This window comes from Streptomyces sp. ISL-98 (assembly GCF_018614055.1).
GTDB classification, from domain to species: domain Bacteria; phylum Actinomycetota; class Actinomycetes; order Streptomycetales; family Streptomycetaceae; genus Streptomyces; species Streptomyces spiramyceticus.
In genome coordinates this window covers 1-40,882 of record NZ_JAGGPB010000022.1, presented here as the reverse complement: position 1 = coordinate 40,882, position 40,882 = coordinate 1, and the positions used below count along the sequence as shown (strand labels likewise).

General features: G+C 70.8%; 40 protein-coding genes and 1 pseudogene. 16 read left to right on the top strand and 25 right to left on the bottom strand.

What is annotated here, in order from left to right; translation table 11 throughout:
- On the bottom strand, nucleotides 1-463 hold a 463-nt coding region (locus J7I98_RS16395), incomplete at its 3' end, for an MFS transporter (RefSeq protein WP_214921446.1).
- A gap of 55 nt (nucleotides 464-518) precedes the next feature.
- Here J7I98_RS16395 and J7I98_RS16390 point away from each other — a divergent pair.
- Nucleotides 519-1,523: a helix-turn-helix transcriptional regulator gene (locus J7I98_RS16390; RefSeq protein WP_214921445.1), complete on the top strand. Its 1,005-nt coding sequence runs from the start codon at nucleotides 519-521 to the stop codon at nucleotides 1,521-1,523.
- Between the two features lie 13 nt (nucleotides 1,524-1,536).
- On the opposite strand, the gene J7I98_RS16385 is transcribed toward J7I98_RS16390, so the two are convergent.
- From J7I98_RS16385 to J7I98_RS16365, 5 genes are all read right to left on the bottom strand, one after another.
- Nucleotides 1,537-2,115: a hypothetical protein gene (locus J7I98_RS16385; RefSeq protein ID WP_214921444.1), complete on the bottom strand. Its 579-nt coding sequence runs from the start codon at nucleotides 2,113-2,115 to the stop codon at nucleotides 1,537-1,539.
- A 35-nt stretch (nucleotides 2,116-2,150) separates the two neighbouring features.
- Nucleotides 2,151-3,056 carry a zinc metalloprotease HtpX gene (htpX, locus tag J7I98_RS16380; protein WP_214921448.1) on the bottom strand — a complete coding sequence of 302 codons (906 nt, stop codon included), beginning with the start codon at nucleotides 3,054-3,056 and terminating at the stop codon, nucleotides 2,151-2,153.
- A 19-nt stretch (nucleotides 3,057-3,075) separates the two neighbouring features.
- On the bottom strand, nucleotides 3,076-3,354 hold the full coding sequence (locus J7I98_RS16375; protein WP_214921443.1) for a hypothetical protein: 279 nt from the start codon (nucleotides 3,352-3,354) through the stop codon (nucleotides 3,076-3,078).
- Entirely contained in the window at nucleotides 3,351-4,127 is a 777-nt protein-coding gene (locus J7I98_RS16370; RefSeq protein ID WP_214921442.1) for a PspA/IM30 family protein, read from the bottom strand. The genes J7I98_RS16375 and J7I98_RS16370 overlap by 4 nt, the downstream gene beginning before the upstream one ends.
- Nucleotides 4,128-4,218: 91 nt before the next feature.
- The gene (locus J7I98_RS16365) at nucleotides 4,219-5,100 is read right to left on the bottom strand and encodes a universal stress protein (protein WP_214921441.1); all 882 of its coding nucleotides are present in this window, start codon (nucleotides 5,098-5,100) and stop codon (nucleotides 4,219-4,221) included.
- Between the two features lie 137 nt (nucleotides 5,101-5,237).
- Here J7I98_RS16365 and J7I98_RS16360 point away from each other — a divergent pair, with 137 nt between their 5' ends.
- The gene (locus J7I98_RS16360; RefSeq protein WP_251020726.1) at nucleotides 5,238-5,921 is read left to right on the top strand and encodes a pyridoxamine 5'-phosphate oxidase family protein; all 684 of its coding nucleotides are present in this window, start codon (nucleotides 5,238-5,240) and stop codon (nucleotides 5,919-5,921) included.
- A 91-nt stretch (nucleotides 5,922-6,012) separates the two neighbouring features.
- Nucleotides 6,013-6,888 (top strand): universal stress protein, encoded by an 876-nt coding sequence (locus J7I98_RS16355; protein ID WP_214921439.1) that lies wholly within the window; start codon nucleotides 6,013-6,015, stop codon nucleotides 6,886-6,888.
- A 62-nt stretch (nucleotides 6,889-6,950) separates the two neighbouring features.
- Here the strand turns inward: J7I98_RS16355 and J7I98_RS16350 are convergent, their stop codons facing one another.
- Nucleotides 6,951-7,250, bottom strand: a complete 300-nt coding sequence (locus J7I98_RS16350; protein WP_214921438.1) for a DUF1876 domain-containing protein — start codon at nucleotides 7,248-7,250, stop codon at nucleotides 6,951-6,953.
- Between the two features lie 70 nt (nucleotides 7,251-7,320).
- Nucleotides 7,321-8,748 (bottom strand): NAD(P)/FAD-dependent oxidoreductase, encoded by a 1,428-nt coding sequence (locus J7I98_RS16345; RefSeq protein WP_214921437.1) that lies wholly within the window; start codon nucleotides 8,746-8,748, stop codon nucleotides 7,321-7,323.
- A gap of 115 nt (nucleotides 8,749-8,863) precedes the next feature.
- Between J7I98_RS16345 and trxA the strand changes: the two genes are divergently transcribed.
- Nucleotides 8,864-9,238 (top strand): thioredoxin, encoded by a 375-nt coding sequence (gene trxA, locus J7I98_RS16340; protein WP_214921436.1) that lies wholly within the window; start codon nucleotides 8,864-8,866, stop codon nucleotides 9,236-9,238.
- Nucleotides 9,239-9,331: 93 nt separating this feature from the next.
- Here trxA and J7I98_RS16335 read toward each other — a convergent pair whose 3' ends face one another.
- The 3 genes from J7I98_RS16335 to J7I98_RS16325 are packed head-to-tail and all read right to left on the bottom strand — an operon-like array spanning nucleotide 9,332 to nucleotide 13,175.
- The gene (locus J7I98_RS16335; protein ID WP_214921435.1) at nucleotides 9,332-10,768 is read right to left on the bottom strand and encodes a benzaldehyde dehydrogenase; all 1,437 of its coding nucleotides are present in this window, start codon (nucleotides 10,766-10,768) and stop codon (nucleotides 9,332-9,334) included.
- 12 nt (nucleotides 10,769-10,780) lie between these two features.
- On the bottom strand, nucleotides 10,781-11,983 hold the full coding sequence (locus J7I98_RS16330; RefSeq protein ID WP_214921434.1) for a 4-hydroxybenzoate 3-monooxygenase: 1,203 nt from the start codon (nucleotides 11,981-11,983) through the stop codon (nucleotides 10,781-10,783).
- A gap of 4 nt (nucleotides 11,984-11,987) precedes the next feature.
- The gene (locus tag J7I98_RS16325; RefSeq protein WP_214921433.1) at nucleotides 11,988-13,175 is read right to left on the bottom strand and encodes a thiolase family protein; all 1,188 of its coding nucleotides are present in this window, start codon (nucleotides 13,173-13,175) and stop codon (nucleotides 11,988-11,990) included.
- Between the two features lie 137 nt (nucleotides 13,176-13,312).
- Between J7I98_RS16325 and J7I98_RS16320 the strand changes: the two genes are divergently transcribed.
- Nucleotides 13,313-14,956: an IclR family transcriptional regulator C-terminal domain-containing protein gene (locus J7I98_RS16320; protein WP_214921432.1), complete on the top strand. Its 1,644-nt coding sequence runs from the start codon at nucleotides 13,313-13,315 to the stop codon at nucleotides 14,954-14,956.
- 188 nt (nucleotides 14,957-15,144) lie between these two features.
- Here the strand turns inward: J7I98_RS16320 and J7I98_RS16315 are convergent, their stop codons facing one another.
- Nucleotides 15,145-16,173 (bottom strand): LacI family DNA-binding transcriptional regulator, encoded by a 1,029-nt coding sequence (locus tag J7I98_RS16315; RefSeq protein ID WP_214921431.1) that lies wholly within the window; start codon nucleotides 16,171-16,173, stop codon nucleotides 15,145-15,147.
- A gap of 141 nt (nucleotides 16,174-16,314) precedes the next feature.
- Between J7I98_RS16315 and J7I98_RS16310 the strand changes: the two genes are divergently transcribed.
- Together J7I98_RS16310 and J7I98_RS16305 are read left to right on the top strand one after the other, a co-directional pair.
- The gene (locus J7I98_RS16310) at nucleotides 16,315-17,571 is read left to right on the top strand and encodes an MFS transporter (RefSeq protein WP_214921430.1); all 1,257 of its coding nucleotides are present in this window, start codon (nucleotides 16,315-16,317) and stop codon (nucleotides 17,569-17,571) included.
- Nucleotides 17,572-17,623: 52 nt separating this feature from the next.
- Nucleotides 17,624-18,331, top strand: a complete 708-nt coding sequence (locus J7I98_RS16305) for an alpha/beta fold hydrolase (RefSeq protein ID WP_214921429.1) — start codon at nucleotides 17,624-17,626, stop codon at nucleotides 18,329-18,331.
- Nucleotides 18,332-18,341: 10 nt separating this feature from the next.
- Here J7I98_RS16305 and J7I98_RS16300 read toward each other — a convergent pair whose 3' ends face one another.
- Nucleotides 18,342-19,187 (bottom strand): TIGR02452 family protein, encoded by an 846-nt coding sequence (locus J7I98_RS16300; protein WP_214921428.1) that lies wholly within the window; start codon nucleotides 19,185-19,187, stop codon nucleotides 18,342-18,344.
- Nucleotides 19,188-19,345: 158 nt separating this feature from the next.
- Here J7I98_RS16300 and egtA point away from each other — a divergent pair, with 158 nt between their 5' ends.
- From egtA to J7I98_RS16275, 5 genes are all read left to right on the top strand, one after another.
- Complete coding sequence (egtA, locus tag J7I98_RS16295) at nucleotides 19,346-20,623, top strand: ergothioneine biosynthesis glutamate--cysteine ligase EgtA (RefSeq protein ID WP_214921427.1); 1,278 nt, start codon at nucleotides 19,346-19,348, stop codon at nucleotides 20,621-20,623.
- Nucleotides 20,620-21,972, top strand: coding sequence for an ergothioneine biosynthesis protein EgtB (gene egtB, locus J7I98_RS16290; RefSeq protein ID WP_214921426.1), 1,353 nt, complete (start codon nucleotides 20,620-20,622; stop codon nucleotides 21,970-21,972). Before egtA ends, egtB begins: the two co-directional genes overlap by 4 nt.
- Nucleotides 21,972-22,727, top strand: coding sequence for an ergothioneine biosynthesis protein EgtC (gene egtC, locus J7I98_RS16285; RefSeq protein WP_214921425.1), 756 nt, complete (start codon nucleotides 21,972-21,974; stop codon nucleotides 22,725-22,727). The genes egtB and egtC overlap by 1 nt, the downstream gene beginning before the upstream one ends.
- The gene (gene egtD / locus J7I98_RS16280) at nucleotides 22,724-23,686 is read left to right on the top strand and encodes an L-histidine N(alpha)-methyltransferase (protein ID WP_214921424.1); all 963 of its coding nucleotides are present in this window, start codon (nucleotides 22,724-22,726) and stop codon (nucleotides 23,684-23,686) included. The genes egtC and egtD overlap by 4 nt, the downstream gene beginning before the upstream one ends.
- 131 nt (nucleotides 23,687-23,817) lie before the next feature.
- Entirely contained in the window at nucleotides 23,818-24,033 is a 216-nt protein-coding gene (locus J7I98_RS16275) for a dodecin (RefSeq protein WP_214921423.1), read from the top strand.
- Between the two features lie 24 nt (nucleotides 24,034-24,057).
- Here J7I98_RS16275 and J7I98_RS16270 read toward each other — a convergent pair whose 3' ends face one another.
- A complete protein-coding gene (locus J7I98_RS16270; protein ID WP_214921422.1) occupies nucleotides 24,058-24,543 on the bottom strand; it encodes an HAD family acid phosphatase in 486 nt (161 codons plus the stop codon).
- Nucleotides 24,544-24,682: 139 nt separating this feature from the next.
- On the opposite strand from J7I98_RS16270, the gene J7I98_RS16265 reads away from it, so the two are divergent.
- Together J7I98_RS16265 and uvrA are read left to right on the top strand one after the other, a co-directional pair.
- The gene (locus J7I98_RS16265; RefSeq protein ID WP_214921421.1) at nucleotides 24,683-25,702 is read left to right on the top strand and encodes an MsnO8 family LLM class oxidoreductase; all 1,020 of its coding nucleotides are present in this window, start codon (nucleotides 24,683-24,685) and stop codon (nucleotides 25,700-25,702) included.
- Nucleotides 25,703-25,758: 56 nt separating this feature from the next.
- Nucleotides 25,759-28,203: an excinuclease ABC subunit UvrA gene (uvrA, locus tag J7I98_RS16260; RefSeq protein ID WP_214921420.1), complete on the top strand. Its 2,445-nt coding sequence runs from the start codon at nucleotides 25,759-25,761 to the stop codon at nucleotides 28,201-28,203.
- On the opposite strand, the gene J7I98_RS16255 is transcribed toward uvrA, so the two are convergent.
- The 8 genes from J7I98_RS16255 to J7I98_RS16220 form a co-directional block, all read right to left on the bottom strand.
- Nucleotides 28,181-28,600, bottom strand: coding sequence for a hypothetical protein (locus J7I98_RS16255; RefSeq protein ID WP_251020725.1), 420 nt, complete (start codon nucleotides 28,598-28,600; stop codon nucleotides 28,181-28,183). The genes uvrA and J7I98_RS16255 overlap by 23 nt on opposite strands.
- Nucleotides 28,597-29,106, bottom strand: a complete 510-nt coding sequence (locus J7I98_RS16250) for a protease inhibitor I42 family protein (RefSeq protein WP_214921419.1) — start codon at nucleotides 29,104-29,106, stop codon at nucleotides 28,597-28,599. Before J7I98_RS16250 ends, J7I98_RS16255 begins: the two co-directional genes overlap by 4 nt.
- Nucleotides 29,103-29,576, bottom strand: coding sequence for a protease inhibitor I42 family protein (locus tag J7I98_RS16245; RefSeq protein ID WP_214921418.1), 474 nt, complete (start codon nucleotides 29,574-29,576; stop codon nucleotides 29,103-29,105). The genes J7I98_RS16250 and J7I98_RS16245 overlap by 4 nt, the downstream gene beginning before the upstream one ends.
- Nucleotides 29,577-29,587: 11 nt before the next feature.
- Nucleotides 29,588-31,192 carry a peptidoglycan-binding protein gene (locus J7I98_RS16240; RefSeq protein WP_214921417.1) on the bottom strand — a complete coding sequence of 535 codons (1,605 nt, stop codon included), beginning with the start codon at nucleotides 31,190-31,192 and terminating at the stop codon, nucleotides 29,588-29,590.
- Between the two features lie 62 nt (nucleotides 31,193-31,254).
- A complete protein-coding gene (locus J7I98_RS16235) occupies nucleotides 31,255-31,680 on the bottom strand; it encodes a WXG100 family type VII secretion target (protein ID WP_214921416.1) in 426 nt (141 codons plus the stop codon).
- A gap of 86 nt (nucleotides 31,681-31,766) precedes the next feature.
- Nucleotides 31,767-32,516, bottom strand: coding sequence for a succinate dehydrogenase/fumarate reductase iron-sulfur subunit (locus J7I98_RS16230; RefSeq protein ID WP_214921415.1), 750 nt, complete (start codon nucleotides 32,514-32,516; stop codon nucleotides 31,767-31,769).
- A complete protein-coding gene (locus J7I98_RS16225; RefSeq protein WP_214921414.1) occupies nucleotides 32,513-34,462 on the bottom strand; it encodes a fumarate reductase/succinate dehydrogenase flavoprotein subunit in 1,950 nt (649 codons plus the stop codon). Before J7I98_RS16225 ends, J7I98_RS16230 begins: the two co-directional genes overlap by 4 nt.
- 1 nt (nucleotide 34,463) lies before the next feature.
- A complete protein-coding gene (locus J7I98_RS16220) occupies nucleotides 34,464-35,168 on the bottom strand; it encodes a succinate dehydrogenase (RefSeq protein ID WP_214921413.1) in 705 nt (234 codons plus the stop codon).
- Between the two features lie 96 nt (nucleotides 35,169-35,264).
- On the opposite strand from J7I98_RS16220, the gene J7I98_RS16215 reads away from it, so the two are divergent.
- Nucleotides 35,265-36,188, top strand: coding sequence for a LysR family transcriptional regulator (locus tag J7I98_RS16215; protein ID WP_214921412.1), 924 nt, complete (start codon nucleotides 35,265-35,267; stop codon nucleotides 36,186-36,188).
- On the opposite strand, the gene J7I98_RS16210 is transcribed toward J7I98_RS16215, so the two are convergent.
- From J7I98_RS16210 to J7I98_RS16200, 3 genes are all read right to left on the bottom strand, one after another.
- Nucleotides 36,158-38,311, bottom strand: a complete 2,154-nt coding sequence (locus J7I98_RS16210; RefSeq protein WP_308377823.1) for an EAL domain-containing protein — start codon at nucleotides 38,309-38,311, stop codon at nucleotides 36,158-36,160. The two genes, J7I98_RS16215 and J7I98_RS16210, sit on opposite strands and share 31 nt — an antisense overlap.
- On the bottom strand, nucleotides 38,308-39,120 hold the full coding sequence (locus J7I98_RS16205; RefSeq protein ID WP_214921410.1) for an SAM-dependent methyltransferase: 813 nt from the start codon (nucleotides 39,118-39,120) through the stop codon (nucleotides 38,308-38,310). Before J7I98_RS16205 ends, J7I98_RS16210 begins: the two co-directional genes overlap by 4 nt.
- Before the next feature lie 236 nt (nucleotides 39,121-39,356).
- A complete protein-coding gene (locus J7I98_RS16200) occupies nucleotides 39,357-40,337 on the bottom strand; it encodes an SCO0930 family lipoprotein (protein ID WP_214921409.1) in 981 nt (326 codons plus the stop codon).
- Nucleotides 40,338-40,575: 238 nt separating this feature from the next.
- On the opposite strand from J7I98_RS16200, the pseudogene J7I98_RS16195 reads away from it, so the two are divergent.
- Nucleotides 40,576-40,882, top strand: a pseudogene (locus J7I98_RS16195) (hypothetical protein); the annotation flags it as partial.

Sequence of the window (40,882 nt, the reverse complement as noted above, 5' to 3'; positions counted from 1 at the left end):
GGACACCGGCCCTGCGGGCCTTGTACTCCACGAACTGTCCGAGCTGGGCGAAGGCCCAGGAATGCAACGCGACCCATTGGGGCTTTCTCAGTCGTACCCGCTGGAAGACGGTGGCGCAGCCGTTGAGCAGGACGACGGCGTACAACTGCCCCAGTGTGAGGGCGTCCAGCGCCCACGCGACCGGCACCGACGCGAACAGGGCGGCCCGCGCCAGATCCGCGGCGATCAGTACGCGGCGCAGGCGCATCCGGTCCACCCAGGCCCCTGCGGGCAGGCCGATGAGGAGGAAGGCGATGGTGCTCAGGGTGGCGAGGAGCCCGACCTGGCCGGGGCTCGCGTCCAGGGCGGAGACCGCGATCAGCGGTACGGCGACGTAACCGACGTTGGTGCCCAGCTGGCTGAGCGCGGTGGCTGTGAAGAGCGTACGGAAGTCGGGGATCCGCCAGGGGGTGTTGGTGGGCATGACCGGTACGCTGCCGGGCTCCCAGGTCCCGTACCAATGATTTAGCCTCTGGTAAATGGTGAACCAGGCGCAGGAGGGCCGGGCCGGAGGCGGCACGGTGGAGATCGAGTTCACGGCCGAGGACGTGGCCCGTACGCGCTTCGCCGTCTCCCCGCTGTGGGAGGTCGTGGCGAGCGTGCGCGTGCTCAAGGGCGCGGACGAGCAGGGCGTGCACCGGCGGTGGGCCGAGCAGGTGCGGCCGCTGCTCGCGGCGGCGAAGCTGGACCTCGCGCCGCTGTTCGGCCGGATCCCCGTGCCCACGGTCGGCATCCCCTCATTCCTCGTGCCGCCGCCCACCACGCCGCAGCCTTCGCTCGATGTGGAGCTGGCGACGCTGCGGTCCACGCCGTACGACCTGCTGCGTACGACGTCACCGGGGGCCCACGGGGCTGTTGCGGCGCTGCGCGAGGATCCGGAGCGGGGTCTCGGCCGACTGGCCGAGGTGATCGCCGCGTACTGGGAGGTGGCACTCGCGCCGTACTGGCCGCGCATCCTCACCCTGTTCGAGGGCGACATCCTGCACCGCGCCAAGCACTTCGCGGAAGGCGGCGCCCGGCGTCTCTTCGCCGACCTCGACCCGCAGTTGGCCTGGGACGCGGGCACCCTGCAGATGGCCCATCGCTGCACCCGAGGGGTGCGCCGGCTCGACGGCCGGGGGCTGCTGCTCGTCCCCTCCGCCTTCGTCTGGCCGCGGATCTTCTCCACCCTCGGCAGCGACGACTGGCAGCCCACGCTGCGCTACCCGCCGCGCGGCATCGGCACGCTGTGGGAGCAGCGCCCGCAACCGTGCTCCAACGCCCTGGCGGGTGTACTCGGCCGTACGCGCGCGCTGCTGCTCGCCGAACTGGCCGCCCCTGCCTCCACCACGGACCTGGCCCGCCGCATCGGCCTCACGCCGGGCGGTGTCTCCCAGCACCTGACGGCGCTGCGCGCGGCGGGTCTGGTGCGCGCGCACCGCACGGGGCGTGTGGTGCTCTACGCACGGACGAGTGCGGCCGAGGCGCTGGTGGCCGCCGGCTGACAGCCTCACCGCGTCACAGGCCCGGTGCACCCCACAGGGGGAACCAGCGGCTCAGGTCCTTCTCGATGCGCAAGTCGTCCTTGACGACGGCTCTGATCTGAAGCTCCAGTGAGTTGTCGCGCTTTTCACCGGGCAGCGGAGCGAACGGATAGAAGCTGCCGCGCTTGTAGAGGTAGACCAGAGCGAGCCTGCGCAGTTCGGCGTCCTGGAAGGTGACCAGCGAGCAGAGGAGCTGGGGGCCGAAGCCGCTGTCCTGAAGGGCGGTGTTCACGGCATGCAGGTCGTTGACGAGGGCGGGCAGTTCGGTGGGGTCGCGGCGGGAGAGCAGCCACGCATACCCGTAGGTGTCGCGGCTGAACTCCACGGGCACGCCGCCCCGTTCGGAGTCCGCGTCCAGAAGGGCTCGTACCTCCTGCTGGACTTGTGCGAACGCCCCGCCCTCAATGGCGGCGAAGCACACCGAGCCCAGGCCGGTCGGGGTGAAGCCGACCGCCGCCTGGAGGGTGATGCCCGCCGAGGGAAGGCCGAAGAGCTGGTCCAGGTCGGGCTTGACCGGCTTGCTCCGGCCGAACAGGGCGTCCAGGAGACCCACGGGACCTCAACTCCTCCTCATGATGATTCGCCGCCTCATGACGATTCGCCGCCCAGCCGCGCGGAGATCTCCCCGAGCGCTTCGAGGCGGCGCTCCAGCGTCGGGTGGGTGGAGAACAGGTTGGCCAGCGTCGTGCCGGGGCCGAGCGCAGGGGTGAAGAAGAACGCGTTGAACGCCTGGGCGGTACGCAGATCCCTGGTGGGGATACGGGCGATGTCGCCGCTGACTTTGGTCAGCGCAGACGCCAGAGCGGAGGGCTTGCCGGTGAGCATGGCCGCAGCGCGGTCGGCGGCCAGTTCGCGGTAGCGGGACAGCGCGCGGATGAGCAGGAAACTGATGGCGTACACGAGGGCCGAGACGCCCATGACGACAAGGAGCGTTACGGCGGTGTTCTGGTCGCGCTGGCGTCCGCCGAACAGCTGGGAGTAGAAGGCGAACCGGACGACGAGTCCGGCGATCACGCCCAGGAACGACGCGATGGTGATCACCGCGACGTCGCGGTGTGCCACATGCGAGAGCTCGTGGGCGAGGACGCCTTCGAGTTCCTCGGTCTCCAGCCGGCGCATCAGTCCGGTGGTCACGCAGACCACCGCGTGGTCGGCGTTCCGTCCGGTGGCGAACGCGTTGGGCAGATCCATGTCGGAGACCGCCACCCGGGGTTTCGGCATGTCCGCGGTGGCGCACAGGCGGTCGACGACCCCGTGCAGCCGGGGCTGTTGCTCAGCGGTGACGATGTGGCCGCGCATGGCGAACAGGGCGATCCGGTCGGAGAACCAGAACTGGGCGCCCAGCAGCACGACGGCGATGACGATCACCAGGGCGACGGACTTCAGCAGCACGATCAGCGCGGCGATGAACGCCACGTACAGCAGGCCCAGCAGGAACATCGTGACGACCATGCGGGCGGTCAGCTGCCGGTCGGGCTCGAAGCGACTGCGCAGCACCATCACCATCACCCCATTACCCCGGGATCAGGCCCTCGTCGGAGAGCATTTCGCGTACCTGCTGCAGGCTGGTGTGCTCGTCGGGCAGCACCAGCCTGGACGGTGTGATCACTTCTTCCGGCACGGGCGTGCCGAGGGTGCGCACCGCGTCCAGGAGGGCCGACAGGGCGGAGGCGAACGCCGCCTCGTTGCCCGCGTCGGCCGCCGACTGGAGGGCGGCGTCCAGCTCGTTGAGGCGGCCGAGGTGTTGTGGGGCGATCTCGTACTGGCCCTCGCCGAGAATCCGCATGATCATGGCGTTGCCTCCCGGCCCGTCGATCCCTTCGGCGACGGAGCGGCCTCCACCTCCGCCGGGGCGGAGGACGCAGGCAGCTCGGCCTTCATCCGGGCCAGCTGGGTCTCCACGTCCTGGCCGGTGGTGACTGCCTCCAGCTCGGCCTGGATGTCGTCACGTCCGGCCGGCAGGGTGGCATCCTCCAGTACGCCGGAGGCGATCAGCTCGTCCAGCGCACCGGCGCGGGCCTGCAGTTGCTCGGTCTTGTCCTGTGCGCGCTGCATGGCCAGACCGACGTCGCCCATCTCCTCGCCGATACCGGTGACGGCCTCGGTGATGCTGGTCTGGGCCTCGGCCGCGGTGTAGGTGGCCTTGATGGTCTCCTTGCGCGTACGGAACGCTTCGACCTTCGCCTCCAGGCGCTGCGCGGCGACGATCAGCTTGGCCTCCTGGTCCTGCAGGGCGGCGTGCTGACCCTGCAGGTCGGTGATCTGCGCGCCGGCGGCCGCACGGCGGGTGAGCGCCTCCCGGGCCAGGTCCTCACGCCCGGCGGCGAGCGCCTGCTGTGCCTGGCCGTCCAGTTTCTCCCTGGACAACTGCAGCTGCTTGACCTGCAGCTCCACGCGTTTGCAGCTGGTAGCCACGTCGGCCAGGCCACGCCGTACCCGCCGCAGCATCTCAAGCTGCTGCCCGTACGAGTAGTCCAGAACCTCGCGCGGATCCTCGGCCCTGTCCAGCGCCTTGTTGGCCTTGGTACGGAACAGAGCGGCCATGCGGCGGGCGATGCTGGTCATGGCGACCGCCTCCCTCTCGGCGTAATCCCATTGTCCTGTCACAGTCCTCACCGGGCAAAGCTCGGGCAGGTACGGGCGGTGGCCCGCGCGGTCACGACGACTGCGGTACGACGGCGACCGGGCAGTAGGCGTGGTGCAGCGCGGCGTGCGCCACCCGGCCCAGCTGGAGACCGAGGTGGCCGTGGCGGCGCCGGGCCGCCCCCACAATGATCATGTCCGCGGCGGCCGAGCGCTCCACCAGCACCTTGTGGGCCGGGCCCTCGACCGTGTCGCGGCGCACCACAACCTCCGGACGCTCACGTACGGCCTCACCGAGCGCCTCCTCGATCAGGCTCGCCGCCTGCTCCTCCAGGTAGTGCTCCGGGCCGCCGACGATCAGCGGATGGTCGACAGGCTCGTGTGCCGGACTGCGCCAGGCGCGTACGGCATCGAGGGTGCAGCCCCGGGCCTCCGCCTCGCGGAAGGCGAAACGGACCGCCGCAGACCCCTTCGGCGGCTCGGCGACACCGAGCAGAATCCGCTCGTGCGTACCCTCCAGGCCCGCCTTGTCGCCGCGCACCACGATGACCGGACAGTGGGCGCGGGCGGCCACGGCCAGGCCCACGGAACCCAGCAGGAGGTCCCGGATTCCGCCGCGGCCCCGTGACCCCGTGATCAGGGCCGAGGCATTGCGCCCCGCGTCCAGCAGTGCGGTCACGGCGTCCTCCGCCAGGACGTCGACCGAGACTGCCACGTCCGGGTTACGGCGGTGGGCGCGCTCGGCGGCGACTCCCACCACGGTGTCGGCGGGCGCATGCCTGGTGGGGCGGCCGAGGGTGTGTACGTCGAGTGACGTTCCCTCGTACCGCTCCCACCTGGAGGCGTTCACCAGGCGCAGCGGAAGCCCGTGACGTGCGGCCTCGCCGACGGCCCAGTCGACGGCCAAAAGGCTGGAATCCGACCCGTCCACGCCCACCACCAGGGGCAGCAACATCGTCCCCACCGCCTTCCGTCGGACCGCCGGGAGAAGCTCCTGTACCAACCGTCGCACCGGCGCGGCGCAAACGGACGGCCGTGCGACATCCCCTCGTGGCGCCCAGACTGACCATGGACGCAAAGGATGTGATCAGCATGTCGGACAACGAAGTGCGAGGCACGCACCGCCGGCCGCCCAGGGACGGGCGTGGCGACATCGGCAGGCGCGTGACGGCACGCCGTGAGCAGCTCGGGCTCTCCCGCGAGGAGGTCGCCCTGCGCGCCGGATCCGCGCCCGGCTACCTCCAGTACATCGAGGAGCAGCCCTCGGCGCCGGGCATCGGTTTCCTGCTGCGGCTCGCCGACGCGCTGGAGACGACCGTCGTCGAGCTGACGGGGGGCAATGTGGAGCTGCCCCCGGGCATGGGCCGTGCGGGCCACCGTCCGGTGATGCTGGAGCTGAGCCCCGACGAGTGCCGTGCCCTGATGTCGACGCACGGTGTGGGCAGGGTGGCCGTGACCACTGCGGACGGGCCTGCCATCGTGCCGGTCAATTACCAGGTGACGGACGGCGCCATCGCGTACCGGACCGCCGCCGACGCGGTTCCGGCCGCCGCTGCGGGCAGCGAGGTGGCGTTCGAGGTGGACCACATCGACGATGCGATGAGCCAGGGGTGGAGCGTGCTCGTCGTCGGGACCGCTCGTGTGGTCACGGATCCCTCGGTCGTACGACGGCTGGAGGCCGAGGCGCACACGTCGCCGTGGGCCGGGGGCGACCGCGGGCTGTGGCTGATCATCGAGCCCACTCGTATCAGCGGCCGCCGGATCAAGGTCGCTTAGTTCCGGCTGGTTCCGGTTAGTTTTCGTGAGTTTCGGTTAGCCGGGAAATGGGCGGAGTGACCGCACGGCCATCGAAGGAGGTCCGAAGTCCATGACTCGCCCACTGATCGCAGGCCTGGACGGCTCGGCCGAGAGCCTGGCCGCTGCCCGCTGGGCGGCCCGCGAGGCGCTGCTGCGTGGCAGCCGCCTCGATCTCGTCCACGCGGAGGAGTACCCGACCACCGCCACCGTCCCGATGGCCGGTCCGGATGTGCAACGACGGTGGGCGGACACACTCCTCCACGAGACCGCGGACGACCTGCGCAACCGCCATCCCGAACTGGAGATCACCACGCGCCGGGTCGAAGGCCGGCCGTTCGAGGTCCTCTCCGCCGAGGCGGCGGCGGCCGAGATGCTGGTGCTCGGCTCCCGTGGGCTGGGCAGCATCGTGGGGTTCCTCGTCGGTTCCGTCGGCATGGCCACGATCAGCGCCACCGAACAGCCCGTCGTACTCGTACGGGCCCCGAGCCTGCCGGACGAAGAGACTCCTGCCGGACTCCCGCACGGCGACGTCGTGGTCGGCGTCGACATCCACCAGTCCTGCGACAAGCTCCTCGGCTTCGCCTTCGACGAAGCCTCCAGGCGCGGCGCCACGCTGCGCGTCGTGCACGCCTGGAGCCTGCCTCCCACCTACAGCTACGCGTCCGCTCTCGAACCGGACATCCAGCTCGACGTCGGCCAACGCGTGACCCAGGCGCTCAGCAACCTGCTGCTCCCCTGGAGAGGGCGGTACCCGTCGGTGACGGTCGACGAGAAGAGCGTCGCCGGTCCGGCGGCGCAGCAGGTGCTGTACGCGGGCGACGGCGCGGGGCTGGTGGTGGTCGGGCGCCGCATCAGGCGTTCACCGCTGGGTGGGCACATCGGCCACATCACCCATGCGGTGATCCACCACGCGGCGTCGCCGGTCGCGGTCGTCGCCCACGACTGAAGCCTCTGCTCACTGAAGCCTCTGCTCTCCCTCCGCAGGGCTGCTGCTCCTCCGGAACCTCTCTACGACTCCACCACCGTCCAGCCGTATGCCGGGGCGGTACGGCCGTTCTCCGGTCCCGCTCCCACGGACTCGAGGTCGCGGTCCGCCGCCTTCATCAGCTGCCCGGCGATGTCCTTCATGGCGCGGCTCGCCGCGAGTTCGTCGCCGATCTCGGGAATGTCCACGTCCTGGGGGCTGCACCGGGCAACCCCCCGGCCGGTGAGCGTCGTTGCTCCGGTGTCCAGCACCGCCTCGGCCTTCGTCGTGCCTTCCTCCTCGGAGAGGTGCACGCGCACATTCCATTCGAGCGTCCTGTTCATGACACTCCTCCTCGCCCACGCAAGGTCGTCGTCCGCCGCAGGTGCGCGGTTCTTAGTTCAGGATCCCCCCTCAGCCGCGGTACGTCTCCAGCAGCCGCAGCCACACCTCGCTGATCGTCGGGTAGGCCGGGACCGCGTGCCACAGGCGGTCGACCGGGACCTCGCCCGCGACCGCCACCGTCGCCGAATGGAGGAGCTCGCCGACGCCGGGGCCCACGAAGGTGGCGCCGAGCAGGATCTCGCGGTCCAGGTCGACGATCATGCGGGCCCGGCCGCGGTAGCCGTCGGCGTACAGGCCCGAGCCCGCGACCGACGCCAGGTCGTAGTCGACCGCGCGCACCCGGTGCCCCGCCGCTTCGGCCTCCGCGAGGCTGAGCCCGACAGCGGCCGCCTCCGGGTCGGTGAAGACCACCTGGGGTACGGCGGCGTGGTCGGCGGTGGCGGAGTGGGCGCCCCAGCGGGCGGTGTCCAGAGGGTCACCGTGGGCCCTGGCGGCGATGGCGGCGCCGGCGATGCGTGCCTGGTACTTGCCCTCGTGCGTCATCAGGGCCCGGTGGTTGACGTCGCCCACGCCGTACAGCCAGTCGCTGCCCTCGACCCGGCAGGTTTCGTCGACCGTCAGCCACGAGCCCGGCTTCAGGCCGACCGTGTCGAGGCCGATGTCGTCGGTGCGCGGTGCTCGGCCGGTGGCGAAGAGGACCTCGTCGGCCTCGATCCGCTCACCGCCTTGGAGGACGACGGTGACCGGTCCGCTGCCGTCCGCGCGCTCGACGGAGGCCACGGAGGCGCCGGTACGTACGGTGGCGCCGGCGTCGGTCAGTGCCTCGGCGACCAGCTCACCCGCGAACGGCTCCATCCTCGGGAGCAGGCCCTTTCCGCGTACGAGCACGGTCACCCGGGAGCCGAACGCCTGCCAGGCCGTGGCCATCTCCACGCCGACCACTCCCCCGCCGACGATCACGAGCCGCCCCGGCACGTGCTTCGCGCTGGTCGCGTCGCGGCTGGTCCAGGGGTTGGCGCCGGCCAGTCCCGGCAGGTCGGGCACGACGGCCCGGCTGCCGGTGCATACGGCGACGGCGTGCCGGGCGGTGAGTGTGTGCCGTTCGCCGGCCGGGCCCTCGACGGTGATCCGCTTGGGGCCTTCGATGCGGCCCTGGCCTCGGTAGATGTCCACGCCGATCGACTTCAGCCAGTCCACCTGGCCGTCGTCCTTCCAGTTCGACACGTAGTAGTCGCGGTGGGCGAGCACCGCCGGCACGTCGAGGGGTCCTTGCACCGACCCGCTCAGTCCCGGGACGCGCCGCGCGTCGGCGCGCGCGATCACCGGGCGCAGCAGGGCCTTGCTGGGCATGCAGGCCCAGTACGAGCACTCGCCGCCGATCAGTTCGCTCTCCACAACTGCCGTGCTCAGTCCGGCGGCTCTGGCCCGGTCGGCCAGGTTTTCGCCGACGGGGCCGGCTCCCAGCACCACAACGTCGTACTCCGCTGTATCCGTCATACGGGCAGTCTGGTCGGGGGTGTGCGCGCCGGCCAGCCGGGCAGACGGAATACCGCGAGCCCGCACGTCGTTGTGCGGGACGGCTTCGCCCGTTATGCCAGGAAGAGGAGCAACCATGTCCACTGTCGAGCTCACCAAGGACAACTTCGATCAGGTCGTCAGCGACAACGACTTCATCCTGATCGATTTTTGGGCTTCCTGGTGCGGTCCGTGCCGACAGTTCGCCCCGGTTTTCGAGAGCGCGTCCGAACGCCACGAGGACCTGGTTTTCGCCAAGGTCGACACCGAGGCGCAGCAGGAACTGGCCGCGGCTTTTGAGATCCGCTCCATTCCGACGCTGATGATCGTGCGCGACAGGGTGGCGGTATTCGCCCAGCCCGGCGCGCTGCCGGAGGCGGCGCTGGAGGATGTGATCGGCCAGGCCCGCAAGCTCGACATGGACGAGGTCCGCAAGTCCGTCGAGGACGCGAACGCGAAGGAAGCGGGCTGAGGCGAGGGAACTCGAACGCCGGACGGGCTGAATTCAGCCCGTCCGGCTTTTGGCGAGCGCGCCGCGCCTAGGGGGAGACCGACCGGACACCCCCTAGAACGGGTGGTCCGCCGGTTCGCGGCGCACCGTCGTCCAGCGCAGTTCTGTGAACGCCTCCAGATTCGCCTCGCCGCCGAACCGCGCCCCGGTCCCCGACGCCGCGACCCCTCCGAACGGCGCCACCGCCTCGTCGTTCACCGTCTGGTCGTTGATGTGGGCGATGCCGGTGGGTATACGGTCCGCAAGCTCCAGGCCGAGGGCCGTGTCGCGGGTGACGATGCCGAGCGAGAGGCCGTACGGGCCCGCCGAAGCGAGGGCCGCCGCCTCGTCGAGGGTCGAGAAAGAACGTACCGGCGCGACCGGGCCGAACACCTCCTCGGCGTACGCGGGGGTTTCGTCGTCGACGCCCGCCAGAACAGTCGGCCGGTAGAAGAGGTCGCGGTGCGTGCCGCCCGCAACGAGCTTCGCACCGGCCGCAGTGCTGGCCTCGACCAGGCCGTGGATCTTGGCGAGTTGACCCCGGTCGATGATGGGACCGAGGTGCACCTGCTCGCGGTACGGGTCACCGACGGCCAGCGATTTGGCCTTGGCGGCGAGCCGTTCGACGTACTCCTCGTAGAGCGAGGTGTGGACGAGGTGGCGGCCCGTGGTCATGCATATCTGGCCCTGGTGGAAGAAGGAACCCCAGGACGCCTGGGCGACGGCGCCTTCGAGGTCGGCGTCCGCCAGCACGACGAGCGCGGAGTTCCCGCCCAACTCAAGGTGTACACGCTTGAGTTGGCGCCCGGCCGCCTCTCCGACCGCGCGCCCCGCCGCCGTGGACCCGGTGAAGGACACGACCGGGACACCGGGGTCGGCCACGAGCGCCTGCCCGGCATCGGCGCCGCCCGGCAGGACATGCAGCAGCCCCTCGGGCAGCCCCGCCTCGGCGAATACGGCGGCCAGTGCGAGGCCGCCGCAGACCGCGGTACGCGGATCGGGCTTCAGCAGAACGCTGTTGCCCAGTGCCAGGGCCGGCGCCACGGAGCGTATGGACAGAATCAGCGGGGCGTTGAACGGCGCGATGACGCCGACCACTCCGACCGGCACCCGGCGCGTGTACGACAGCCGGGGCGCCTCGCTCGGCAGCACCTGACCGGCCGGGCGGGAGGCGAGCGCGGCGGCCTCGTAGCACTCCTGGGCGGCCACATGCAGCTCGAAGTCGGCCTTGCCGGGGATGGACCCCGACTCCCGTACGAGCCATTCGCGCAGCTCATCGGCGTGCGCCGCGAAGAGGTCACCGGCGCGGCGCAGCACCGCGGCCCGCAGGAAGTGCGGTGTACTCGCCCATGCCGCCTGCGCGGCCCCGGCGGTCCGGGAGGCCGCCCCGACGTCGTCCGCGGTGGCGAGCGTGAGACGGCCCAGCGACTCGCCCGTTGCGGGCTCGACGACGTCCGACTCACCGCCCGAGAGCCGGACGGACTGCCAGGTCTTGGGGTCGAGCAGGGGCATGCGGATCTCCAGTCACTCGGTCGCTGGGCGCGTGGGCGCCCAGTCGAGGGGAAGTCCCGTGTAATTCGCGGCGAGTTCGGCGGCGGCGGGCCGGGAGGCCGCGAGACGGTGCAGCCGTGCGAGATGCACTCGACCGTCGAACGCATTCTCGTTTGGTTGACTGTGCAACATCGTAGTCATGTCGTACGAGAAACGGGTGGCTTGCCACACACGTTGCAGGCACAACTCCGAGTAGGCGTCGAGGAGTTCACTGGATCCGGTGCGTTTGTGGTGCTCGAAGGCGCGGGCCAGGACGCGTACGTCGGACACGGCCAGGTTGAGCCCCTTGGCGCCGGTCGGCGGCACGATGTGCGCGGCGTCGCCGGCCAGGAAGACCCGCCCGTACCGCATCGGCTCGGTGACGTAACTCCGCATCGGCGTAACGGACTTGGACGTGATCGGGCCACGCGCCAGGTTCCAGTCCCCGTCGACCGCGAAGCGCCGGTCGAGCTCGTCCCAGATCCGGTCGTCGGACCAGTCGGCGGGGTCGGTGCCGTTCGGGACCTGGAGGTAGAGGCGCGACACACTGGGCGAGCGCATGCTGTGCAGCGCGAAGCCGTCCTCGCCGCGTGCGTAGATCAACTCGTCGCAGGAGGGCGGTACATCGGCCAGGATGCCCAGCCAGGAGTACGGATAGGTCCGCTCGTACGTACGCCGCACACCGGCCGGGATCGTGTCGCGCGCGATGCCGTGGAAGCCGTCGCAACCGACGACGTAGTCGCACTCCAGGGTCTGCTCGCGGCCGCCGTGGGTGAAGCGGACGACCGGGTGGTCGGACTCCGGCTTCTCGACGGCCAGCGCCTCGGCCTCGAAGAACAGCGGTGGCCCTTCGGCGAGTTGGAGCGCGACGAGGTCCTTGACGACCTCGGTCTGTGCGTACACCATCACCGACCGGCCGCCGGTCAGGCCGGGGAAGTCGATGCGGTGGCGCTGCCGGTCGAAGCGCAGCTCGATGCCGCGGTGCACGAGCCCTTCGGCGTCCATGCGGGCGCCCGCACCGCAGTCGCGGAGTGCGTCGACGGTGCCCTGTTCGAGGATTCCGGCGCGCTGGCGCTGTTCGACGTATGCCCTGGTCCGGTTCTCCAGTACGACGCAGTCGATGCCGGCGGTGTGCAGCAGCCGGGCCAGGAGGAGCCCGGACGGGCCGGCTCCGATGATCCCTACGCTCGTGCGCACCCGCTCAGCGCTCCAGCACCAGGGCGAGGCCCTGGCCGACCCCGATGCACAGGGCGGCGAGCCCCGTGCCCGATCCCGCGGCGGCCAGCTGGTGGGCGACCGATCCGGCGAGGCGGGCACCGGAGGCGCCGAGCGGGTGGCCGATGGCGATGGCGCCGCCGCGCGGGTTGACCACGGCAGGGTCGAGATCCGGCCACTCGGCGAGGCAGCCGAGCGACTGGGCGGCAAAGGCCTCGTTGAGCTCGAACGTGGTGAGGTCGGCGAAGGTGCGGCCCGCCTTTACGAGCGCCCGCTGCACCGCCTCCACCGGACCGAGGCCGAAGAGCTGCGGCTCGATGCCGGTGACGGCGGAGGTGCGGATGCGGGCGAGCGGCTCGCGGCCGGTGGCGCGCAGGCCCTCTTCGTCGACGATCAGGAGGGCCGCCGCGCCGTCGTTGAGCGGCGAGGCGTTGCCCGCCGTGACGCTGCCGCCGTTCTTGCGGAAGGCGGGCTTCAGCTTGGCGAGGGCCTCCATGGTCGAGCCCTCGCGGATGCACTCGTCCCGTACGAGATCCACGCCGTCGTACGGCACGACCTCACCGTCGTAGAGCCCCTCGGCCCAGGCCGCGGCCGCCTTCCGGTGGCTGGCGAGCGCGAACGCGTCCTGCTGCTCGCGCGTGATGGCGTGCTTGTCGGCGATGAGCTCCGCGCCCTCGCCGAGCGAGACGGTCCACTCCTCGGGCATCCGCGGGTTGGTCATGCGCCATCCGAGCGTCGTCGAGTGGAGCTGCTGGTGTCCGGCGGGGAAGGCGCGCTCCGGCTTCTGGAGCACCCAGGGGGCGCGGGACATCGACTCGACGCCGCCGGCAATGGCGACCGATGCGTCGCCAAGGGCGACGGCGCGCGCCGCCTGGATGACGGCTTCCAGGCCGGAGCCGCAGAGGCGGTTGACGGTCACGCCCGGGACCGAGGCGGGGAGCCCGGCGAGCAGGACGGCCATCCTGGCCACGTCGCGGTTGTCCTCTCCCGCGCCATTGGCGTCGCCGAAGTAGACGTCGTCGATCCTGGCCGGGTCGAGGGCGGGGGTGCGGGCGACGAGCGACTTGACGACGTGCGCGGCGAGGTCGTCGGGGCGTACGGAGGAGAGGGCACCTCCGAACTTGCCGATCGGGGTACGGACGGCGTCGACGATGTAGACGTCGCGGATGCTCATCGGATCTCTCTCCCGCAGTGGTGGAGTGTTTCGCCTGTATTCACGTGTTCGCAGAATGAACTATCGTTCAGTCCTGACCTTCGTCCCGAGTCTCTGCGGACCGCCGTCCGCTGTCAACGGCCTGCCGGAAGGAACCAATGCCGAGCACCGTGCCGCCCGCCGAATCCGTGGGCCCGTTGGAGCGCGGGCTCACCGTGCTGCGCGCCCTGTCCGCGCCCGGCGCCGACGACCGGATGCGGCACAGTGATCTCGTACGGAGCACGGGCCTGGCGCGCTCCACGGTCGACCGCGTGGTGTCGACTCTGGACCGGCTCGGCCTCGCGCGCAGCGACGGCCGCGAGGTGACGCTCGCACCGCCCTTGATGGAGCTGCCCGGTGCCTATCTGGCGGCGTGCGGCATTCCGGCGGCGCTCGGGCCCGCGGCGGAACGGCTGGCGGACGAGTTCGACGAGTCGGTGTCGGTGGCGGTGCCGGACGACGGCGTGGCGGGAGTGCGGTTCGTACTCCAGACGACGCGGCAGCGCACCATGTCGCTCGCGTTCCGGATCGGTGATCTGCTGCCCGCCGAACGGTGCGCGCCCGGGGCCCTGTTCGCGGCGGAATGGGACGCGGAGAGCCGGCGGACGTGGCGCGAGCGGCAGGCCGCGGACCCGCTGGACGCCGGCTTCGCCACCGTGCCGCCCCTGGCCCGGCCGCAGGATCCGGATGCCTTCGAGCGGCGGATGGCGCGGGCGGGCGCGGAGGGCTGGGCGTGCGACGACCAGCTGATCGAGCCCGGGCTGGTCGCGGTCGCCGTACCTCTGCGCGACGGGGCGGGGCGGACAGTGTGCGCGGTGAGCGTCGTCAGCCACACCAGCAGGCACACCCTGGACTCGCTGCGCGCGACGGTGCTGCCCCGACTGCGGGCGGTGCGCGGCGAGTTGGAGGCGGCGCTGGCGGCGCCCCGTCCGGCGCCGTCGGGGATCACGCCCGTACGGGACACCTCGCTGGAAACGAAGCGCGAGCTCGGACCCGGCTTTCTCCAGTCCCTGGCGCGCGGCCTCGCCGTCCTCGGCGCGCTCGGCGCCGACCGGGGCGAGGGGATGGCTCTGACGGCGGTCGCCGACGCGACCGGGCTGGCCAGGGCAACGGCCCGGCGCTCGCTGATCACGCTGGAGCAGATGGGGTACGTCGCCACGGACGGACGCCGGTGGCGGCTGCTGCCCCGCGTCCTGGAACTCGGCTGCGCCCGCCTCTCGGAGCTGGGGCTCGCCGAGATCGCGCAGCCGCATCTGGTGTCGCTGGTACGGCGCGTGCACGAATCGGCGTCGCTGGCGGTGCTCGACGGCGCCGACATCCGCTACGTGGCGCGTGTCCCCACGGTGCGCATCATGAGCGTCAACATCACGGTGGGGACGCGGTTTCCGGCGTACGCGACGTCCATGGGCCGGGTCCTGCTGGCGGGCCTGGCGGCTGGCGAGCGGCCACTGCTGCCGGAGGTGCTTCCGGCGCTGACCCGTCGTACGGTGACTGCCCCTGGGGAGCTCGGCCGGATCATAAAGCGGGCGGCTGCGGACGACTTCGCCCTGGTCGACGAGGAGTTGGAGGAGGGCCTGCGCTCTCTGGCGGTGCCGGTGCGGGACGGGCGCGGGCGTGTGGTGGCCGCGCTGAACGTGGCGAGACACGCGGCGCACGGTACGCCGGAGGAGATGCGAGCGGGCCTGCTGCCGGCGCTGCGGGAGACGGCGGCGGCGATCGAAGCGGACCTGCGGGTGCTCGGCGGGGCGATCGGCGTCCGCTAGGGGGTGGGGGTGCGGTTGCCTGCGGCGCAGTTCCCCTACCCGCCCCGTTCAGCCCGTCCGGCGTTTGAGGACACTCCCCCAGACTTCGTCCGGGGGTCTGGGGAGGAGCCCAGTTCGGGAAGGGGCGGGGTGGGGAAAAGCGCCGCAGGCAACCCGCACCCGCCGAGCGCGCCGCACCCCACCCACCGTCAGCTCGACTCCCGCGGAACCGCCCGCGCCGCCATCAAGTCATGGCGTTCCACCGCACCCCCCGGATCCCGCACCACCCGGTCGACCAGCTCAGCCATCTCCCGCCCCGTCGGCATCTCCACATGCACGGTGCTCAGCCGCGGCCTCAGCAGCTTGCCGAGCAGCAGGTCGTCCGCGCCGACCACCGCGCACTCCCCCGGTACGTCGACGCCCGCGTCCTGGAGCGCCCGCATCAGCAGCTGGGCGTACTCGTCGTTGTACGCGTACACCGCATCGAGGCCGAGATCGCGCCAGCGTGCGGCGAGCCCCGCCGCGGACTCCTCGTCGTAGGCCATCGTCAGCGCCTCGACCCGCGCGCCTGCCCCCGCCCCCGCAACGGCCTTCCGCACGCCTGCCAACCGCGGCTTCGAGAAGAGCTCCAGCCCCGGCTCGGCGGGGACAACAACACCAATACCCCGCCGCCCCTGCTCCAACAGGTGCTCCGCAGCGGCCACGCCGATCGCCCTCTGGTCCATGACCAGCGAGTGCGCGCCCTCCACCCGCTGCGGACCGAGCGTTATGACCGCCTTCGCACCCGAGCGCTTCAGCACCTGCACACCGTGCGCGGTGAGCGCGATCTCGCCCAGCGACAGGACCGCCACCGGACGCAGTTCCGCCCACGCGCGGGCCGCCTCGTCCGCGCCGAGGCCGATGCTGCCGTACTGCACGACCGTGTAGTCGAGGGCCCGCAGCGCCCACTGGATCTCGTTGAGGAACTGGCCGTAGAGGGGACCCACCGGGATGTGCGCCGTGGGCAGCAGCACGATCCGCGTGTGCCCGGCCCGCAGACTGCGCGCGGCGGCGTGCGGCACGTAACCCAGCTCCTCGGCGGCCTCGCGCACCCGACGGCGGGTCGGTTCGCTGATCCTCACCGCCGAGGTGTTGTTGAGGACGTACGAGACGGTGGCGCGCGAGACGCCTGCAAGGCGTGCGACATCGGTGCTGGTCGGGACGGGGCCTTCGGCGGACTGCTTCGGTGTCTGGCTCATCGCGTTGGGCATCTTTTCAGATCGATAGGGAGCAGGGTCTGGCGGATGGCCGGAATTGAGTGCTACACAATGCTCACACACGCAGCTGACACGTGTAACCACCCCTTTCACCTCCCTCTTCCGACGCCCCTGGAGGGCACCGTGGCCTTTTCCTCCCCCGGCACCGGCACCGGCACCGGCACCACGAACGCCGGAACAACCACCCCGCCCCGGCCCACTCGCGGGCTGCTGCCGCTGCTGCTCATCGGCAACACCGCCATGTACACGCTCTACATCGGTGTCGGCGGCGTACTCCTGGCCCTCCAGGTCGAAGACGTCGACCCCGCGCACAAGGTCGCCAACCTCGGCATCGTGGCCGGTGTCGCCGCGATCTTCGCGACGGTCTTCAATCCGGTGGCCGGCGCGCTCTCCGACCGCTCGGGGCGGCGCAACCCCTGGATCCTCGGCGGCGGCCTGCTCGCAGTTCCCGCGATGTTTCTGCTCGGCAGCGTGCACACGGTCCTGATGATCACCATCGCCTGGTGTCTCGGCCAGGCCGTGATGAACGTCTACCAGGCCGCCATCACCTCGGTCGTCCCCGACCGCGTCCCGATGACCGCACGCGGCAAGGCATCGGCCGCCGTCGGCCTCGGGCTCCCCTTCGGCAGTACCGCCGGGGCGCTGCTCGGCGCCGCGTACTCGGACGACTACCGCACCGGTTACCTCATCTTCGGCGCACTCGTCGCGGCCTCGGCCGTGCTCTTCACCGGCTGCGCCCGTGAGCAGCGCATGCCGGTCCGCGAGTCCTTGCCCATGCGGGCCCAACTGGCCGCATTCGCCAGTGCGTTGAGATCCCACGACTTCCGCTGGGCCTTCATCGGCCGAGCGCTGCTGATCCTCGGCTACTTCGCCGTGAACGGCTTTCTCCTGTACATCATCAAGGACCACACCGTCCTGCCCGCCGGGCTGAAGCCCGAGGACGCGGTGGCGATCATGATGCCGGTCACCAGCGTGGCCATGATCGTATCGACCGTCCTCGGCGGTTACCTCTCGGACAGGTTCGACCGGCGCAAGCTGTTCGTCGGCGCGTCGGCCGCGCTGTCGGCCGTCGCCCTGGTCATCCCCGCCGTTTCGACGAGCTGGATCGCGATGCTCGCGTTCGCCGCCGTCAACGGCCTGGCCTTCGGCTGCTACATGGCCGTGGACACCGCGCTCGTGACGATGGTGCTGCCGAAGGCCGAGGACGCCGCTCGCGACATGGGCGTACTCAACATCGCCAACGCCGGGCCGCAGATCGTCGCACCGTTCATCGCCTCGGTGATCGTGAGCGTCGGCGGCTACACCGCTCTCTTCCTCGTCGCGGCGGCGCTCGCGGTACTGGGCGCGCTGGCCGTACGCCCGATCCGCTCAGTCCGCTGACCGCCCGTAGGACCCCGTCGCACCTCGTACCACCACGAAAGGCAGCATCACCGTGCAACTCCACACCCACACCTGGGGCGATGGCGATCGCATCGCGCTTCTGATCCACGGCATCATGGCGGACCACCGCACCTGGCGACGGGTCGGTCCCGCGCTCGCGGACAAGGGTTACAAGGTCATAGCCGTCGACCTGCGCGGCCACGGCGCCAGCGAGCGCGGCGAGTACAGCAGCGAGTACAGCCCGGAGGGTTTCGCCGACGACATCGTCGATACGCTCCCGGCCGGCGCCGAACTGGCCATCGGCCACTCCCTCGGCGGCCTCACCCTCTCCCTCGCCGTGGAACGGCTGCGCCCGCAGCGCGCGGTGTACTCCGACCCGGCGTGGCATCTCGCCGTCACGGACGAGGGCTTCGGCCCCGAGGTGTTCGCCCGGTTCAAGGCCGCGCCCAGGGAGCGGATCGCGGCGATGAACCCGCGCTGGGACGAGGAGGACATCGACATCGAGCTGGAGACGCTACGGGTCTGGGACGAGGCGTCGGCGCGCGGCCTGGCCGCCCTGTCCGGCGTCGATCTGCTGCCCGCCGAACCCGTGGTGCCTTCGCTGGTGCAGCTCGCCGATCCGAGCTTCCTGATCGACGCGGCGAGGGCCTCCGTGCTTGAGGAGCGTGGCTTCGAGGTCCGCACCGTCGCGGGCGCGGGCCACACGATCCACCGTGATGACTTCGACGCGTTCATGGCGTCGCTGGACGGCTGGATCTGAGCCGGCCTGATCAGTCGGACACGCCCTGAGGGAGCCGGTCGGCGAACGCCGTGCGGAATGCGCCGAGGACCGCCGCCTCGCGTGTCCGGTCAAGAATCGCGAAGACGACCTCGTCGAAGTGCCGCGCGAAACGGCCGTCGCCGGTGAGGTGTGTACGGAACGCCCCCGCCACCGCAGCGGGTTCGTTCATGAAGACGCCGCAGCCCCAGGCACCCAGCACCAGCCGCCGGTAGCCGCAGGCCGCGGCCGTCTCCAGGACCCTCTCGGCGCGACTCACGAGCGCGGCCGTGACGCGGTCCGCCTCCTCGGGGAGGCGGCTGCGGATCACTCCCGCGTTGGGCGCGGGCGAGGTCAGGAATCCGACGGCGTACGGCGTGTGGAGCAGCTCGCCGCGGTCGTCGCGGAAGACCGGGACGGCCGGTGAGTGGATGACCCGGTCGGTGTAGAACGGGCTGCGGTCCTCGCGGTGGTGAGCGTAAAATCCGGGGGCGCGCAGCAGGGTCGCGTACAGCGCGGAGCCGCGGCAGAGCGCCTCCTCCTGGGCCTGTGCACCGTTGAGGTAGCCGCCGCCGGGGTTGCGCGCGGAAGCGAAGTTGAGCACCGCGACAGCGCCGGATCCGGCGGCGGTCAGCCTGCGCGCGGCCTCCAGGCTGCTCTCCCCCGTGACCTCGAAGGCCGTCGTACGGTCCGTGGCGGGCGAGACGGCCACCGGCTCCGGGCCGTAGATCCGGGTGCCCGTCAGGGCGGCGGCCAGTGCGTCGCCGATCGGCACGTCGCGGCCGTCCGGGGCGGCGTACCAGCCCATCCGGACGATCGCCTCGGTCTCTTTCGCGATTCCGCGCAGTCGTGCACTCACAGGTCAGATCGTCGGTCACCGCCCGCCCTGGCGCAACGGAGTTTCCGCGCCGAAGGGACACCCTTGTGCGATTCTGCGTCTGTGGCTTAGCTGGAGTGCGATGCCCGTCCCGGCCCCCGGGGCGGGCTCCAGCACGATCCGACAAGGAGGCACAGGCCATGCCAAGAGGTGGCTTCCCGCAGGACGGCCAACCGGTCACCGAAGCCGGTGCGGAAGCGTTACTGCGCGGCATCTGTTTCAAGACAGGTCCGCCGAGCACCGTCGGTGTCGAACTCGAATGGTTCATCCACGAGCTCAATCTTCCCGAACTTCCCGTCGGACCCGCCCGCCTCGAAGCGGCCCTGACCGCTCTGCGGACCCTGCCGCTGAACTCGGCGCTCACCGTCGAGCCGGGCGGCCAGCTCGAACTCAGCTCACTCCCGGCCTCGTCCCTGACGGAGTGCATCGACTCCGTTTCCGCGGATCTTGACCTCGTACGCGCCGCATTGCTCACCCGGGACCTCGGCCTCACCGGCATCGGCACGGATCCCTGGCATCCCCCGAAGCGCCTTCTGCGTGAGCCGCGTTACGACGCGATGGAGGCGTATCTCGACCGGGCAGGCCCTGCCGGCCGGGCCATGATGTGCTCGTCGGCGTCCGTCCAGGTCTGTCTCGACGCGGGTCACGAGGAGCCGGGCCCGCTCGGCTACGGGCGGCGCTGGCTGCTGGCCCATCTGCTCGGCGCCGTACTGTCGGCGGCCTTCGCCAACTCCCCCTTCCACCACCGGCGCCGTACCGGATGGCGGTCCACCCGCCAGGCCCTGTGGACGGAGATCGAGCCCGGCCGCTCCTTCGCCCCGCAGCTCGACGCCGAGCCGCGCGGCGCGTGGACGGACCGCGCGATGGACGCTCCCGTGATGTGCGTCAGGGGCGGGGACGGCGAGGCGTGGGACGTACCGGAAGGGCTGTCCTTCCGTACCTGGATACGCTCCGGGGCGCCGCGGCCGCCGACCCGCGCCGACCTCGACTACCACCTGACCACGCTCTTTCCGCCGGTACGGCCGCGCGGTCACCTCGAACTGCGCATGATCGACGCGCAGCAGGGCGAGAACGGCTGGATCGTTCCGCTCGCGGTGACCACGGCGCTCTTCGACGATCCGGAGGCGTCGGAGATCGCGTACCGGACCGTCAAGCCCCTCGCGGACACCGCAGGGGCGCAGCCTGCCCCGCGCAATCCGCTGTGGATCAACGCCGCGCGGTACGGGCTGGCCGACGCCGAACTGCGGGCGGCCGCCACCGTCTGCTTCGACGCGGCGCTCGACGCCCTGCCCAGGATCGGCGCGTCCACTGCCGTGCAGTGCGCCGTAGCCGAGTTCACCGAGCGGTACGTCGTGCGCGGGCGATGTCCGGCCGACGATCTGCTCGACCCCGCTCACGGGAAGGACATCCGCACATGACCGGCCCCACCGACCCTGCCGGCCCCGTCGACCCCGAATCGCTTCGCGCCCTCGCCGTCGACGCGCTGCTCAGGGCTCGCGAGCGCACCTCCGCGCTCACCGACTGCGTCGACGACGGTGAACTGACCGCGCAGCACTCGCCGTTGATGTCGCCGCTGGTCTGGGACCTGGCGCACATCGGCAACCAGGAGGAGCTGTGGCTGCTGCGGGCCGTCGCGGGCCGCGATGCGATACGGCCCGAGATCGACTCGGTGTACGACGCCTTCGAGCACCCGCGCGCCGCCCGCCCCTCGCTGCCGCTGCTCGCACCCGCCGAGGCCCGGGTGTACGCGGCGGACGTGCGCGGCAGGGCACTCGACGTACTGGAGCGCACTTCGCTGCGCGGCAGCCCGCTGCTCGACGCGGGCTTCGCCTTCGGGATGGTCGCGCAGCACGAGCAGCAGCACGACGAGACCATGCTGATCACCCACCAGTTGCGGCGCGGGCCCGCCGCCCTCACCGCTCCCCCGCCGCCGCGTCCCACGGCGACAACGGCGGGCCGGCCGTCCGAAGTCCTCGTACCGGGCGGCCCGTTCGCCATGGGCACCTCCACCGAGCCGTGGGCGCTGGACAATGAGCGGCCCGCGCACCACCGCTTCGTCCCGTCGTTCTTCATCGACACGGTACCGGTGAGCAACGGCGCGTATCTGCGCTTCATGGCGGACGGCGGCTATACGGACGAGCGCTGGTGGACAGCCGAGGGCTGGGCCCAGGTACGGAAACACGACCTCTCCGCCCCACTGTTCTGGCGCCGCGAGGGCGGCGAGTGGCTGCGCCGCCGCTTCGGGGTGGTGGAGCCCGTACCGGAGGACGAGCCGGTGCTGCATGTGAGCTGGTACGAGGCCGACGCGTACGCGCGATGGGCGGGCCGGCGGCTGCCTTCGGAGGCCGAGTGGGAGAAGGCGGCCCGGCACGATCCGGTGTCGGGGCGCTCGCTGCGCTATCCGTGGGGCGACGCCGATCCCACTCCGGAGCGGGCCAATCTCGGCCAGCGCCACCTGCAGCCGGCGCCCGTGGGCGCGTACGGCGCAGGTGAATCCCCGCTGGGCGTACGGCAGTTGATCGGTGACGTCTGGGAGTGGACGTCGAGCGACTTCCTGCCCTACCCCGGCTTCGCCCCCTTCCCGTACCGCGAGTACTCCGAGGTCTTCTTCGGCAGCGCGCACAAGGTGCTGCGCGGGGGTTCCTTCGCCGTCGATCCGGTGGCGTGCCGTGGGACCTTCCGCAACTGGGACCTGCCCGTGCGGCGTCAGATCTTCTCCGGATTCCGTACGGCACGGGACGCTCCGGATGCGGAAGGTGGTATCTGATGTGCCGTCACATGGCATGCCTGGGGCCGGAAGTGCCGCTGGGCGACCTGCTGGTGAAGCCCGCGCACGGCCTGTACCGCCAGGCGTGGGCGCCGCGCCTCCAACAGCACGGGACGGTCAACGCGGACGGCTTCGGCGTCGGCTGGTACGCCGAGGGCGACCCGGTGCCGGCCCGCTACCGCCGCCGGGGGCCGATGTGGGCCGACGCGTCCTTCGCCGACCTGGCCCGGGTCGTACGCTCCGGGGCCGTGCTCGCAGCGGTCCGGGACGCCACCGAGGCGGGGGCCGACGGGGAGGCCGCGGCGGCGCCGTTCGCCTCGGGGCCCTGGCTGTTCAGCCACAACGGCGCACTCAAGGGCTGGCCCGGCTCCGCCGCGCCGCTCGCCGCCACCCTGCCCGCCGCCGAGCTGCTGACCCTTGAGGCGCGCTGCGATTCGGGGCTGGTCTGGGCGCTCGTACTGCACCGGCTGCGCGACGGCGACGAGCTGGGGCAGGCACTGTCCGACACCGTCCTGGAGCTGGCCGAGGCCGCGCCGGGATCACGGCTGAACCTTCTCCTCACGGACGGCGAGACGGTCGCCGCGACCACCTGGGGCGACACGCTCTGGTTCCACGCCGAGTCCGGCCGCCGCACCATCGTGGCGTCCGAGCCCTACGACGACGATCCGCACTGGCGCGAGGTCCCGGACCGCACGCTCTTCGCCGCCACCCGCACCGACGTTCTGCTGACACCGCTCAAGGAGCCCACTGCGTGAGCCCGTTCCTGCTGACCCGCACACTGCCCGAAGACGCGACCGATGCCGACCTGCGCGCCGACGTGCTGCACGGACTGTCCCGTACACCCAAGGTCCTGCCGCCGAAGTGGTTCTACGACGCGCGCGGCAGCGAGCTCTTCGATGAGATCACCCTCCTTCCCGAGTACTACCCGACGCGCGCGGAGCGGGAGATCCTGATCGCCCGCGCCCCCGAGATCGCGGCCGCCACGCACGCGCGCACGCTGGTCGAGCTGGGCTCGGGCTCGTCCGACAAGACCCGCCATCTGCTGGACGCGCTGCCCGGGCTGCACAGTTACGTCCCGGTGGACGTCAGCGAGAGCGCCCTGAGCGCGGCCGCCGCATCGCTGCTCGACGAGCGCCCCGGCCTGTCTGTGCACGCGCTGATCGCCGACTTCACCCGCGGTCTCGCACTGCCGGGGACACCGGGTCCGCGGCTGGTCGCCTTCCTCGGCGGCACGCTGGGCAATCTGCTGCCGGACGAGCGCGCGGTGTTCCTGAAGTCCGTACGGTCGCTGCTGGCGCCGGGGGACGCGCTGCTGCTCGGCACCGACCTGGTGAAGGACGAGGCGACGCTCGTCGCGGCGTACGACGACGCGCAGGGCGTCACCGCCGCGTTCAACAAGAATGTCCTGTCCGTCATCGACCGCGAGCTCGACGCGGACTTCGATCCCGACGACTTCGACCATGTCGCGGTCTGGAACCGCGAGCACGAGTGGATCGAGATGCGGCTGCGGGCGCGCAGCGCGCTCACCGTGAAGGTCCGCGAGCTGGATCTCGTGGTGTCCTTCGAGGCGGGTGAGGAGATCCGTACGGAGGTCTCGGCGAAGTTCCGCCGGGACGGTGTACGGGCCGAACTGGCGGAGGCGGGGATGGAACTGCGCCAGTGGTGGACGGACCGGGAGGAGCGGTTCGCGCTGTCGCTGTCCGTGGCGGTGTAGACGACGCCGAAGGTTTGCGAAGGGGCGTTGCGAGGGGCCGGCAGGGAAATTCCCGCCGGTCCCTCGTCTCGCGGACCGGCGGAGGGTGGGGCACGGTGGTAGCAGCAGTGGACGAGGAGAGGAAGAGTCGCATGTCCGACCACACCTACCGGGTCACCGAAATCGTCGGAACCTCGCACGAAGGCGTCGACCAGGCGATCCGCAACGGCATCGACCGGGCCAGGCAGACTCTGCGGGGTCTCGACTGGTTCGAGATGACGCAGGTGCGCGGCCACATCGTCGACGGCCGGATCGAGCACTTTCAGGTGGGCCTCAAGGTCGGCTTCCGGCTCGAAGACAGCGCCTGATCGACACCGCCCGATCAGAACTGGTCAGGTACGACCTTCTCGCTCCTGCGCGTCCCTGAGCGCCGCCGACGTGACGGCCCAGCGGGCGCGTACGACCGTGAACCCGGCCCGCTCCGCCGCGATGCAGACCAGCTCGTCGTCGTCGACCAGCATCCGGATCTCCCGGTCGCGGCCCAGCCGCTTCAGAACGTCCAGTTTGGTGTGGCGGGCGGGCCGCCGGTCGTCGTTGCGGCGCATCCAGATCCGCCCCTCGGGGAGCCCCTGCGCGGCGAGCCAGTCGACAGTGTCGCGGCGGCAGCGCTCGGGGCGGCCGGTGAGGTAGACGACCTCGCAGTCCTGGGCGCTCTCCCGGACCAGCCGCACGCCTTCGGGCAGTGGCGGATCGTTGGGGGCGGCGGCGAAGAAGGCGTCCCAGTCGCGGGGTGTGCGCTCCAGGAAGCGCTGGCGGTGCGCGGTGTCCGCGAGGGTTCCGTCCAGGTCGAACACGGCGAGTGGCCTGCTGCGGGTCATGCGAGCACCTTAGGAGGGCGCCCTGCAGGGCTGTTCGCCCACCCTCCCCTTCCCGGCCTGGGGGCACGCCCCCCGCCCCCGGACGGGCTGAATTGTCCGCCGCCGGGAATCCTGACGTGCTGCACGCGTTGTACCGGACGTGAGCTCAGTGATCCCGCAGACCCGGTTCTCCGTACTCGACCGCTCCCGTACCCGCAAAGGGCACGACGCCCCCAGCGCGCTGCGCGACACCGTCGGCCTCGCCCGGCAGATCGAGCACCTCGGCTATCACCGCTTCTGGGTGTCGGAGCACCACAGCGTCCCCGGCGTCGCCGGCTCCGCGCCCACCGTGCTCGCCGCAGCCGTCGCCGCCGCCACGTCGACGATCCGGGTCGGCACGGGCGGGGTCATGCTGCCCAACCATCAGCCTCTGGTCGTGGCGGAGCAGTTCGGCGTACTGGAGTCGCTCTTCCCCGGCCGGATCGACATGGGCCTGGGCCGCTCGGTCGGGTTCACCAACGGGATACGCAGGGCGCTCGGCCGGGAAAAGGAGGCCGCCGGGGACTTCGCCACCCAGCTCATGGAGCTGCTCGGCTACTTCACCGGTGACCAGAGCGCCCATCCGCAGGTCCACGCCCACCCCGCCGAAGGACTGAAGCCGCCGGCCTTCGTACTGGCCACCGGCGCCGGGGCCCAGGTCGCCGCGGCGGCCGGGCTGCCGCTGGTGATCGCGGCGGCGCGCGGCGAGGACGAGATGCTGCGGGCCGTCGACGGCTACCGCGAGGCGTTCCGGCCCTCCCCCTGGGGCGAGCGGCCGTACGTCGTGCTGTCGGGGTCGGTCACCGTGGCCGCCACCACCGAGGAGGCCCGGCGGCTCCTGGTGCCCGAGGCCTGGGCGTCGGTGTACTCGAAGACCCACGGTGCGTTCCCGCCGCTCGAACCCGTCGACGAGGTCCTCGCGCGGCCCATGAGCGACCGCGAGCGGGCACTCTACGAGGAGGCCCTGCGCGGCCATCTGTTCGGCACGGAGGAGGAGGTCGCGGACGGCCTGGAGAAGGTGCTGGGCCGCAGCGGCGCGGACGAGTACCTGGTCGCGACGAGTACGTACGACCGGGACGCGCTCTCGGACTCGTACCGGCGGCTGGCCCGTCTGGCGGGCCTCCCGCGCACCGGCACCTAGAATCGAGCCGTTTGTCCCCGGCGCCCTCGCGCCCCCGCCGTACGGAGTTCCGCCCGATGCACAGCACGACGCACAGTGCCCATGACCCGTATGTGCGCGTGCGCGGCGCCGAGGAGCACAACCTCCGGCACGTCGATGTCGACATTCCGCGTGACGCCCTCGTCGTCTTCACCGGTGTCTCGGGTTCCGGCAAGTCGTCGCTCGCCTTCGGCACCATCTACGCCGAGGCCCAGCGCCGCTACTTCGAGTCGGTCGCCCCGTACGCCCGTCGCCTGATCCACCAGGTCGGCGCCCCCAAGGTCGGCGAGATCCACGGTCTGCCGCCCGCCGTGTCACTGGAGCAGCGCAGGTCGGCGCCGACTTCGCGATCCTCCGTCGGGACCGTCACCACCCTGTCGAATTCGCTGCGGATGCTGTTCTCGCGCGCGGGCACGTACCCGGCGGGCGCCGGGCGTCTCGACTCGGACGCGTTCTCGCCGAACACGGCGGCCGGTGCGTGCCCGGAGTGCCACGGTCTCGGCCGGATCCACCGCACCACCGAGGAACTGCTCGTGCCCGACCCTTCGCTGTCGATCCGCGAGGGTGCGATCGAGGCCTGGCCGGGCGCCTGGCAGGGCAAGAACCTGCGCGATGTGCTGGACACGCTGGGGTACGACGTGGACCGGCCCTGGCGGGAGCTGGAGCAGAAGGACCGCGACTGGATTCTCTTCACGGACGAGCAGCCGGTCGTCACCGTGCACCCTGTGCGGGATGCGGGACGCATCCAACGCCCGTACCAGGGCACGTACATGAGCGCCAGGCGCTATGTCCTGCACACCTTCGCCGACTCCAAGAGCCAGACCCTGCGGACCAGGGCGGAACGCTTCCTGACCAGCGGCCCGTGCCCGGTCTGCGGGGGCAGCAGGCTGCGGCCGGAGGCTCTCTCGGTCACGTTCGGCGGCCGTACGATCGCCGAGCTGGCCGGGCTGCCGCTGTCGGGTCTCGCGCGCACGCTCGAAGCCGTGACCGGGAAGGACGAGACCGCGACGGTCCTGACGGGCGATCTGCTGGCGCGGATCGCGGTGGTCACAGAGCTGGGTCTCGGCTACTTGAGCCTCGACCGTACGACGCCCTCCCTTTCGTCCGGCGAGCTGCAACGGCTCCGGCTTGCGACGCAGCTGCGTTCGGGTCTCTTCGGTGTCGTGTACGTCCTCGACGAGCCCTCGGCGGGGCTCCATCCGGCGGACACCGAGGCGCTGCTCGTGGTCCTCGACCGACTGAAGGCTGCGGGCAACTCGGTCTTCGTCGTGGAGCACCATCTGGATGTGGTGCGTAGCGCGGACTGGCTCGTCGACGTCGGCCCGCACGCGGGCGAGCACGGCGGCAGGGTGCTGCACAGCGGGCCGCCCGCCGGTCTCGCCGGGGTGGCGGAGTCGGCGACCCGCCGCTTCCTCTTCGACCGCGAGCCCGCTCCCCCGCGCGAGGTCCGCGAGCCGTCGGGCCTGCTGAGGCTGAACGGGGTCGACCGGCACAATGTGCGCGGCGTCGACGCGGAATTCCCACTGGGGGTGTTCACGGCGGTGACGGGTGTTTCGGGTTCCGGGAAGTCCACGCTGGTGGGGCAGGTGCTCGCGGGCGTCCTGGCGGACGGGTCCACTGGCAGCCGGACGGGTTGCGCCTCGGCCGAAGGGCTGGAGGCCGTGGACCGGCTGGTGCAGGTCGACCAGCGCCCCATCGGGCGTACGCCCCGCTCGAATCTGGCGACGTACACCGGTCTCTTCGACGTCGTACGCAAGCTCTTCACCGGCACGGAGGAGGCGCGGGCGCGCGGGTACAAGGCGGGCCGGTTCTCGTTCAACGTGGCCGGTGGGCGGTGCGAGACCTGCCAGGGCGAGGGGTTCGTCTCCGTGGAGCTGCTCTTCCTGCCCAGTACGTACGCCCCGTGCCCCGACTGCCACGGTGCGCGCTACAACCCCGAGACCCTGGAAATCACGCTCAACGGCCTCAGCATCGCCGAGGTGCTCGACCTCACCGTCGAGGCGGCGGCCGAGTTCTTCGCGGGCACCCCCGCCGCCGTACGCAGCCTCCAGGCGCTCCTCGACGTCGGGCTCGGCTATCTGCGGCTCGGGCAGCCCGCGACCGAACTGTCGGGCGGCGAGGCGCAGCGCATCAAGCTGGCGAGCGAGCTTCAGCGCACGCGCCGGGGCCACACCGTGTACGTACTGGACGAGCCAACGACCGGGCTGCATCCGGCCGATGTGGAAGTGCTGATGCGGCAGTTGCACGGGCTGGTCGACGCGGGTCACTCGGTGGTGGTGGTCGAGCACGACATGGCCGTGGTGGCGGGCGCCGACTGGGTGATCGACCTGGGGCCCGGCGGCGGGGACGAGGGCGGCAGCATCGTCGCGGCGGGGCCGCCCGCCGAGGTGGCGGGGGTGGCGGCCAGCCGTACGGCGCCGTACTTGGCCCGGGAGTTCCGGCCCGCGGCCCGACCGCCGGTCAGCGGCCCCGGGCGCGGCTAGTGCGGCGCAGGCCGATCAGCTCGGCCACGGACTCCAGCCAGCGGGCGGTGGTCTCGTCGCCGACGACCGGGCGGGCGACGGTCCCGGCCGCCTCCAGCCAGGGGCGGACGGTGTCCGTGGCGGCCTGGCCCGGGAGCAGCTCGGGTAGCTGCGACGCGTAACGCACACCGCCACTGCGCACGACCTTGGCGAGGAACGAGACCGATCGCGGCAGGACGTCGAGCCGGTCCAGGACGACCGCGGCTCCGATGGCACCGTCCCCGAACAGGGCGGTACGGTGCGGGCCTTCGGCGGGGATGCCGTAGCGCAGCATCATGGTGGTGTCGAGGCGGGCGCAGTCGTCGTCGGTCTTGGTGGGGCGGGGTGTGGGGCGCATGGGTCCCTCGGATCCGGTCATCGGACGGTGACGGTGTAGATGAAGTACTCGGGATTGGTGCCTGGCTTCCCGGTCGCAGTGGGAACGGGAGTGCTGCCGGAAGACGTCGGTGCCGGCTCGGGGTTGTCCTTGGTGGTGGAGCAGCTGCTGGAATACGGGCAGTGGATGAGCTTGATCTCCGTCGTGCCCGGCTTGACCGCCTTGAAGTCGAAGAACCGCTCGCCGCTGCCGCCACCTTCCAGGTCAGGCTCGCCCGCTTCCGTCTCTTTGTGCTGCCCCGTGCGCTCCACAACATCCGCGTCAGGGTGCGGGCTGACCAGGTACCAGTCCTGCCCCATCGAGGGACTCGCCGGGAGGGACAGGGTGAACTCGTCGCCCGCGTCCACCTCTATGGACCGCTCGTCGGTCTCGTAGGTCGCGGGGCCGAACAGCCCGCACCCGGTCAAGACGAAGGCCGACAGCAGGGCCAGCGGCAGGGCGGATACTGGAGCGAGTCGTATACGCATGGCTTTCTCGGATCCGGTCATCGGACGGTGACCGTGTAGATGAAGTACTCGCGGTCGTGCTCGCCGGGGGATCCGCTCGCGATGGGGAACGGTGACTCGGAGGGCGAGGGCGACGGCGCCGGGTCGCCGAACTTGGCCGCACAGGTCCCGAGCTTGCAGTACAGCAGTTTGATCTTCGTGGTGCCCGGCTCGATCGCCCGGAAGGTGAAGGACTGAGTTCCGCCGCCTCCGCCGACATTCCCGCCGTCGTCCTCATAGTCCTCGTCCTGGCCCTGGAGCCGGACGACTTCACGGTCGGGACGGGGGTCGGCCACGTACCAGTTCTCGCCGAGCGAGGGACTGGCCGGTAGGGACAGCGTGAACTCGTCGCCCGCGTCGAGCTCAACGGTCCTCTCGTCGACCTCGTAGGTCTCGGGGCCGAGGAGTCCGCATCCCGCCAGGGCCAAGGCGGACAGCGGCAGGGCGAGGGCGGCTGCGAGTCGGTTGCGCATGGCGGAGTTCCTCATTCTGCCGGAAGGTGGACGGCGTAGGCGTCGGGCAGGTCCTTGTCGGAGGCCTGGCCCATCCGGCCGTTGACGAAGTCGTCCTCGCTGACCCAGGTGGTCGTGCCCCAGGGGTTGTAGACCTGCAGCATGTCGCCCTCCTGGCCGACGATCATCATCGAGTGTCCGACGCGATCGCCGTTGGCGTCCTTGCCCTCGACGCCGATCGGCACCGGCTTGCCCTCCGCGACGGCCTTCTCGATGTCCGGCAGCACATCGCGACGAGCGTCGGCGCTCCTGGTTTCCTGGAACTCGTATTCGCTACCGGTGTGGGGGCTGATCTCCTTGTTGGCGACGGTGGTCTTGCCGTCGTTGTCCATGCCGTTCGGTGTGCTGCCGAACGGGAAGTCGTACTTGTCGTTGCCGTCGCCCTCTTCGTGCACGCGGAGCTGTTCGTTCCCCAAGCGCTCCCGGAAAGCGGCGGGGTCGTCCTCCTGGCCCGACGGGCCGCCGGTGAGCTCGAGGGCGTACACAGGGTCGACCATGGCACGGCCGCTGACGACGGTGGACGGCACACACGTGTTGCCGTCCTGGGACCAGCGTTCCCCCTTGAAGGCCTGCTGGTCCGTATTCTTGTTCGAACCGTCGGCGTTGAGGCCCTCGTTTTTCATGCTGTCGCCCGCGGTGGTCACCGGCGTCAGGTGCCGCTGCAGCCAGGCCGGGCCCTTGCCGTGGATCTTGTCACGGAACTCGGAGACCTCGTTCAGGTCGTGGCCGGCGGCCAGCGCCTTCACCAGGTACGCGCGCTCCTGGGGGCTCTTGGATTCGGCGAGCATCCGCTCGAACTCCGCCTGATCGCGGGCGTTCATGCGCTCCATGGCCTTGCCCGAGCGCTCCAGGTCGTTGGCGGTGAGCAGCTCGTTCATCTCGGCCGGCCCGCCGGTTCCCGAGATGTCGGCCAGGACGAGACGGTCGGCGGCGGAGATGTTGTCGGTCTTCATCTTGCCCGCGCGGGCTTCGGCCGCGAACTTGTTCAGGTCGCGGGCAGCCTCGCGGGCCGCGTCGTCGGCCTTCTCCGCCGCCGCATGCATGGTCTTCGCTCCCGCAGAGGCGATGTTGCGGGCGCGCAGCCGCTCCGCCTCCTCGGCGTCCTTCTCGACCATGTCGTCGAAGAAGCCGTCCTCGCTCCCGAGTATGCCGAGCGCCTCGCGCAGTTGCTCGCGGCCGCCCTTGTCGTCGGACTGCGCGGTGGTCAGGGCGTCGGAGAGGAAGATCAGGGCCCTTCGCGCGCCGCGGATCGCCTCGTCCATCTGCGCGGCCGCTCGCGCCGCCGCCGAGACGACCTCCTGAGCCTTGGCGCCGGTGCTGCCCACCCAGGCGTCGGGCAGGCCCGTGAGGGCGACCTGCTCGACCCGGTCCTGGACGTCCCGCGCCGCATCGGCCTGCTTGGCGTACCGCTTCGCGATGTCGTCGAGCGTGCTGGGGGAACCGACGGGCGCCGAGACGTTCAGGGCGTTCTGGATGGCCTCGATGAGGGTGTTCTTGTCGCCGGCACCAGCGATGGACCGCTGGTAACCGGCCAGCTTCTCCCGGCGGTCGGTGGTGGATTCGCCTGCGTCGGGCATGGCTTTGCGGCCTCCGGCATTTCGGTTCGGAGAGGTCAACAGGTGGAGGGAGAAGGCAGCGCTCAGCCGAAGTCGGCAAGGCCGACCGGGGGCGAACCGGCAGCCGGCATGGTGCGCATGCCGGGTGCGGGCCCGGCGGGCGCGGGCGCCGGCATGGTCGTCAGTCCGCCGCCCCCGCTCGCCTGGAGTTCGTTCATCGTGCTGACGTCGGCGCCGTGGTAATTCGCCTTTGAGATACGGACCTTGTCCGCCAGCTCATGCAGCGCGCTCTCCAGGACCTTGGCCTCGGCCTGCCACGCTTCGGAGAAGTTGTTGAACGCCGGCCCGGAGTCCGAACCGCCCAGGGCGTCCGGCGTGTAGCAGAGCTGCTCCTGGAGAGCGGCGCCGATGTCACCGACGTCGTCGCCCGCCCGGTCGAGCTTGTCCGCCTCGGCGTCCATCCCGCTCTTCTGGACGCGGTAGCCACCCTGTTGCGTCTGCCCGGCCATTTTCCCCCGCTTGCCAGCCGATCCCGATCTTGCGGGGGAAGATTAGCAGCAGCTGGTGACATGCCCACAACCACCAAGGCCGTGGGTCAGCGGCGCGGCGCCTTCCGTGTCGCCCGCAGCCACTCCTTGTTCATCGCGGCGATGGACGGCAGCGGAATGCCCTTCGGGCAGGCCGTGGCGCACTCGCCCGCGAGGGTGCAACCGCCGAAGCCCTCTTCGTCCATGGTCGCCACCATGTCGATGACCCGGGTCTCGCGCTCCGGTGCGCCCTGCGGGAGCACATTCAGGTGGTTGATCTTCGCCGAAGTGAAGAGCATCGCGGAGCCGTTCGGGCACGCCGCCACGCACGCGCCGCAGCCGATGCACTCGGCGTGCTCGAACGCGTAGTCGGCGTCGGCCTTCGGTACCGGCGTGGCGTGGGCCTCGGGCGCTGCGCCGGTCGGGACGCTGATGTAGCCGCCCGCGCCGATGATCCGGTCGAACGCCGACCGGTCGACCACCAGGTCCTTGACCACCGGGAACGCACCGGCCCGCCACGGCTCGACGTCGACGGTGTCGCCGTCCTCGAAGTGCCGCATGTGCAGCTGGCAGGTGGTGGTGCGCTCCGGCCCGTGCGCATCGCCGTTGATGACGACACCGCACGCGCCGCAGATGCCCTCGCGGCAGTCGTGGTCGAAGGCGACCGGCTCGTCGCCGCGCAGGATCAGCTTCTCGTTGAGCGTGTCGAGCATCTCCAAGAACGACATGTCCTCGGAGATGTCGTCGACGTCGTACGTGACCATGGCGCCGGGTTCTTCGGCATTGCGCTGGCGCCAGACGCGCAGGGTGAGCCTCATGCGTAACTCCGCTGGGTGGGGTGGACGTAGGCGAATTCGAGGGCTTCCTTGTGCAGTACGGGACCCTTTCCCGTACCCGCGAACTCCCAGGCGGCGGCGTACGAGAACTCCTCGTCCCTGCGCTCCGCCTCGCCGCCCCCGGTCTGGCTCTCCTCGCGGAAGTGGCCGCCGCAGGACTCGCTGCGGTGCAGTGCGTCGAGGCAGAGCAGCTCGGCGAGCTCCAGGTAGTCGACGATGCGGTTGGCCTTCTCCAGCGACTGGTTGAGCTCCTCGCCCGTACCCGGCACCTTGATCCGTCGCCAGAATTCCTCGCGGATCTCCGGGATGCGGTCGAGCGCCTTGCGCAGGCCCTCCTCGGTGCGGGCCATCCCGCAGTACTCCCACAGGAGTTCGCCGATCTCCTTGTGGAAGGAGTCGGGGGTTCGGTCGCCGTCGACGGCGAGCAGCCGCTCCAGGCGGTCGTTGGTCTCCGAGACCGCCCTGACGGCCTCCGGGTGGGTCGCGTCGATGTCGTCGCGGTGCGGGTTGCGGGCGAGGTAGTCGTTGATGGTGGACGGCAGGACGAAGTAGCCGTCGGCCAGGCCCTGCATCAGCGCGGACGCGCCGAGGCGGTTGGCGCCGTGGTCGGAGAAGTTGGCCTCGCCGATGGCGAACAGGCCGGGAACGGTGGTCTGGAGGTCGTAGTCGACCCAGAGGCCGCCCATCGTGTAGTGGATCGCCGGGTAGATGCGCATGGGCACCTCGTACGGATTCTCGGCGGTGATCCGCTCGTACATCTCGAAGAGGTTGCCGTACTTCTCCTCGACGGCCTTGCGACCCAGGCGCCGGATCGCGTCGGCGAAGTCGAGGTAGACGCCCTGCCCGCCGGGGCCGACGCCGCGCCCCTCGTCGCAGACGTTCTTGGCTGCGCGCGAGGCGATGTCGCGCGGGACGAGGTTGCCGAAAGAGGGGTAGATGCGCTCCAGGTAGTAGTCGCGCTCGTCCTCGGGGATTTGGGCCGGCGGGCGCGTGTCGCCGTGCGCCTTGGGGACCCAGATGCGGCCGTCGTTGCGCAGCGACTCGCTCATCAGGGTCAGCTTGGACTGGTGGTCGCCGGAGCGCGGGATGCAGGTGGGGTGGATCTGGGTGAAGCAGGGGTTGGCGAAGTACGCGCCGCGGCGGTGGGCCCGCCAGATCGCCGTCGCGTTGGAGTTCTTGGCGTTGGTGGAGAGGTAGAACACGTTGCCGTAGCCGCCGCTCGCCAGCACCACGGCGTCCGCGAAGTACGTGTCGACGCGGCCGGTGATCAGGTCGCGGGCGACGATGCCGCGCGCCCGCCCGTCGACGACGATCAGGTCGAGCATCTCGGTGCGGGGATGCATCTCCACATTGCCCGCCGCGATCTGCCGGGACAGCGCCTGGTAGGCGCCGAGCAGCAGCTGCTGACCCGTCTGCCCTCGGGCGTAGAAGGTGCGTGACACCTGTACGCCGCCGAAGGAGCGCGTGTCGAGAAGGCCGCCGTACTCCCGGGCGAAGGGCACGCCCTGCGCCACGCACTGGTCGATGATCTCGACGGAGATCTGTGCGAGCCGGTGGACGTTGGACTCGCGGGCGCGGAAGTCGCCGCCCTTGACCGTGTCGTAGAAGAGGCGGTGGATGGAATCGCCGTCGTTGCGGTAGTTCTTGGCGGCGTTGATGCCGCCCTGCGCGGCGATGGAGTGGGCGCGGCGCGGTGAGTCCTGGTAGCAGAACTGCACGACGTGGTAGCCCTGTTCGGCGAGCGTGGCGCCCGCGGCGCCGCCCGCCAGCCCGGTGCCGACGACGATGACGGTGTGCTTGCGGCGGTTGGCCGGGTTGACCAGCTTGGCCTCGAAGCGGCGGGTGTCCCAGCGCTCCGCGACGGGGCCGGTCGGCGCCTTGGTGTCGACGACGGGGTCGCCGGTCGCGTAGTTGGCGTACTCGCTCATGTCAGCTCACCACTCCAGTCATGACGGCCACGGGTACGGACACGAAGCCCACCGTCAGCACCAGCGCGAGGCCATTGGCCACCGCCTTGAGGATCCGGTCGCGCCTGGCGTTTCCGACGCCCAGCGTCTGGGCGGCGCTCCAGAAGCCGTGCCTGATGTGCATGCCGAGCGCCAGTACCGCCGCGATGTAAATGACGTTGCCGTACCAGGTGTTGAAGGTCGCGAGGACGTTCTCGTACGGGCGACCCGGCTGCGCGTTCTCGTTCACGGTGAGGGTCGTCAGGTCCAGCAGGTGCCAGACGATGAACAGCCCGAGGATGATCCCACCCCACCGCATGGTGCGCGTCGCATAGCTCGCCCGTCGCCGCTTGTGCACGTACTTGCTCGGCCTGGCCCGCAGGTCCAGCCTGCTGAGCTGGTACGCCGCGACGCCGTGCAGCACCACCGCCGCGAGCAGCACCACGCGCACGATCCACAGCGCCCACTCGTAGTGCAGGAGGGGCTCGCCCATGGTCCGCAGCCAGTGCGCGTACGCGTTGAACTCGCCGGAACCGAAGAAGATCTTGAGGTTGCCGAGCATGTGGGCGACCAGGTACATCAGCATGATCAGACCGCTCACGGCCATGACCGTCTTCTTGCCGACGGTCGAGCCCCAGAGCGAGCGCGTGAGGGACGGTTTTCGATCCGTCCGCGTAGCCAGTGCCATAAACGAGACGCTAGGTCCGGAAGGCCCCAGAGGTCCAAGACATGGTACGGCTCATATCCATAGGCATCGCCTATCGTGCTGGCCTATCGTGCTCTCATGCAGTTCCAGCAGCTCCGCTATTTCGTGGCCGTCGCCGAGACCCTGCACTTCACCCATGCCGCCGAGGAGGTGCATGTCTCCCAGCCGTCCCTCTCCCAGCAGATCCGTGCGCTGGAGAAGGAACTGGGCGCCGACCTCTTCACCCGGGCCCGCGGCAACATCGCCCTCACCGACGCCGGCGAGGCCCTGCTCCCGCTGGCCCGCCGCATCCTCGCCGACGCCGACACCGCCCGCCACGAGGTCCAGGAGCTGGCCCAGCTGCGGCGCGGCAGGGTGCGGCTCGGTGCCACGCCGAGTCTGTGCACCGGGCTGCTCCCGGACGTACTGCGCACCTTCCACGATCTGCACCCCGGCATCCAGCTGCTGATCGAGGAGAGCGGCTCGCACGATCTCGTACGGGAACTGGCGCGCGGCGCCCTCGATCTCGCCCTGGTCGTGCTGCCACTGCCGACGCCGTCCCCGGCGCTGACCACCGTCGAGCTGCTGCACGAGGACCTGGTGGTGGTGTCGGCGGCGACGGGCCCCCGCCCCGGGCGCGGTAGGTCAAGGTCCGTACGTGTCGCGGACCTTGAGGGCGAGCCGATGGTGATGTTCCGGCACGGCTACGACCTGCGCGAACTGACCGTCGCCGCCTGCCGGGCCGAGGGCTTCGAGCCGACCTTCACGGTCGAGGGCGGCGAGATGGACGCCGTTCTCGGCTTCGTACGGGCCGGGCTCGGGCTCGCTGTCGTGCCGCGCATGGTGGCCGCCCGGGCGGGGCGTGACCTGCGGGCCACGCCCCTCGCCCGGCCGGGCCTGAGCCGTACCATCGCGCTCGCGCACCGCAGCGACGTGGCGCCGCCGCGCGCGGCGCGCGAGCTCCAGAACGTACTCCTCGCTTCCCGCCTCCCTCAGACGGCGTCGGCCAGCAGCAGGGTGTGAATACGGTCGGGTGCGCCGGGCCTGGCGTAGTACCAGCCCTGCGCGGTGTCGCAGCCCAGTTCCCGCAGCTGCGCCGCCTGTGCGCCCGTCTCCACGCCTTCGACCGTGACAGCCAGCTTCAGGCTGTGCGCCAGTGAGACGATCCCCTCGACGATCTTCAGGTCGACGGAGTCGGCCGGGTGCTGCTGCATGGACTGGGTGAAGGAACGGTCCAGCTTGAGGACGCTCACCGGCAGCCTGCGCAGATTGGCGAGGTTGGAGTAGCCGGTGCCGAAGTCGTCGAGCGCGATGTCCACGCCCATCTCGGCGAGCTGCCGCAGCGGCTTGAGCAGGTCGTCGTCGGCGCCGATCAGGGCCGACTCGGTGACCTCCAGGCACAGCGCGCCCGGTTCGAGCCCCGCCCGCTCCAGCACGTCCACCGTGTCGGCGACGAGCCCCGGGTGGTGCAGCTGCATCGGCGAGAGGTTCACATTGATGCGCAGCGGGCCGCCGTCGGCGTGCCTCTCCTGCCAGAACCTGGCCTGGCGTACGGACTCTTCGAGCACCCAGCGGCCGAGCGGGACGATCAGCCCGGTGTGCTCGGCCAGCGGAATGAACCGGTCCGGTCCCAGGACGCCGTGCTGCGGATGGCACCAGCGCACCAGCGCCTCCGCGCCGTGCACACTCCCGTCGCCCAGATGCACGAGCGGCTGGTACTCGATGAAGAACTCGCCCCGCTCCAGTGCCGCGGGCAGCGCGTTGGTGAGGCCGTGCCGGGTGATGGCACGGGCGTCCGCCTCCGCGTCGGCGGTCTCGAAGCGGTTGCCGCCCGCCGACTTGGCGCGGTACATCGTGATGTCGGCACTCCGCAGCACCTCCGCCGGGCCGCGTTCGCCCGCGGGGCCTTCGACGATGCCGATGCTGCCGCGTACGGTCAGCTCCCGGCCTTCGAGACGGATGGGGACCGACAGCACGTTCAGGATGCGGGCGGCGAGCTCGTCCACCTCCTGGCGGGTGTCGGGCCCCGTGGTCAGCGCCACGAACTCGTCGCCGCCGAGCCTGGCCACCATCTCGCCGGGCCGTGTGGCGCAGCTCTGCAGGCGGTCGGCGACCTCCACGAGCAGGCGGTCGCCCGCCGAGTGGCCGAGGCTGTCGTTGACCGCCTTGAAGCCGTCGAGGTCGAGGTAGCAGAGGCCGAAGCGCATGCCGTCGCCCGCGGACAGCGCCTTTTCGAGGCGCTCGAAGAACAGCGTGCGATTGGGGAGCCCGGTGAGCGCGTCGTGGGTGGCCTCGTAGCGGAGCCGCAGATTGAGCAGGCGCCGCTCGGTGGTGTCCTCCATGAGGGCGAGTTGGTACTGGGGCTTGCCGTCGGCGTCGCGGAGCAGAGAGACGGTGAGGTTGGTCCACAGGACGGTGCCGTCAGTGCGGTAGTACGGCTTCTCCACGCGGTAATGGTCGCGCTCGCCCCGAACCAACTCCCCGTACAGCCGCCACACATGGGGCGTGTCTTCGGGGTGGACCCACTCGCTCACCTTCTTGCCGCGCACGTATTGTTCGAGTCCGCCGAACATCCTCATGAGCGCTTCGTTGACCTCCAGGATGTTGCCTTCGAGGTCGGCGATGCCGATGCCCACGGCCGCGCCGTCGAAGACCGCGCGGAAGCGGACCTCGGTGTCGTGGAGCGCCTTCTGTGCCGCGCTGCTCGCGGAGAGGGACGACCGTGTGATGGCTTCTTGCTCGGCGAGGGTGCGCTCGCGCAGCGCCTCGGCGAAACCCGCCGCGACGGCGTGCTGGAGCCGGGCGCAGCGAGCCCGGTTCTCCTCCGCCCGGTCGGGCGAGTCGTTCTCTCCCGCGCAGTACAGCACCAGGTAGGAGTCGACGACGCCGAGCGTACGGACCAGGGTGTCCGGGTCGGTGCAGTGGGCGGCGACCAGGGCGGCGCCCACTGCGTGCGCGGGCCCGGTGTCGAAGGGCCGCCGGTGCAGTGCTTCGCCCAGCTGCCGCGCGAGCGGGAGCAAATGCTTTTCGAACTCCGGTCGGGTCATGGACGTTGCCGTGACCGGGAAGATGGCCCGGCTCCAGATCGTCGCGAACCGCCCGAGTCTGTCGTCCAGGCCGTCGGGTGCCTGCGATGGCACGCTCACGCCTTGCGTCCCACTCCGGCGAACCCCGAGAAGGCGAACGGATCCTCCTGGGAGGACGTCGTTTCGGGTCGCCAGTCCGGCATCGAGACCAGCCCGGGGTCGACCATCGTGTATCCCTCGAAGAACCGCGTGATCTCTTCCCGCGAGCGCATGATCAGCGGATTCCTGATGTTCTGGTAGACGGCGACCGTGCCGCTCGCCTGCTCCACGGTGAGCGGGATCCCCTCGTAAGAGGCGTGGGTGAGGATGACGACGCTGCCGGGCGCGAGAGCGTCGCGCAGGGTGGCGACAGCGGCCTGCGGGTCATCGGCGTCCTCGATGAAGTGGAGTACCGCGACCAGCAGCAGAGCCACCGGCCGCTCGAAATCGATGAGTCCGTTGACGACGGGACTGCTGAGAATCTCCTGCGGCTTTCGCAGGTCGGCCGCGGCAATGCCGGCCCGGTCGTTGCCTTCGAGCACGGCCTCGCTGTGCGCGACGGCGACCGGGTCGTGATCGACGTACATGACCCGGGCTTCGGGGTTGGCGGCCTGGGCCACTTCGTGGACGTTGCCGAAGGTGGGTATGCCCGAGCCGATATCGAGGAACTGGGTGATGCCCTCGTCCGCGGCGAAGCGTACGGCCCGGCGCATGAATGCCCGGTTCGCCTGCATGATCTTCGGAAGCCCCGGCATGAACGCCATCGCCTTGCGGGCTGCTTCCCTGTCGACCTCGAAGTTGTGCGAACCGCCCAGGTAGAAGTCGTAGATCCGGGACACACTCGGCACCGATATGTCGATGCCCTGCGGGGCCCAGGCGGGTCGCTCCATCAATGTCTCCAACTCATCGCCACAGGAAGGCCGGTCATGACCAAGACCGGTGTTCGAGCCGAGGCTACTGACCGTCAGGCATTGGGGCGAGCAAAAGCGGAAAATCGCGGTCCGTTCTCCGTCACACGCCGCAGGCATGTGCGGCCAACAGCGGCAGGCCCGCCCCTGCCGCCTGAGGCGGAGGGACGGGCCGGCCGGGCCGGAACGCCGCAGCGTGGGGACGCTGCCGGATTGTTCTACTTGGGCGCTCCGACCAGCTTGCCCTCGGGCGAAACGGCGTACCAAGTGCCGCCCACGCCCTGGCCGTTGGTGTCACCCGGCTTCGCGTCGCCCGCGAAGGTGTAGACGGGCCAGCAGTCGATGGTCTGCTGCTTGATGCCGTCGGGACGGTCGAAGACGACGAAGCCCTTCTTGAGTACGCCTTCGGTGTCGTTCTTCTCGACCGGCGGGACGACCGGCCACTTCTCCAGGCAGGCACCGGTGCAGGCCGACTTCATCGGCCAGGCCGAGTCCTTCTTGAACCGGTAGACCGTCATGCCCTTGGAGTCGACGACGACATCACCGAGCTTGGGGTCCTTGCGTACGGACATTCCCGCGAGGTCGGTGGGGGCCCCCTCCTCGCCCGCGCCGGCCTCGGCACCGCCGCCTGCCGCGCCCGGTGCGGCCTTCTTGCCGTCGGGGGCCGAGGCGAACCAGGTGCCGCCGACGCCCTGGCCCTTGGCGTCGCCCGGCTTGGCGTCCTTGGCGAAGCGGTACATGGGCCAGCCGCCGATGGTGAGCTGGGCGGTGCCGTCGGGCCTGGCGACCTCGCCGATCAGCGACGCGTCGGTGCCGGCAGCGGCCTCGACGTCGCCCGCGGGCACGACCGGCCACGCCTTCGCACAGTCGCCGTCGCAATTCGACTTCGGCGGCTTGGCGGTGTCCTTGTCGAACCGGTAGAGCGTGAACCCCCCGCTGTCTGTGAGGACCTTCCCGAGCTTCTTGCTGTCCCAGACCGCGAGTTGTCCCGCGGCCTTGGGTGCGGCCTGTTCGCCGGAGTCTTCGCCGTACCCCGTGTCCGAGCCGTAGCCGCTGTCCGCGGGCTGCTGCGCCGGGTTGGCGTTGCCCACCGACTGGCCGTTGGGGGACTGATCGGCCGTGTCCTGACCGCACGCCGTCGTCAGCGCCATCACAGCCGCCGCCGTCACCGCGAGCGAGGCGTTCCGCCAGGTCTTCATGTGAACTCCTGTGTACCGAAGGTTGATTGCGGCGCCGCAGTGCGACGCTTCATGGCCCTAGGTACGGGCGGGGGGTGCGCCCGTGTTCAACGCTCCCGAAGAAATTTCCAAACTCCTTCGCAAACGCGTTCGCCGACAGCCGTCCGTATCAAACGCAAATCGCCGAAAGTCCCACCCATCAGGGGAATCGGTCGCTGCCGTTGCGTGCCGCACGCATCGCTGGACCATGCTCCCCGACGTGCACCCTCGCCTCCTTGGACGCCTGCTGGCCGCTGCCACCCTGACCGGTCTGCTGCTGAGCCCCTTACCGGCCGCGGCCGACGACTGTGCGTACGCCTCCATCTCGCAGGACGGGGAACTGTCGTCGGGCTCGGCGGTAGCTGTGGGCGGCAGTGCGGTCTGCACGGCGGGCCCGAAGCCCGAGCCGCCGCCCGAACCGGCCACGACACCCCCGCCTCCCCCACCGCCGCCGCCTCCACCGCCTCCTCCCCCGCCCCCGCCGCCCCCGCCGGTCGCCGAGCCCGTACGCCCGGAACCGCCACCAC

Excerpts from the sequence above, each read along its gene's own strand:
- egtB (WP_214921426.1), top strand. The coding sequence starts at position 20,620 with ATGACCGGCCCCACCGACCCTGCCGGCCCCGTCGACCCCGAATCGCTT.
- J7I98_RS16375 (WP_214921443.1), bottom strand. The coding sequence starts at position 3,354 with ATGATCATGCGGATTCTCGGCGAGGGCCAGTACGAGATCGCCCCACAA.
- J7I98_RS16240 (WP_214921417.1), bottom strand. The coding sequence starts at position 31,192 with ATGCCCGACGCAGGCGAATCCACCACCGACCGCCGGGAGAAGCTGGCC.
- J7I98_RS16225 (WP_214921414.1), bottom strand. The coding sequence starts at position 34,462 with ATGAGCGAGTACGCCAACTACGCGACCGGCGACCCCGTCGTCGACACC.
- egtC (WP_214921425.1), top strand. The coding sequence starts at position 21,972 with ATGTGCCGTCACATGGCATGCCTGGGGCCGGAAGTGCCGCTGGGCGAC.
- trxA (WP_214921436.1), top strand. The coding sequence starts at position 8,864 with ATGTCCACTGTCGAGCTCACCAAGGACAACTTCGATCAGGTCGTCAGC.
- J7I98_RS16370 (WP_214921442.1), bottom strand. The coding sequence starts at position 4,127 with ATGACCAGCATCGCCCGCCGCATGGCCGCTCTGTTCCGTACCAAGGCC.
- J7I98_RS16205 (WP_214921410.1), bottom strand. The coding sequence starts at position 39,120 with ATGGAGCGACCCGCCTGGGCCCCGCAGGGCATCGACATATCGGTGCCG.
- J7I98_RS16235 (WP_214921416.1), bottom strand. The coding sequence starts at position 31,680 with ATGGCCGGGCAGACGCAACAGGGTGGCTACCGCGTCCAGAAGAGCGGG.
- J7I98_RS16255 (WP_251020725.1), bottom strand. The coding sequence starts at position 28,600 with ATGACCGGATCCGAGGGACCCATGCGCCCCACACCCCGCCCCACCAAG.
- J7I98_RS16320 (WP_214921432.1), top strand. The coding sequence starts at position 13,313 with ATGCCGAGCACCGTGCCGCCCGCCGAATCCGTGGGCCCGTTGGAGCGC.
- J7I98_RS16245 (WP_214921418.1), bottom strand. The coding sequence starts at position 29,576 with ATGCGCAACCGACTCGCAGCCGCCCTCGCCCTGCCGCTGTCCGCCTTG.
- J7I98_RS16270 (WP_214921422.1), bottom strand. The coding sequence starts at position 24,543 with ATGACCCGCAGCAGGCCACTCGCCGTGTTCGACCTGGACGGAACCCTC.
- J7I98_RS16200 (WP_214921409.1), bottom strand. The coding sequence starts at position 40,337 with ATGAAGACCTGGCGGAACGCCTCGCTCGCGGTGACGGCGGCGGCTGTG.
- J7I98_RS16250 (WP_214921419.1), bottom strand. The coding sequence starts at position 29,106 with ATGACCGGATCCGAGAAAGCCATGCGTATACGACTCGCTCCAGTATCC.
- J7I98_RS16350 (WP_214921438.1), bottom strand. The coding sequence starts at position 7,250 with ATGAACAGGACGCTCGAATGGAATGTGCGCGTGCACCTCTCCGAGGAG.
- J7I98_RS16215 (WP_214921412.1), top strand. The coding sequence starts at position 35,265 with ATGCAGTTCCAGCAGCTCCGCTATTTCGTGGCCGTCGCCGAGACCCTG.
- J7I98_RS16365 (WP_214921441.1), bottom strand. The coding sequence starts at position 5,100 with ATGTTGCTGCCCCTGGTGGTGGGCGTGGACGGGTCGGATTCCAGCCTT.
- uvrA (WP_214921420.1), top strand. The coding sequence starts at position 25,759 with ATGCACAGCACGACGCACAGTGCCCATGACCCGTATGTGCGCGTGCGC.
- J7I98_RS16325 (WP_214921433.1), bottom strand. The coding sequence starts at position 13,175 with ATGAGCATCCGCGACGTCTACATCGTCGACGCCGTCCGTACCCCGATC.
- J7I98_RS16360 (WP_251020726.1), top strand. The coding sequence starts at position 5,238 with ATGTCGGACAACGAAGTGCGAGGCACGCACCGCCGGCCGCCCAGGGAC.
- J7I98_RS16230 (WP_214921415.1), bottom strand. The coding sequence starts at position 32,516 with ATGAGGCTCACCCTGCGCGTCTGGCGCCAGCGCAATGCCGAAGAACCC.
- J7I98_RS16275 (WP_214921423.1), top strand. The coding sequence starts at position 23,818 with ATGTCCGACCACACCTACCGGGTCACCGAAATCGTCGGAACCTCGCAC.
- J7I98_RS16335 (WP_214921435.1), bottom strand. The coding sequence starts at position 10,768 with ATGCCCCTGCTCGACCCCAAGACCTGGCAGTCCGTCCGGCTCTCGGGC.
- J7I98_RS16315 (WP_214921431.1), bottom strand. The coding sequence starts at position 16,173 with ATGAGCCAGACACCGAAGCAGTCCGCCGAAGGCCCCGTCCCGACCAGC.
- egtA (WP_214921427.1), top strand. The coding sequence starts at position 19,346 with ATGCCAAGAGGTGGCTTCCCGCAGGACGGCCAACCGGTCACCGAAGCC.
- J7I98_RS16390 (WP_214921445.1), top strand. The coding sequence starts at position 519 with ATGGTGAACCAGGCGCAGGAGGGCCGGGCCGGAGGCGGCACGGTGGAG.
- J7I98_RS16345 (WP_214921437.1), bottom strand. The coding sequence starts at position 8,748 with ATGACGGATACAGCGGAGTACGACGTTGTGGTGCTGGGAGCCGGCCCC.
- J7I98_RS16355 (WP_214921439.1), top strand. The coding sequence starts at position 6,013 with ATGACTCGCCCACTGATCGCAGGCCTGGACGGCTCGGCCGAGAGCCTG.
- J7I98_RS16220 (WP_214921413.1), bottom strand. The coding sequence starts at position 35,168 with ATGGCACTGGCTACGCGGACGGATCGAAAACCGTCCCTCACGCGCTCG.